Origin of the sequence: Kitasatospora sp. NPDC056446 (assembly GCF_042796115.1) — a bacterium.
GTDB lineage: Bacteria > Actinomycetota > Actinomycetes > Streptomycetales > Streptomycetaceae > Kitasatospora.
This window is the reverse complement of the sequence record NZ_JBHTRF010000075.1, coordinates 1-44,205: the sequence shown is the minus strand read 5'-3', so window position 1 is coordinate 44,205 and position 44,205 is coordinate 1. Positions and strand designations below refer to the sequence as shown.

Annotated in this window: 40 protein-coding genes and 2 tRNA genes; 22 read left to right on the top strand and 20 right to left on the bottom strand. The window is 72.7% G+C overall.

Annotation, left to right across the window (positions count from 1 at the left end):
- Both ACFQ6N_RS32640 and ACFQ6N_RS32635 read right to left on the bottom strand, forming a co-directional pair.
- A partial coding sequence (locus ACFQ6N_RS32640) for a 3-oxoacid CoA-transferase subunit B (RefSeq protein ID WP_380657035.1) occupies nt 1-690 on the bottom strand: 690 nt, incomplete at its 3' end.
- 4 nt (nt 691-694) lie between these two features.
- Nucleotides 695-1,456: a CoA transferase subunit A gene (locus ACFQ6N_RS32635; RefSeq protein WP_380657032.1), complete on the bottom strand. Its 762-nt coding sequence runs from the start codon at nt 1,454-1,456 to the stop codon at nt 695-697.
- Nucleotides 1,457-1,820: 364 nt separating this feature from the next.
- Between ACFQ6N_RS32635 and ACFQ6N_RS32630 the strand changes: the two genes are divergently transcribed.
- From ACFQ6N_RS32630 to ACFQ6N_RS32605, 6 genes are all read left to right on the top strand, one after another.
- A complete protein-coding gene (locus ACFQ6N_RS32630) occupies nt 1,821-3,092 on the top strand; it encodes a substrate-binding domain-containing protein (RefSeq protein ID WP_380657029.1) in 1,272 nt (423 codons plus the stop codon).
- Between the two features lie 4 nt (nt 3,093-3,096).
- Complete coding sequence (locus ACFQ6N_RS32625) at nt 3,097-3,894, top strand: ABC transporter ATP-binding protein (protein ID WP_380657026.1); 798 nt, start codon at nt 3,097-3,099, stop codon at nt 3,892-3,894.
- A complete protein-coding gene (locus tag ACFQ6N_RS32620) occupies nt 3,891-4,748 on the top strand; it encodes an ABC transporter ATP-binding protein (RefSeq protein ID WP_380657023.1) in 858 nt (285 codons plus the stop codon). The genes ACFQ6N_RS32625 and ACFQ6N_RS32620 overlap by 4 nt, the downstream gene beginning before the upstream one ends.
- A complete protein-coding gene (locus tag ACFQ6N_RS32615) occupies nt 4,748-5,614 on the top strand; it encodes a branched-chain amino acid ABC transporter permease (protein ID WP_380657021.1) in 867 nt (288 codons plus the stop codon). The genes ACFQ6N_RS32620 and ACFQ6N_RS32615 overlap by 1 nt, the downstream gene beginning before the upstream one ends.
- A 248-nt stretch (nt 5,615-5,862) precedes the next feature.
- Complete coding sequence (locus ACFQ6N_RS32610) at nt 5,863-6,948, top strand: branched-chain amino acid ABC transporter permease (RefSeq protein WP_380657018.1); 1,086 nt, start codon at nt 5,863-5,865, stop codon at nt 6,946-6,948.
- Nucleotides 6,945-7,850: an alpha/beta fold hydrolase gene (locus ACFQ6N_RS32605; protein WP_380657015.1), complete on the top strand. Its 906-nt coding sequence runs from the start codon at nt 6,945-6,947 to the stop codon at nt 7,848-7,850. The genes ACFQ6N_RS32610 and ACFQ6N_RS32605 overlap by 4 nt, the downstream gene beginning before the upstream one ends.
- 142 nt (nt 7,851-7,992) lie before the next feature.
- Here the strand turns inward: ACFQ6N_RS32605 and ACFQ6N_RS32600 are convergent, their stop codons facing one another.
- Complete coding sequence (locus ACFQ6N_RS32600; protein WP_380657012.1) at nt 7,993-9,273, bottom strand: hypothetical protein; 1,281 nt, start codon at nt 9,271-9,273, stop codon at nt 7,993-7,995.
- Between the two features lie 440 nt (nt 9,274-9,713).
- Nucleotides 9,714-10,301: a DedA family protein gene (locus tag ACFQ6N_RS32595; RefSeq protein ID WP_380657041.1), complete on the bottom strand. Its 588-nt coding sequence runs from the start codon at nt 10,299-10,301 to the stop codon at nt 9,714-9,716.
- A 653-nt stretch (nt 10,302-10,954) separates the two neighbouring features.
- Between ACFQ6N_RS32595 and ACFQ6N_RS32590 the strand changes: the two genes are divergently transcribed.
- Complete coding sequence (locus tag ACFQ6N_RS32590; RefSeq protein ID WP_380657010.1) at nt 10,955-12,046, top strand: LLM class flavin-dependent oxidoreductase; 1,092 nt, start codon at nt 10,955-10,957, stop codon at nt 12,044-12,046.
- A 107-nt stretch (nt 12,047-12,153) separates the two neighbouring features.
- Here ACFQ6N_RS32590 and ACFQ6N_RS32585 read toward each other — a convergent pair whose 3' ends face one another.
- Both ACFQ6N_RS32585 and ACFQ6N_RS32580 read right to left on the bottom strand, forming a co-directional pair.
- Nucleotides 12,154-14,235 (bottom strand): putative bifunctional diguanylate cyclase/phosphodiesterase, encoded by a 2,082-nt coding sequence (locus tag ACFQ6N_RS32585; RefSeq protein ID WP_380657007.1) that lies wholly within the window; start codon nt 14,233-14,235, stop codon nt 12,154-12,156.
- 432 nt (nt 14,236-14,667) lie between these two features.
- Nucleotides 14,668-15,093: an OsmC family protein gene (locus tag ACFQ6N_RS32580; RefSeq protein ID WP_380657004.1), complete on the bottom strand. Its 426-nt coding sequence runs from the start codon at nt 15,091-15,093 to the stop codon at nt 14,668-14,670.
- A 291-nt stretch (nt 15,094-15,384) separates the two neighbouring features.
- Between ACFQ6N_RS32580 and ACFQ6N_RS32575 the strand changes: the two genes are divergently transcribed.
- Nucleotides 15,385-15,720: a chorismate mutase gene (locus tag ACFQ6N_RS32575; protein ID WP_380657001.1), complete on the top strand. Its 336-nt coding sequence runs from the start codon at nt 15,385-15,387 to the stop codon at nt 15,718-15,720.
- Between the two features lie 197 nt (nt 15,721-15,917).
- Nucleotides 15,918-16,784 carry a signal peptidase I gene (gene lepB / locus ACFQ6N_RS32570; protein ID WP_380656998.1) on the top strand — a complete coding sequence of 289 codons (867 nt, stop codon included), beginning with the start codon at nt 15,918-15,920 and terminating at the stop codon, nt 16,782-16,784.
- Here lepB and ACFQ6N_RS32565 read toward each other — a convergent pair.
- The 3 genes from ACFQ6N_RS32565 to ACFQ6N_RS32555 form a co-directional block, all read right to left on the bottom strand.
- Entirely contained in the window at nt 16,747-17,802 is a 1,056-nt protein-coding gene (locus ACFQ6N_RS32565; RefSeq protein WP_380656995.1) for a DMT family transporter, read from the bottom strand. The genes lepB and ACFQ6N_RS32565 overlap by 38 nt on opposite strands.
- 178 nt (nt 17,803-17,980) lie before the next feature.
- Nucleotides 17,981-20,395, bottom strand: a complete 2,415-nt coding sequence (locus ACFQ6N_RS32560; RefSeq protein WP_380656992.1) for a transglycosylase domain-containing protein — start codon at nt 20,393-20,395, stop codon at nt 17,981-17,983.
- Between the two features lie 225 nt (nt 20,396-20,620).
- Nucleotides 20,621-20,694 (bottom strand) — tRNA-Lys (locus ACFQ6N_RS32555).
- 121 nt (nt 20,695-20,815) lie between these two features.
- On the opposite strand from ACFQ6N_RS32555, the gene ACFQ6N_RS32550 reads away from it, so the two are divergent.
- Entirely contained in the window at nt 20,816-21,604 is a 789-nt protein-coding gene (locus ACFQ6N_RS32550) for a DUF998 domain-containing protein (protein ID WP_380656989.1), read from the top strand.
- Nucleotides 21,601-22,554: an alpha/beta fold hydrolase gene (locus ACFQ6N_RS32545; protein WP_380656987.1), complete on the top strand. Its 954-nt coding sequence runs from the start codon at nt 21,601-21,603 to the stop codon at nt 22,552-22,554. The genes ACFQ6N_RS32550 and ACFQ6N_RS32545 overlap by 4 nt, the downstream gene beginning before the upstream one ends.
- A gap of 99 nt (nt 22,555-22,653) precedes the next feature.
- Here the strand turns inward: ACFQ6N_RS32545 and ACFQ6N_RS32540 are convergent.
- The 4 genes from ACFQ6N_RS32540 to ACFQ6N_RS32525 all read right to left on the bottom strand — a co-directional run bounded on the left by ACFQ6N_RS32540 (nt 22,654) and on the right by ACFQ6N_RS32525 (nt 26,877).
- A tRNA-Lys gene (locus ACFQ6N_RS32540) sits at nt 22,654-22,727 on the bottom strand.
- 60 nt (nt 22,728-22,787) lie between these two features.
- The gene (locus ACFQ6N_RS32535) at nt 22,788-24,881 is read right to left on the bottom strand and encodes a dipeptide ABC transporter ATP-binding protein (RefSeq protein WP_380656984.1); all 2,094 of its coding nucleotides are present in this window, start codon (nt 24,879-24,881) and stop codon (nt 22,788-22,790) included.
- Nucleotides 24,878-25,732, bottom strand: coding sequence for an ABC transporter permease (locus ACFQ6N_RS32530; protein ID WP_380657038.1), 855 nt, complete (start codon nt 25,730-25,732; stop codon nt 24,878-24,880). The genes ACFQ6N_RS32535 and ACFQ6N_RS32530 overlap by 4 nt, the downstream gene beginning before the upstream one ends.
- A gap of 164 nt (nt 25,733-25,896) precedes the next feature.
- Nucleotides 25,897-26,877, bottom strand: a complete 981-nt coding sequence (locus ACFQ6N_RS32525; RefSeq protein WP_380656981.1) for an ABC transporter permease — start codon at nt 26,875-26,877, stop codon at nt 25,897-25,899.
- A gap of 343 nt (nt 26,878-27,220) precedes the next feature.
- On the opposite strand from ACFQ6N_RS32525, the gene ACFQ6N_RS32520 reads away from it, so the two are divergent.
- A complete protein-coding gene (locus ACFQ6N_RS32520; protein WP_380656979.1) occupies nt 27,221-28,927 on the top strand; it encodes an ABC transporter family substrate-binding protein in 1,707 nt (568 codons plus the stop codon).
- Between the two features lie 466 nt (nt 28,928-29,393).
- Nucleotides 29,394-30,614: a low temperature requirement protein A gene (locus tag ACFQ6N_RS32515; protein ID WP_380656976.1), complete on the top strand. Its 1,221-nt coding sequence runs from the start codon at nt 29,394-29,396 to the stop codon at nt 30,612-30,614.
- A gap of 66 nt (nt 30,615-30,680) precedes the next feature.
- Here the strand turns inward: ACFQ6N_RS32515 and ACFQ6N_RS32510 are convergent, their stop codons facing one another.
- Nucleotides 30,681-31,655: a LysR family transcriptional regulator gene (locus ACFQ6N_RS32510; RefSeq protein WP_380656973.1), complete on the bottom strand. Its 975-nt coding sequence runs from the start codon at nt 31,653-31,655 to the stop codon at nt 30,681-30,683.
- A 289-nt stretch (nt 31,656-31,944) separates the two neighbouring features.
- Between ACFQ6N_RS32510 and snpA (ACFQ6N_RS32505) the strand changes: the two genes are divergently transcribed.
- The 4 genes from snpA (ACFQ6N_RS32505) to ACFQ6N_RS32490 all read left to right on the top strand — a co-directional run bounded on the left by snpA (ACFQ6N_RS32505) (nt 31,945) and on the right by ACFQ6N_RS32490 (nt 36,782).
- Nucleotides 31,945-32,604: a snapalysin gene (gene snpA / locus ACFQ6N_RS32505; RefSeq protein WP_380656970.1), complete on the top strand. Its 660-nt coding sequence runs from the start codon at nt 31,945-31,947 to the stop codon at nt 32,602-32,604.
- A 408-nt stretch (nt 32,605-33,012) separates the two neighbouring features.
- On the top strand, nt 33,013-33,636 hold the full coding sequence (snpA, locus tag ACFQ6N_RS32500) for a snapalysin (protein WP_380656968.1): 624 nt from the start codon (nt 33,013-33,015) through the stop codon (nt 33,634-33,636).
- 193 nt (nt 33,637-33,829) lie between these two features.
- On the top strand, nt 33,830-34,489 hold the full coding sequence (locus tag ACFQ6N_RS32495; RefSeq protein WP_380656965.1) for a pentapeptide repeat-containing protein: 660 nt from the start codon (nt 33,830-33,832) through the stop codon (nt 34,487-34,489).
- Between the two features lie 214 nt (nt 34,490-34,703).
- A complete protein-coding gene (locus ACFQ6N_RS32490) occupies nt 34,704-36,782 on the top strand; it encodes a phosphocholine-specific phospholipase C (RefSeq protein ID WP_380656962.1) in 2,079 nt (692 codons plus the stop codon).
- 238 nt (nt 36,783-37,020) lie between these two features.
- On the opposite strand, the gene ACFQ6N_RS32485 is transcribed toward ACFQ6N_RS32490, so the two are convergent.
- The gene (locus tag ACFQ6N_RS32485; RefSeq protein WP_380656960.1) at nt 37,021-37,902 is read right to left on the bottom strand and encodes a phosphotransferase family protein; all 882 of its coding nucleotides are present in this window, start codon (nt 37,900-37,902) and stop codon (nt 37,021-37,023) included.
- Between the two features lie 65 nt (nt 37,903-37,967).
- Nucleotides 37,968-38,453, bottom strand: a complete 486-nt coding sequence (locus ACFQ6N_RS32480) for a glycine-rich domain-containing protein (RefSeq protein ID WP_380656957.1) — start codon at nt 38,451-38,453, stop codon at nt 37,968-37,970.
- 313 nt (nt 38,454-38,766) lie between these two features.
- Here ACFQ6N_RS32480 and ACFQ6N_RS32475 point away from each other — a divergent pair, with 313 nt between their 5' ends.
- Genes ACFQ6N_RS32475 through ACFQ6N_RS32465 form a run of 3 tightly spaced genes read left to right on the top strand, consistent with a single transcriptional unit; the run spans nt 38,767 to nt 40,371 of the window.
- Entirely contained in the window at nt 38,767-39,021 is a 255-nt protein-coding gene (locus ACFQ6N_RS32475) for a hypothetical protein (RefSeq protein WP_380656954.1), read from the top strand.
- Entirely contained in the window at nt 38,993-39,508 is a 516-nt protein-coding gene (locus ACFQ6N_RS32470) for a DUF6879 family protein (RefSeq protein WP_380656952.1), read from the top strand. Before ACFQ6N_RS32475 ends, ACFQ6N_RS32470 begins: the two co-directional genes overlap by 29 nt.
- Before the next feature lie 20 nt (nt 39,509-39,528).
- Nucleotides 39,529-40,371: a helix-turn-helix domain-containing protein gene (locus ACFQ6N_RS32465; protein ID WP_380656949.1), complete on the top strand. Its 843-nt coding sequence runs from the start codon at nt 39,529-39,531 to the stop codon at nt 40,369-40,371.
- A 104-nt stretch (nt 40,372-40,475) separates the two neighbouring features.
- Here ACFQ6N_RS32465 and ACFQ6N_RS32460 read toward each other — a convergent pair whose 3' ends face one another.
- The 3 genes from ACFQ6N_RS32460 to ACFQ6N_RS32450 all read right to left on the bottom strand — a co-directional run bounded on the left by ACFQ6N_RS32460 (nt 40,476) and on the right by ACFQ6N_RS32450 (nt 42,285).
- Nucleotides 40,476-41,120 (bottom strand): dihydrofolate reductase family protein, encoded by a 645-nt coding sequence (locus tag ACFQ6N_RS32460; protein ID WP_380656946.1) that lies wholly within the window; start codon nt 41,118-41,120, stop codon nt 40,476-40,478.
- Nucleotides 41,121-41,255: 135 nt separating this feature from the next.
- Entirely contained in the window at nt 41,256-41,459 is a 204-nt protein-coding gene (locus ACFQ6N_RS32455; protein ID WP_380656944.1) for a DUF397 domain-containing protein, read from the bottom strand.
- On the bottom strand, nt 41,452-42,285 hold the full coding sequence (locus tag ACFQ6N_RS32450; protein ID WP_380656941.1) for a Scr1 family TA system antitoxin-like transcriptional regulator: 834 nt from the start codon (nt 42,283-42,285) through the stop codon (nt 41,452-41,454). Before ACFQ6N_RS32450 ends, ACFQ6N_RS32455 begins: the two co-directional genes overlap by 8 nt.
- A 110-nt stretch (nt 42,286-42,395) precedes the next feature.
- Here ACFQ6N_RS32450 and ACFQ6N_RS32445 point away from each other — a divergent pair, with 110 nt between their 5' ends.
- Nucleotides 42,396-42,656 carry a hypothetical protein gene (locus ACFQ6N_RS32445; RefSeq protein ID WP_380656939.1) on the top strand — a complete coding sequence of 87 codons (261 nt, stop codon included), beginning with the start codon at nt 42,396-42,398 and terminating at the stop codon, nt 42,654-42,656.
- Between the two features lie 67 nt (nt 42,657-42,723).
- The gene (locus tag ACFQ6N_RS32440) at nt 42,724-42,939 is read left to right on the top strand and encodes a hypothetical protein (protein ID WP_380656937.1); all 216 of its coding nucleotides are present in this window, start codon (nt 42,724-42,726) and stop codon (nt 42,937-42,939) included.
- Between the two features lie 89 nt (nt 42,940-43,028).
- On the opposite strand, the gene ACFQ6N_RS32435 is transcribed toward ACFQ6N_RS32440, so the two are convergent.
- Entirely contained in the window at nt 43,029-43,838 is an 810-nt protein-coding gene (locus ACFQ6N_RS32435) for a phosphoribosyl-dephospho-CoA transferase MdcG domain-containing protein (protein ID WP_380656934.1), read from the bottom strand.
- Nucleotides 43,839-44,205 lie beyond the last annotated feature (367 nt).

Genomic DNA, 44,205 nt, shown 5'->3' with positions numbered 1-44,205 from the left:
GTCCGTGAACTCCACCATCGAATGCACCACCGACTGCGGGTGGACCACGACCTCGATCCGCTCGAAGGGCACGTCGTACAGCAGGTGCGCCTCGACCCGCCGCCCCGTCGCGGGAAGCGACAGCTCCCCGACGATCTTCGGCGAACCGTCCCGGGCGGTGTGCTCCATCACGACGATCAGCCGGCGGGCCCCGTGCACCAGGTCCATCGCACCGCCCATGCCCTTGACCATCCTGCCGGGGATCATCCAGTTGGCCAGGTCCCCGGTGGCCGACACCTGCATCGCGCCGAGCACCGAGACGTCGATCCGGCCGGCCCGGACCATGCCGAAGGAGAAGGCCGAGTCGAAGTAGGAGGCACCAGGGGCGACCGTCACCGTCTCCTTGCCGGCGTTGATCAGGTCGGCGTGCTCGGCCCCCTCCTCCGGGTACGGGCCGACGCCGAGGACGCCGTTCTCCGAGTGCAGCACCACCTCGACGCCCGGCGGCAGGTGGTCGGGGATCAGGGTGGGCAGGCCGATGCCCAGGTTCACGTACTGACCGTCGCGCAACTCCCGTGCCGCACGGGCGGCCAGGGCGTTCCGCGAGTCGAGGCCGAGGGCGGGGGCAGGGGCAGGGGCAGAGGCAGGGACGGGTGCGGCCGCCGGGGCGGGGGTGCGGTCGGCGGCGGGGGCGTCGCTCGGGGCGGACATCGGCTCAGGCCTCCTGGAGCGCGGGGCGGACGGTCCGGCGCTCGATGCGGCGGTCCTCGGGGTCGGCGGCGACCACCCGGTCGACGTACACCCCGGGCAGGTGCACGGCGTCCGGCGGGAGCTCGCCCGGCTCCACGATCCGATCCGCCTCGACCAGGGTGATCCGGCCCGCCGCCGCGCAGAGCGGGTTGAAGTTGCGGGCGGCCGCGTGGAACACGCAGTTGCCGTGCCGGTCCGCCACCTCGGCCCGGACCAGGGCGAAGTCCGCCGTGATCGCCTCCTCCAGCAGGTACCGGCGACCGCCGAACTCCCGGACCTCCTTGGGCGGCGAAGCCGACCGCACCGAGCCGTCCGCCGCGTAGCGCCAGGGCAGCCCGCCCTCCTCGACCTGGGTGCCGACCCCGGCCGGGGTGAAGAACGCCGGGATGCCGGCGCCGCCCGCCCGCAGCCGTTCGGCCAGCGTGCCCTGCGGGGTCAGCTCCACCTCCAACTCGCCGGACAGGTACTGCCGGGCGAACTCCTTGTTCTCCCCGACGTACGAGGAGGTCATCCGGGCGATCCGGCCCGCCCGCAGCAGCAGGCCCAGCCCCCAGTCGTCCACCCCGCAGTTGTTCGAGACCACGTGCAGTCCGCGGGCACCGGCGTCCACCAGGGCGCCGATCAGCGTGCTCGGGATGCCGCACAGGCCGAAGCCGCCGACGGCCAGTAGCGCGCCGTCGGGGATGTCCCCGACCGCGTCGGCGGGGGAGTCCAGGACCTTGTCCAAGGGGTCACCTCGTGAGGGAGTGAGAGGGGGAGGGGGAGGGAGGGAGGAGGGAGAGGAGCGGAGCGGAGCCCGGGCGGGCGCGGGCCGGGCACGCCGCCGGGGCGGCTGGCGCCCGGACGGTTCCGCGTCCCTCCACCGTCACCGGGCACGGGCCGTCGCAGCCATGGCGACCGCCGCCATGGGTCGGCGCGGACCCGTGTCGGCGGGCCACACCCGGCTGTCCGGACGGCGGCGCCGGACCGGCGGTATGTCGGCCGGAGCCACATCCGGCCGGGCTGCTGCGTCGTTCGGCCACATGTCGCCGTTCCCACCGCACACCTACGGTTCCGGCATCCACCCCGCCGCACCTCAGGAGTCGGTCACCATGCGCAGCTCGACAGCCCCCACCAGGACCGCCTCCGGCGCCCGCCCGGGCGAGCCCCTGACCGGCGGCCCGGCCCGGAGGTTCGCCGCCCTCGCGGCGTGCGTCCTGCTCGCCGCAGGCTGCGCCAAGGCCGGCACCGCCGGGACGAGCACGGCGGACGGCGGGGCGAAGGGCCCGGTCAAGGTCGGCCTGGTGTACTCCAAGACCGGACCGCTGGCCGCCTACGGCAAGCAGTACCTGGACGGTTTCAAGGCCGGCCTGAGCTACGCGACCAAGGGCACCGGTGCGGTCGACGGGCACCGGATCGAGTTCGAGGAGCAGGACGACGCGGGCGACCCGGCCAAGGCGGTGTCCGCCGCCAAGGACCTGATCGGCAAGGGCTACAAGGTGCTGGCCGGTTCCACCGCCTCCGGCGTGGCCCTCCAGGTCGGCCCGATCGCCGCCCAGAACAAGGTGCTCTTCATCAGCGGCCCGGCCGCCGCCGACAAGGTCACCGGGCTGAACAAGTACACCTTCCGTTCCGGCCGCCAGTCCTACCAGGACATCAGGACCGCGGCCTCGTTCGTCGGTGACGCCAAGGGCAAGAAGGTCACCGTGCTCGCGCAGGACAACGCCTTCGGGCAGGCCAACGTGGCCGCCGTGAAGGCCGTGCTCGGCGCCGAGGGAGCGACGGTCGAGCCGGTGCTCGCCCCGCCGAGCGCCACCGACCTCACCCCCTTCGCCACCCAGGCCAAGACCGCCAAGCCGGACCTGCTGTTCGTCGCCTGGGCCGGTGACACCGCCTCGGCCCTGTGGACGGCGCTCAACCAGCAGGACGTGTTCACCGACACCAAGGTCGTCACCGGCCTGGACCTGGCCGCCTCCTACCCGCTGTTCGGGGCGGCGGGCGAGAAGATCTCCTTCCTGAACCACTACTTCGGCGGCGCCGCCGGCACCCCGGTCGAGAAGGCCATGGAGGACGCCGTCACCGCCGCCGGAGGGAAGACCGACATCTTCACCCCCGACGGCTTCACCGCCGCCCAGATGATCGTGCACGCCGTCGAGGCCGCGCACGGCTCCGCCGACGACACGTCGGCCCTGGTCAAGGCGTTGGAGGGCTGGAGCTTCGACGGGGTGAAGGGGAAGGCCACGGTCCGCGCCGAGGACCACGCCCTCCTCCAGCCGATGTTCCAGGTCCGGCTGACCGGCAGCGGGGCCGCCGCCAAGCCCTCGGTGGAGAAGGCCCTGACCGCGGACGAGGTGGCGCCCCCGGTCGCCCCGATGGCGGGCTGACCCGGTGCCCGCCCGTACCGCCTCCGCCCCCTCCCCGTCGTCCGCGCGCTCCTCCTCCCCGGTGCTGCGCCTGGACGGACTCGGCTGGTCCGTCCGTGGTGTGCCGATCGTCGAGGACGTCTCCTTCTCGGTCGGCGAAGGCGAGTTCATCGCCTTCATCGGGCCCAACGGCGCCGGCAAGACCTCCCTCTTCAACCTGGTCTCCGGCATCTACCCGGCGACCCACGGCAGCCTCCACCTCGACGGTGCCGACGTCACCGCCGAGTCGGTGCACGCCAGGGCCCGCCGGGGGCTCGGCCGCACCTTCCAGACCTCCTCCCTCTGGCCGGGGATGACGGTCGCCGACCATGTCCGCCTGGCCGCCCAGGCGGCGGCCGGCCCGCGCGCCTCGTACCGGCTCTGGCGCCGCGCCGAGCGCTACGAGGAGCAACTGGCCGACACCCTGCACCGCACCGAACTCACCCACCGCGCCGACACCGTGGCCGGCGCGCTCTCGCACGGGGAGAAGCGGAAGCTGGAGCTGGCCGTCCTGCTGGTCTCCGACCCGAGGCTGATCCTGTTGGACGAGCCGATGGCGGGAGTCAGCGCGGAGGAGGTGCCCGCCCTCACCGAGCTGATCCGCTCCGTCCACCGCGACCTGGGCCGGACCGTCCTGATGGTCGAGCACCACATGGACGTCCTGCTCGGCCTGGCCGACCGGCTCGCGGTGATGCACCACGGCACCCTGCTCGCCCTGGACACCCCCGAGGCCGTGATGGCCGACCCGACCGTGCAACAGGCCTACCTGGGTGAGGCGCTGTGACCTCCTCTCCGCTCTCATCCCGGCTCTCCTCGCCGGATCCGTCCGCTGCCGGAACCCTCCTCTCCGTCCGCGATCTGCGGGTGGTCATCGACGGGCTGCACATCCTGCACGGCGTCGACCTCGACGTGGCCCCCGCCGGGGTCACCGCGCTCCTCGGCCGCAACGGCGCGGGCAAGACCACCACCGTCAAGGCCGTCATGGGCCTGGTGCCGCGCACCGGGAGCATCCGCCTCGCCGGTGCCGAACTCTCCTCCCTTCCCACGCATCTGGTCGTTCGTCACGGGATCGGCTACGCCCCCGAGGACCGGGGGATCTTCGCCGGCCTCACGGTCGCCGAGAACCTCCGCCTGGCCGAGCGCGCCGCCCCCGCCGGGGGAGCCGCGGGTGAGCCTGACTACCCGCTCGTCCATGAGCTCTTCCCCGAACTGAAGCAGCGGGCCGCGCAGTTGGCCGGGACGCTCTCCGGCGGCCAGCAGCAGATGGTGGCGATCGGCCGGACGCTGCTCAACCGCAACCGGTTGATCATCGCCGACGAGCCCACCAAGGGCCTGGCCCCGAAGATCGTCGCCGAGGTGGCCGAGGTGCTGGCACGTGCGGCCGAAGCCGTGCCCGTCCTCCTCGTCGAGCAGAACCTCGCCCTGGTCCGCCGGCTGGCGGGCACCTGCGCCGTGCTGGCCGACGGCCGTACCGCCCACCGTGGCGACACCGCCGAGCTGTTGGCCGACGAGGAGGCCGCCCGCCGCCTGCTCGGCGTCGGCACCCGTCGCCCGCCCGCCGACGGCCCCCGGCCCGCCGTCACCGGGCCCGCCGGCTCCCAGGCCACGCACGTCGTCACCGCGGAGGTGAAGCCCTGATGGACACCGTCGTTCTCCTCTCCTGTACCGGACTCGGTCTCGGTGCGCTGTACTTCCTGGTCGCCTCCGGTCTGTCGCTGATCTTCGGTCTGATGGACGTGCTCAACTTCGCGCACGGCGCCCTGCTCTCCATCGGCGCCTACGCCACCTGGTGGGCCGGCACCGAGGCCGGCCTCTCCTTCTGGCTCGCGGTGCCCTTCGGCACCCTGGTCGGGACGGCCGCCGCCGTCCTGCTGGAGCTCTTCCTGATCCGGCCGCTCTACAGCCGCCCGCGCGACCAGATCCTCGCCACCGTCGGGGTCGGGCTCGCCGTGCCCGCCCTGCTCATGGGGGTCTGGGGAGCGGACGCCCGCCCCTTCCCCCAGCCGGCCCTGCTGTCCGGCACCTGGCACGTGCTCGGTGCGACCGTCCCGGTCAACCGCTTCGTGCTGGTGGGAGCCGCCGCGCTCCTGCTGCTCACTCTTCGGTTGTTCCTCGCCCGCACCCGCTACGGGCTGATCGTCCGGGCCGGCGTCGAGGACCGGGCGATGGTCACGGCGCTCGGCATCGACGTCCGGAAGGCGTTCACCCTCGTCTTCGCCATCGGCGGGGCCGCCGCCGCGCTCGGCGGTGCCCTCGGCGGCCTCTACTTCGGTTCGGTCAACCCCGGCCAGGGGACCGGGCTGCTCATCTTCGCCTTCGTCGTCGTCGTGATGGGCGGCATGGGATCCGTGACCGGGGCCGCCGCCGCCTCGGTGGGCGTCGGCCTCGTCCAGCAGTTCGCCAACTACTACACCGGCGCCGGGCTCGGCGACCTCTCGGTCGTCGTCCTGCTCGCCGTGCTGCTTCTGGTCCGACCCCGTGGACTCACCGGGAGGCTCGCGTGAGCGCCGAAACACCCGACACGAGCACCGGTGGCCGCAGGGCCCACCGCAGCGCCGTCCCGGCAGGGGGGATTGATACCGGCCCCGCCGTGACCACCATGCCGACAGAGGGGACTGACACCAGCTCCACCGACACCGCCACTGTGGCAAGGGGGACTGACACCGGCCTTGCCGAGACCCATTGTGAACACACCGGCGAACCCGGCGCCATCCCTCGAACAGGTGAATCAGTCACTCATCGCTGGACAGCGGTGCACAGAGCGCTACGCTGGTGGCCGATCGCCCTGCTGATCACGTTCCTTGTCGCCCCATACAGTGCGCTTCCCGTCCCGGGACTGCTCGACGGCCCGCTCGGCAGCCCCGGAAGCCTCCAACTCCTCGCCCTGTGCCTGCTCTACGGGGCCCTCGCCACCGGCTACGACCTCCTGCTCGGCCGTACCGGACTGCTCTCCTTCGGCCACGCGCTCTACTTCGCGACCGGCCTCTACGCCACCGACCTCGGCATGCTGGAGCTGCGCCTCCCGTTCGCCGCCGCCGCGGTGTTCGGCGTCGCCTGCACGGTGCTGCTGGCGCTGCTGCTCGGCTCGGTGAGCCTGCGGGTCACCGGCATCGGCTTCTCCATGGTCACCCTGGCCTTCGCCCAGGCCGGCTCGATCCTCGTGCAGCGCAACCCCGGTGGCGCCACCGGCGGCGAGGAGGGCCGGTCCGCCCCCGCCGACCTGCTGCCCTCCGGCCTGCTCGGGATCGAGAACACCGCCAACCTCTACTGGATCGCCGTCGGCTACCTGGTGCTGACGGTCGCCGCGGTCCACTGGGCCGTCAACTCGCCGATCGGCCGGGTCTGGGAGGGCATCAAGGAGAACGAGCGCCGGGTCGAGGTGCTCGGACTGCGCCCCTACGGCTACAAGTTGGTCGCCTTCGTGCTGTCCGGCGCGCTCGCCGGGCTGGGCGGGGTGGTCTACCTGCTGCTGACCGGCGGCGCCACGCCGCAGGCTGCCGGCTCGGACGCCACGCTCGCGCTCCTGGTGATGGTCGTGCTCGGCGGGTCGGGCACCCGCTGGGGGCCGCTGCTCGGCGGCGTCCTGTACACCTGGGCCGGCCACCGGCTCGGCGACCTCGCCAACTCGACGGCCGTCGCGGACCTGCCCGCCGTGCTGCGCGTGCCGCTCTCCCAACCCCTGTTCCTGCTGGGAACGTTGTTCGTCGCCGTGGTCTACCTGCTGCCCGGCGGCCTGGCTAGACTGCCTGCCCGCGTCCGATCCGCCCGCGCCGCCCGCTCGGACCGGACGCCGAGCGGCGCCCGGACCGCCCACCCCACCGGAGGTACCCCCGCGTGAGCCAGTCGCCGCTGAAGCCCGAGGAGTTGACCGTACCCGTACCCGGCGGGGACCTCGCCGTCCTCCACTGGCCCGCCGAGGAGCCGGGGGCCCCGACGGTGGTGGCGGTGCACGGCATCACCGCCAACGGCCTCGCCTGGTACGAGGTCGCCCGCCGCCTCGCCGGCCGGGTCACCCTGCTCGCACCCGACCTGCGCGGCCGCGGCGCCAGCCGCTCCGTCGCCGGACCGTACGGGCTGGCCCGGCACGCCGACGACGTGGCCGCACTGGTCACCGCCCTCGGCGCGGGGCCCGTCACGGTCGTCGGCCACTCGATGGGGGCCTGGGTCACCGCCCTGGCCGCCGTCCGCCACCCCGGCCTCGTCCGCCGGGTCCTGCTGGTGGACGGTGCGGTGACCTTCCCGCTGCCCGAGGGCGTCCGTGAGGAGGACGCCCTGGCCGCGGTGCTCGGCCCCGCGCTGGCCCGGCTGTCCATGACCTTCCCGGAGCGGGACGCCTACCGGGAGTTCTGGCGCCGGCACCCGGCCTTCGACGGCGCGTGGTCCGAGGGGATCGACGCCTACACCCAGCGCGACCTCGTGGGCGCGGAGCCCGAACTGCGCTCCTCCTGCGTGCTGGAGGCCGTCCAGACCGACGGTGCCCAGGTCCTCCTCGACCGGGAGGCGGCCACCGCCGTGCACCGGCTGCCCTGCCCGGCCGAACTGCTCTGGGCCGAACGCGGCCTTCTCGACGAGCCGCAGGGCCTCTACGACCACCGGCGGATCGGGCTGGCCGGGCTGGACCACGAGCGGGTTCCGGCCTCACCGGTGCCGGACACCAACCACTACTCGATCCTCTGGGGCGAGGCCGGGGCCGACCGGATCGTCCGAAGCCTGCTCGCGGACCTCCCCGCCAAGGAGTAGCCGGGCCCCGGCGCGGGTCCCGGCGCAGCCCGGTCAGGCGCGGCCCGGTCCGGCGCCGGCGCGGGCCCCGGCCGGATCCGCCCGGGACGGCACTCGACGGGGAGTTCGAACTCCCCGCCGGCCGTCCGTCGCCCCCGGTGCGTCAGCCCGCCGCGCCGAGGAAGGTCTCCCAGCCGCCCGACGGCGCCTGGCCGACGTTGAGCGTGCGCAGCTTGCGCAGGGTGGACTGGTCCTGCACCTCCAGCCACTCGACCAGTTGCTTGAAGGACACCAGCCGGACGTCGGGCTTGGCCGCGACGGCCTTGAGCGTCTGCTCGACGGCGTCCATGTAGATGCCGCCGTTCCACTGCTCGAAGTGGTTGCCGACGAAGAACGGCGCGCGGTTGCTGTTGTACGCGCGCTCGAAGCCCGCCAGGTAGGAGTTCGTCGCCTGGGTGCGCCACTCGTCGTACTTGGCCGGGTCGCCCTTGGTGGTGCCGTTGGACTGGTTGGCCAGGATGTTGTAGTCCATCGACAGGACCTGGAAGCTGTGCCCGGGGAACGGGATGGACTGCAGCGGGAAGTCCCAGACCTTGCCGTCCTGCACCTTCTGCGGCCATATCTGGAGACCGCCCGACGAGCTGGCGTCGTACTTCCAGCCGAGCTTGGCGATGGTCGGCAGCAGGGCCTTCTGCCCCTCGAGGCAGGGGGTGCGGCCGCCGATGAGCTCCTTCTTGTAGTCGAAGGGGAGCGGGTCGACGTCGGTGAAGCCGGTGTTGGTCCGCCACTGGGTGACGAAGCCGATGGCCTGGTCGATCTCGCTCTGCCAGTCGTCCGGGGTCCACATGTTGACCCCGTTCTTGTCCGGGCGGCTGGAGCAGAAGTGCCCGTTGAAGTGGGTGCCGACCTCGTGTCCGGCCAGCCAGGCCTGGCTGATGAGCTTGAGCGTGCTCTTGACCGCACCGTCCGACAGGTACGGGATGTCGGAGGCGCCGACCGAGTGCTTCGGCGGGTGGTACAGCTCGGACTTGCCCTTGGGCAGGGCGTAGATCCCGGAGAGGAAGAAGGTCATCGTGGCCTTGTACTGCTCGGCCAGCTTGAGGAAACGGGGGAACTGGCCGTCCTCGGTGCCGCCCGCGCCGTCCCAGGAGAACACCACGAACTGCGGCGGCCGCTCGCCCGGCTTGAGCTTCTCGGGCTTGGGCTGGTTCGGCTGCGGGCCGGTGTCCGCGTTGGAACCGTCGCCGACCGGGGTGCCCTTGGGCACCACCGCCTGGGTCGGGTCGCCGGTGCCGCCCTGGGTGGCGCTCGCGCCGCCGCCCGAGCCGGAAGGTGTGGAGCCCTGGCCCGAGCCGGATCCGCCGCTGGAGCAGGCCGTGACCGCGCCGAGGGCCGCGGTCGCGGCGGTTGCACTGAGCACCGTCCTGCGCGAGATGCTGGTCATGGTCTCCCCTGGGTGCCGATGCCGGTGGTGGGGGCGGTCCGCAGCCGCACCGGTCAAATCGGGCAATTGATGAATATTCCGCCGTTAGCATTTCATGTCGCCGCAGCGGCCACCAAGGTCGCCGAGCTCCGACGACTCTCAACACGTCGGGTACGCCCGGCTGGGCTGCACGGATCCGTTGTCTGTTGCCGTCCTGTGACGCTTCGCATTCCTCGCGGCCCGCGCAGTACGGTACCGCCGGTCTGCCCGGTACCCGCCTGAGTTCGTCAGCGTCCGGCCCGGTTGGTCGCCCTTTTGGGAAAACTTTTGCCCCTTGATGGGCCTCGTGGCCCGAAGGGCGGTATGGGGGCCGAGAGGGTCGAGGGCGCCGAGACGGCCGAGCGATGACGGGGCAGCGGTGCCCGGACCGGACCGGGGCGGACCGGACCGGCACGAGCCGGTCAGAGCGCGGCGAGCCGGCGGTTGCGGCGCACGATCCGCGCGATCGCGGTGCTGATGGCGGTGGCCGCCGCGCAGGAGACCACGAGGCTCAGCCACGCGGTGTTGAACCAGTGGCTGTTGAGCCAGCCCAGCGTCACGATGTAGGCGGCCCAGACCAGCGCCGCCAGCGCCGACCAGTGCAGGAAGCGGTGCGGATGGGCGGGGGAGTGGCCGATGGCCACGTCCAGGACGGTCCGCCCGGCCGGGACGAACCGCGCGATCACCACCATCGCGGCGGCCGTGCCGTGCGGTCGTTCGACCAGGGCCTCCTGGACCCGGACCACGCTGGCCGCCAGTTTGGGCCGCCGGGCGAGCCGCCGGTGCAGCACCGGGGCGCCGCGCCGGGCCAGGTGCAGCAGCAGTACGTCACCCAGGAAGGAGGCCACCGCCACGCCCAGGCCGAGCATCACCGGGGCACCGTTGATCTGTGCCGTCTTGAGCACGGCCAGGATGACCAGCGTTCCGCTGGGGATGAAGGGGAGGAGGGCGTCTCCGAGCACGGCGACGAGAGCCAGGGCACAGATCCACGAGGATCCGATCGCCGCCACGAAGTTCAAGGCCCTTACTCCCTCCACGCCGCCCGAACGAGCAGGTGGCTGTATGGGGTCAACGCTAGCGCCTCGACTTTTCATGCCATGAAGCACCCCGGTATGCCGTGGATCACGGACGCTGCTTCCGGCCGCCGGTACCGGCCACGGGACGGGGCACCGGGCCGTACGCGCGGACCGCCGGAGGAGGGGCCGCCCCGCCGGGGAGGGCCCTCGCACATCGAACGAGCCCCCGGGGCGGGGTGCCGCGCCGAGGGCTCGCAGTGACCGTCCGGAGCTGGTCCAGCCCGACGATCTTGCTGGTGGAGTGCGGATCCCACGCGGAGTCCCGCTCCTGATCACCAGACTGCCGGATGCCCGACCCCCGCCGCGAGCCCTGGCGCTGGCGACTTCCGGCGCTGGCGTGAAGTCGCCAACCGTGTCCGCCCGCTGGCTCTCGGTCAGCCGAACGACTGTTCGCAGGCCGTGCGAGGAATGGCCGAAACACACCGGGGCCGAGGACGAGCCGAGGACGAACGGCACCTGTGGCACGGGAACAGCGAGCCCCCGGCCGTGGTTGACCCCGGTCGGCGGCAGCGACCGGCCGGGCCCGTCCGAGGCCCGCGCGGTCGCCGCACCACGGCCGGCTCAGAGCAGCCAGAAGGGCGGACGGCATGACCACCGAGGACCAGCAGGAGCACGGAACCGAACCGCCGGCCGGTGCGGCGATCCGGGGCACCGCCCGCGGGACGGCTCCCGCTCCGCTCTCCATCCTCGACCTGGCCACCGTCGGCGCCGGCCACACGCCCGCCGAGGCCCTGGCCGCCACCACCACGCTGGCCCGCAAGGCCGAACAGTGGGGCTACCACCGCTTCTGGGTGGCCGAGCACCACGGCATGCCCGGGGTGGCCAGCTCGTCCCCGGCCGTCCTGCTCGCCCACCTCGGGGCCCACACCACCACGCTCCGGCTCGGCTCGGGCGGCGTGATGCTGCCCAACCACGCCCCACTGGCCGTCGCCGAGCAGTTCGGCCTGCTGGAGGCCCTGCACCCGGGCCGGATCGACCTCGGGCTCGGCCGCGCCCCCGGCACCGACCAGGCCACCGCCCGGGCGCTGCGCCGCGGCCTCGCCGACGGCGCGGACGACTTCCCGCAGCAGCTCGCCGAACTGACCCACTTCCTCGACGGCGACTTCCCGGCCGGCCACCCCTACGCCCGGCTGACCGCCGTCCCCAGGGGCGGGAGCCGCCCGCCGGTCTGGCTGCTCGGCTCCTCCGGTTTCAGCGCCCAGCTCGCGGGCCGCCTCGGGCTCCCCTTCGCCTTCGCCCACCACTTCAGCAGCGCCAACACCCTCCCGGCCCTGGACCTCTACCGGTCGTCGTTCCGCCCGTCCGCCGTGCTCGCCGAGCCGTACGCGTTGATCGGGGTGAGCGCGGTCGCGGCCGACGACGAGCCGTCGGCCCGCCGCCTGGCCCGCTCCGCCGCCCTCGGCATGCTCCGGCTGCGGCGCGGCAACCCCGGCCCGATCCCCACCCCGGAGGAGGCCGAGCAGTACCCGTACAGCCCGGTCGAGGCCGACTTCATCGACAGCTGGCTCGACAACGTGGTGCTCGGCGAGCCGGGCCGGGTCGCCGACGGGCTGGAGGCGCTGCGCAAGCGGACCGGCGTGGACGAGCTGATGGTCACCTCGCACATCCACGGCCACGAGGCCCGGCTCCGCTCCTACGGCCTGATCGCCGAGGCGTACGGTCTGACGGCCGGGTCCTGACAGCTGCAGCCTGACGGCCACGGCCTGGCAAGCCCCGGGTCCACGGCCCCGCCCGCCCGGCTCGGGCCTCCGCGTGTCCCTCCGCTCGCCTCCGCTCCCCGCCCCGCCTACCGCCCGTCCAGGGCGGGGCGGCCCTCGCGGAGTATGGCCGCGACCAGGGCCGCCTCGCCCGGCCGGGCGAAGTACCAGCCCTGGGCGGTGTCGCAGCCGGTCAGCCGGAGCCGCTCGGCCTGGGCGGCGCTCTCGATGCCCTCGGCGGTGACGGTCAGCCCGAGGGTGTGGGCCAGCTGCACCATCGCGCCGACGATCTGCTCGTCGGCGTCGCTGCGGCGGGTGCCGAGCCGGGGGAGGCCGGGACGGTCCGTGGGGGCCGGGTCGCGGAAGCCCTCGATGAAGGTGCCGTCGAGCTTCAGTACGTGCACCGGCAGCCGGGAGAGGTAGGCCAGGTTGGAGTAGCCCGTGCCGAAGTCGTCGATCGCGATCCGCACGCCCATGTCCGCGAGCGCCTGGAGGGCCTGGAGCGGGCGTCCGCCGGGGCCGAGCAGGGCGCTCTCGGTGATCTCCAGCTGGAGCAGCCGGGCCGGCAGGCCGGTGCGTTCGAGGGCCCGGGCGACGTCGGCGACGACGTCGGAGTCCCAGATCTGGCGGGCGGCCAGGTTGACGCTCACGAAGGTCTCGGTGTCGGGGAACTCGGTGAGCCACTGCCGTGCCTGGCGGCAGGACTCCTCCAGCACCCACTTGCCGAGCGGCACGATGGCGCCGGACTCCTCGGCGAGCGGGATGAAGCGGTCCGGGGAGAGGGTCCCGTAGCGGGGGTGGCGCCAGCGGACCAGGGCCTCGGCCCCGTGCACGGTGCCGTCGGCCAGTCCGACCAGCGGCTGGTACTCGATGGTGAACTCGCCGCGCTCCAGCGCGGGCCGCAGCGCGGTGGTGAGCAGTTGGCGGGTGAGCTGGTGGGCGCCGCGGTCCGGGTCGTAGAGGGTCCAGCGGGCGCGGCCGTCGGCCTTGGACCAGTAGAGCGTGGCGTCGGCGTCCTTGACCAGGTCGGTCGGGGTGGTCTCGTGCACGGACCGCTCGACCACGCCCACGCTGGCGGTGATCACCAGCCGGTGCCCGGCGACGTCGAAGGGGCGTTCCAGCACTTCCAGGATCCGGCCGGCCAGTTCGGTCAGCTGCTCGCTGCCGAGGCTGTCGGTGACCAGGACGGCGAACTCGTCGCCGCCCATCCGGGCCACCAGGTGGGTGTCGTGCCCGGTCAGTCCGCGCCGCAGCCGGGTGGCGACGGAGACCAGCAGCTGGTCGCCGATGTGGTGGCCGAGGGCTTCGTTGACGGCCGCGAAGCCGTCGAGGTCCAGGTAGCAGACGCCGACCCGGCGCCCCTCGTCGGCGGTCGGGCCGGGGGCGCTCTCCTCGGCCGGCGGGAGGCAGGCAGCGTCGAGCCGTTCGAAGAAGTAGGTGCGGTTGGGCAGCCGGGTCAGCGGGTCGTGCAGGGCCTGGAACGCCAGGTGGTCGTTGAGCCGGCGCTGCTCGGTGATGTCCTCCACCAGCGCGAGGGTGTAGAGGGGCTGCCCGGCGCCGTCCCGGATCAGCGAGACGGTGACCTTGCTCCAGACCTCGTGGCCCTCGCGGTGCTTGAGCTGCTTCTCGACGCGGAACCGTTCCCGCTCCCCGTGGACGAGTTCGGAGAAGAGGCGGTCCGGCATGCCCTCCGGGTCGATGATCTCGTGCAGGTGGGTGCGGACCAGCTCGCCGACGCTGCGCCCGATCAGGGCGGCGAAGGCGGGGTTGACCTCGATGATCCGGTCGTCCGGGTCGATCAGGGCCATCCCGATGACCGCGTCGCAGAAGGCGGCCCGGAAGCGGGACTCGCTGGCGCGCAGTGCGGCGAGCAGCCGGTCGCCACCGCCGTCCGGGCCGGGCCCGTCGTTTCGCCGGCCGGGCCGTTCGGCGGTGCCGCGGTGGGTGGCGCCGGTGAGTGGGGCCGAGCAGGTCGGGCAGAGCAGGACCTCGGACTCCGCGAGCGTCCCGAGGGCGCCGAGGGCGGTGACGGAGCCGGTGGCGGAGCTGGAGCCGGCGACCGGGTCGGGGACCGGGTCGAGGACCGGTGCGGCGAGGTGGCGTTGGCGCGGTGATTCCTTGTGCCGCGCGCCCGGGTGGTGTGCGTCGGCCCCCTCGTTCTGGCCCGGCACGGCATGCTCCCGTCCGCTGCTGACGCTTGACGATGGTCCGGCCGGTCAGTCGGGATCCGGCGGCCGGCTCCGCACTCTGTCGCGGTCCTCGGAGTCGGTCCGCTGCGGGACGCCGACCGTGGGGCGCGGTCGCGCGGGGACCCGCGTGAAGAACAGGGCGCTTCGGCCGATCATAGGCCGCGATGGCAACGCGCGGTGACCGCCGGCAGGGTGATTCGCCCGGTTTGTGATCATGGATGTCGGTACGTGCAGACGCCCCTGGTACACATCACATGATGTGCGCCAGGGGCGCGCGCGCCGAAGCCGCGCCCCTGGGCGCTGGTTGCGCGCCGGGTGGAGCGGGGCGGAGCCGGGTGGACCCGGGCGGAGCGGACACGCCGGAACCGGACGGGCCGTAGACGGCCGGAGACGGCCGGAGGCGTGCGCCGCGCGTCAGGCGAGCTTGGCCGTGAGGGTGATCGTGGTGCCCGTCAGCGCCTGGCTGACCGGGCAGTTCGCCTTGGCCGCCTCGGCGGCCTTGACGAAGCCCGCCTCGTCCAGGCCGGGCACGTCGCCGGTCACGGTCAGGTGGATGCCGGTGATGCCCTCACCCGGCTGGAAGGTGACGTCGGCCTGGGTGTCCAGGGTGCTGGGCGGGGTGCCGGCGCCGGCCAGGCCGTGCGAGAGGGCCATCGAGAAGCAGGCCGAGTGGGCGGCGGCGATGAGTTCCTCGGGGCTGGTCTTGCCGTTGGGCTGTTCGGTGCGGGCCGGCCAGGACACCGGGAACGTGCCGATCCCGGACGAGGCGAAGGTCGTCTGCCCCTGCCCGTGGAGGAGGTCGCCCTCCCAGGCCGTACGGGCGGTGCGGGTGGTTGCCACGATCGGTACCTCCATTGCTGGGGGACTGCTGACATCACTGGGGGACTGTTGGGCGGTCACTTCCGGTCATGCGCACACCAGCCTACGGGCAGGCCCCGGCCCGGCACGGCGTGTCACGCCGGGTCGGACGGCCCGGGTGGCGGGGCCTCGCGGAGTCCGGACGGCTGTCCGGATCGTGGACGGATCCGTTCGACGGTGCGGGACCGGCACGGGGGCCCTGTTAGATTTGCCCGGGCCCGAGCCCGGCCGGCGTACGGTCGGGCGCCCACCCAGACACCGGGAGCCGCCCCGATGACGGACCACTCCACGACCCCCGACGCCGGACTGCCCGAGGGGGTCGACGACGCCGTACGGGCCGAGCTCGCCAGCCTGCGCGAGAGTATCGACAACATCGACGCCGCGGTGGTCCACATGCTGGCCGAGCGCTTCAAGGCGACCCAGCGGGTCGGCCGGCTCAAGGCCGAGCACAAGCTGCCGCCGGCCGACCCGGCGCGGGAGCGGGACCAGATCAAGCGGCTCCGGGAGCTGGCCGCCGGGGCGAAGCTGGACCCGGTCTTCGCCGAGAAGTTCCTGAACTTCATCATCGCCGAGGTCATCCGCCACCACGAGGCCATCGCCCGCGCCTGACCGGGGGCCGGGGGCCGGGGGCCGGGGCCGGGGGACCGGGGGGCGTGCGGAGGAGCAGCCCGCGCGCGGAGGAGGAGCATCCCGCCCGGGCGGCGAGCGTCCGTCCGTGTCGGCGGCGGCTAAATGCCCGATTTCGCCAGGCTCCACGGTTGGCGTAGCGTGCAGGTTTCCCCAGCCGGAGAGGTGGAGCAGCGACGATGGCGGTGAACCTGCCCGAAACGCCCCGCGGAGCCCCCAGCGATTCCGTCGCCCAGGACACCCCGGATATCCCGGACACCCAAGGCGCCCCGGACACCCCGTACGGTCAGGACGCCCGGCACGCCCAGGAGGCACCCGGCGGCCGCGCCGAGGCCCGCCGCCGGGCCCGGGGCTCGCGTGGCCGCCGGTCCGCCCGCCCGAGCGGGAAGGGCCGGACGGGCCGCCGTCCCCGGCCGTGGTGGATCGAGCTGCCGGCGATGGCCGCGGTCGGCCTGGTGGTCGCGCTGCTGATCAAGACCTGCCTGTTCCAGGTGTTCTCCATCCCGTCCGGCTCGATGGAGAACACCCTGCGGATCGGCGACCGGGTGGGCGTGAACAAGCTGGCGCCGCTGACCGGCTGGGAGCCGGAGCCGGGGCAGCCGGTGGTGTTCAAGGACCCGGGCGGCTGGCTGCCGCCGCAGCCCACCGACCCGAACCCGGTCACCAACGCGGTGAGCTCGGTGCTCAGCTTCGTCGGGCTGGTGCCGCCGAAGGACGACAACTACCTGGTCAAGCGGGTCATCGCGACCGGCGGCCAGACCGTGCAGTGCGAGGGCACCACCCTGAGCGTCGACGGGCGGAAGGTCGACGAGCCGTACCTGCACCCGGGTGACGACTCCTGCGCGGGCCTGGACTTCGGTCCGGTGAAGGTGCCCTCGGGCTACGTCTGGGTCGAGGGTGACCACCGCAGCGACTCGGCGGACTCGCGCTGGCACCAGCGCGGCCCCGGCGGCGGCGCGGTGCCGGTGGGCAACGTGGTCGGCCCGGTGTCGGCCGTCGTCTGGCCGCTCAATCACCTCGACTGGTTCGGCTGGACCGGCCGCTGACCCCGCGCTCGGCGGCCACCCGCTGCCGCGCGCTCCGGCCGTCCGGCGAGCCGGGGTCCTCCGCGTTCCCCGCCGTCGGCTCCGGAGTCTCGGCCGGCTTGCCGGCCTGCGCCGCGAAGGCCCCGGCCAGCACCAGCAGACCGCCCGCGATCTGCGGCAGTCCGAGGTGCTCGCCGAGCAGCACCCAGGCCAGCACGGTGGCGACCACGGCCTCCAGGTTGGCGACCACCCCGGCGACCGGCGGCGAGAGGTAGCCGACGGAGATCACGCCGGTCAGGTAGGCGAGCACGGTCGCGACCAGGACCATCCACGCGGCCGGGAGGAACGCGGGCAGCGAGTGCCCGTTCATCACCACGTCGCCGCCGAGCGGGCTCCAGTCGGCCTGCCAGGGCCGGGTGACGGCGGTGAGCACGACGGCGCCGACGAGCAGCCCGTACGCGCTGACGGCCAGCGGGTCGACCGGGCGTTCGCCCCGGCGGCCGGCGTCGGCGAGCACGAAGTAGCCGACCTGGCAGAAGGCCGCGCCGAGGGCGAACAGCACGCCCAGGGCGTCGAAGCCCAGGCCGTTCCAGACCTCGACCACGCAGGCGAGCCCGGTCACCGCGACACCGGCGCCGATGGCCGAGCCCCGGCTGATCGGCTTGCGCTGGACGAACTTGACGTAGCCGATGAGCAGCGGCGGCCCGAGGTACTCGATGAGCAGGGCGACGCCGACCGGGATGCGGGAGATCGCCGCGAAGTAGCAGGCCTGGACGCCCGCCACGGCCAGCAGGCCGAAGCCGAGCAGCAGGCCGGGGCGGCGGAGGACGGCGGCGCGGTGTCGGTAGGCGATCGGGAGCAGGGCCACGGCGGCGCCGGTCACCCGCAGCCACACCACGTGCAGCGGGGAGAGCCCGGCCTCGATCAGTGGCTTGGCGGCGGTGCCGGAGCCGCCGAAGGCGAAGGCGGAGACCAGCGCGAGGCCGAGGCCGAGGGTTCTGCCCGAGGGGAGGGTGGGTGAGGCCGTTGATCTGTGCACCGCCGCATTGTGACAGTCATACCGATGCTTCGGTAAGGCGCCATTTCGGCATTTGGTCCTGCCTTCGACTGTGCGCATCGGCGCAGTCACCCATGCGCCACCCGCCACCCGCCGTCCGCCCCGGGAAACGCGAAGGCCGGCCCGCGCAAGGCGTGGGCCGGCCCCGGAGTCCCGCCGGTCAGCCGCCGGAGCCCGACGAGGCCCCGGCCCCGGTGAGCGCGTCCGTCCCGCCGGTGGGCTGGGTGGTCGGCTGCGTGGTGGGGGCCGTCGTGGGCTGGGTGGTCGGGGTCGGCCGGGTGGTGGGCCGTCCGGTCGGCTTGGACGTGGGCGGGGTGGTGGGCTGCGTGGTCGGAGGCGCGGTCGGGGCCGTGGTGGCTCCGCCGCCGGTGCCGCCGGACGGCGTGTTCGAGCCGGTGCCGTCGCCGGGCGTGCCGGTGGCGCCGCCGGTCGGACCGCCGGTGGGGCCGGTCGACGGGGTGCCGCTCGGCGTGCTCGGGGCGGTCGGCAGGTCGGTGGCGCCGGAGGAGTCGCCGCCGTCGGCCGGCGTCGCGAAGTCGCTCACCGGCTGGCCCTTGAGCGCGGCCTTCATGTAGCTGGTCCAGATCTGCGCCGGGAACTGGCCGCCCGCCGCGCCGTCGATCCCGCCGATGCCGCTCAGGCTGACCTGGGCGCCGGTGCCCGGGTCCTGGCCGAACAGCGCGACCGAGGTGACCAGCTCGGGGGTGTAGCCGACGAACCAGACGGACTTCTGGTCGTCGGTGGTACCGGTCTTGCCCGCGACCGGGCGGCCCAGTGCCTTTGCTCGCCAGCCGGTGCCGCCCGGGTCGCTCACCACGCCCTGGAGCATCGAGGTGACCCGGTCGGCGGTCTCGGCGCTGACCGCCTGGGTGGTCTTGTGCGCGGGCAGCGCCACGGCCTCGCCCTCGCGGTCGACCGACTGCACCAGCCACGGGGTGATCTGCTTGCCGCCGTTGTCCAGCGCGGCGTACACGCCGGCCATGTCGAGCACGCTCGGGGTCGCCGCGCCCAGCGGGATGGACGGCACCGGGTCGAGGCCCGGGGTGTTGCCGGGCAGGCCCAGGGCGATGCCGGTGTCCCTGACCTTCTGCAGCCCGGTGTCCTGCGCGAGCTGGGCGAACGCCGAGTTGACCGACCAGTCGGTGGCCTGCTGGAGGGTGATCTGGCCGTAGCTCTTGTCGCCCTCGTTCGGCGGCGCGTACGGGGTGCCCTTGCCGCCGCGGACCTTCCGGCCGCTGGTGCCGTCGTAGACCGTGCGCGGGGTGACGGTGCGGCCGTCCTGGGTCTTGGCGTCGTTCTCGAAGGCGGCGGCCAGGGCGATCGCCTTGAAGGTCGAGCCGGCCTGGTAGTCGCGCCGGGTGGCGTTGTCGACGTAGTGCTTCACGTAGTCGACGCCGCCGTACAGGGCGACGACCGCGCCGGTCTTCGGGTCCACCGAGACGGCGCCGGCCTGGGCGGCCGCGTCCTTCTTCCGCTTGTCCGGGTTCAGGGTGTCGTGCAGCTGCGACTGGACGGAGTCCTGGAGGGCCTGCTGGCGGCCCGGGTCGATGCTCAGCTTGATCGTGTAGCCGCCCTTGGCCAGCTCGGTCTCGCTGATCACGCCGTTCGCGGTGAGGTACTGGGTGGCCGCGTCGACCAGGTAGCCGGACTGGCCGGACAGGCCCGGGTTCGGCTGCGGGTCGCGGACGTCCGGGAAGGCGGTCGCGGCGCGTTCCTCGGCGGAGAGCCAGCCCTCCTTGACCATGCCGTCGAGCACGTAGTTCCAGCGGTTGACGGCGTTCTGCTTGCCCGCCGCGGTCGCGGTGGCCACGTCGTAGGCGCTCGGGGCGTTCAGCAGGGTGGCCAGGTAGGCGCCCTGGGCGGCGTTGAGCGCGGAGGCGTCGACGCCGAAGTACGCCTGGGCGGCGGCCTGGATGCCGTAGGCGCCGCGGCCGTAGTACGAGGTGTTCAGGTAGCCGGAGAGGACGTCGTCCTTGCTCTCGGTGGCGTCCACCTTGATCGCGATGAAGAGCTCCTTCACCTTGCGGGTGATGGACTGCTTCTGGTTCAGGTACGTGTTCTTCACGTACTGCTGGGTGATGGTGGAGCCGCCCTGGGTGCCCTCGCCCTTGGCCGTGTTGACGGCGGCCCGGACCAGGCCCGGGATGTTGACCGCGCCCTCGTGGTAGAAGTTGCGGTCCTCGGCGGCCAGCGCGGCGTGCTGGGCGGCGGGGGAGACCTTGTCCAGGGTGACGTTCTGCCGGTTGGTCTGGCCGGTGCGGGTGATCACCGAGCCGTCCGCGTAGAGCCAGGTGTTGCTCTGCGCGGTCGCGGCGGCGTGCGCGTCCGGGACCTTGACCAGCGCGACCCCCAGCGCGAACAGGCCGATGCCGAGCAGCAGCGCCGAGGCGAAGCCGAGCAGGGTCATCCGCCAGGTGGGTATCAGCCGGCGCCAGCCGGTGCGCTTGGGCCGGCGCGGCTTCCTGCCGCCGGACCCGCCGGACCCGCCGACCGGGCCGGTGGAGCGCTTGAGCCGCTTGACCGGCCGGAGACTGATCGACGGCGTGCGACGGCCGCTCTGGGCGTTTCTGGACAAAGCGCGGCCTTTCCTGCGGGCGCACCGAAGCGGCCTGCTCGGACGGGGACATCGGAGGGTTGGGGACCTTTGTCCCGATTCCGGTTCTACTGCCCTGGACGAGCAGAACGGGCCTGTCGGCTCCGGCGGATCGCCAATCGAGACCGACATCACACACAAATCGGACGTCGAAGGCCCAAAAAATCGGGGAGCCCCTCGCTGTTGCGAGAGGCTCCCCGGTGTCTGTGCGCCGCCAGGGACTCGAACCCCGGACCCGCTGATTAAGAGTCAGCTGCTCTAACCAACTGAGCTAGCGGCGCCTGCTGACCTGGAAAACAATACACGGTCCGGACGGGTGCCTCGAACCGGTCCGCGCACCCCGCCCGATCCGTCCCGTTCCTTCCGGTTGGGCCGGAGTTCGCCGCTGGTTAGGGTGGAAGCGTGCCCAGCCGCCAGCCAGGACACCGCACCGCGCGGACGACGGTCGCCGTCCTCCTGCTGCTCAGCGCCGTCGCGTACACCGCCTGGGTGCTGGAGGTCGTGCTGAGCACCGGGCTCGACCCGGTGCAGGCGTACATCAGCGAACTCGCCGCCGAGGACCAGCCGCTCGGCGGCCTCTTCCGGGCCACCGACCTGGTCGCCGGGCTCTGCCTGCTCGCCGCCGCCGGCACCGCCCTCGCCACCGGCCAGGCCGGGGCCTCCCGGCGCAACCGCTGGGCGCTCGTGGGCTGGTCCGCCCTGGCCCTGTTCGGTGCCGCCACCGCCGCCGACTCCCGGCTGCCGCTCAGCTGCACCCCCACCAGCGACGAGATGTGCGCCGCCCGCGAGACCGCCGGACTCGTCCCCGCGACCCACACCGCGCACGCCGTCACCAGCAGCCTCGCGATGTGCGGCGCGCTCACCGCGCTGGTCGCCCTCACCGTCGCCGCCCGCCGCTACGGCTGGTGGCCGCCGGTGCGCCGGTTCGGGCCCTGGCTGCTCGGCGCCGAACTGCTCGCCACCGGCTGGAGCCTCGCCGCGATCGCCGCCTTCCAGGCCGGGCACGGCACCTGGGCGCTCGGCGCCGGCCAACGGCTGCAGGTGCTGCTGGTCGCGCTCTGGCTGGGGCTGCTGGCGGCGGGCGTCGCGATGTCCGCCCGGGCCGCCGCGCCGGACGGGCCGGAGGCGGCGGCGACGGCGGCGACGGCAGCGGGTGCGACGGCCGCGACCGACGACCGGAGGCGCCCATGACCACCCCCGGCCCCCCGGCCACCCCCGGCGATCCCGGCAGCCTTGGCACCCCCGCCACCCCCGGTGACTTCCGACGCCCCGAGGGCCCCGGCGTCCGGGCGCGCTTCCTGCGCATCGACGGCGTCCCGCTGCACGTCCGCACCGAGGGCAGCGGTCCGGTCTGCCTGCTCAGCGGCGGCCTCGGCAGCAGCTGGTTCGACTGGGACCTCGTCGTGCCCTTTCTGGCGCCGTACCGCACCGTGGTCCGTTTCGACCGGCCCGGCTACGGGCTGAGCGCCGCCGAGCCCGCCACCGGGCGGCCCGCGCCGACGGCGGCCGGCGAGGCGCGGCGGATCCGGGCGGTGCTGGACGGCCTCGGGCTGGGCGGGCCGTGCACCGTCGTCGGCCATTCGCTGGCGGGCTTCCACGTGGAGGCCTTCGCCCGGCTGCACCCCGAGCGGACCGCCGGGCTGGTCCTGGTCGACGGCAGCGTGGAGCCGTCGGCCCGGCCGTACCCGGCGCCCCGCGCCCGTGACCTGGCGGCCCGGGCGGTGGCCGGTGCCGCGACCGCCCTGGCCGTGCCGTACCTGCTCGGCCCGGCGGCCCGGCGGACGGCGGCCCGGCTGTCCACCGTCCGCCGCGAGGACCTGGCCCCGGCTCCGCTGGCCCGGCACTGCTACCGCACCGGCCGGGCCCTGCGCGCGCTGCTGCGGGAGAACGGGCGCTACCTCGACCTGGCCGCCGAACTGGACGGGCTGCGGCGTGCCCGGCCGCTGCCCGAGGGCCTGCCGGTCACCGTGCTGGCCGCCGACGATGGCTGTCGGAACCGTCGCACCGAGGACTGGCTGGCCGCGCAGCGGGAGCTGGCGGCGCTGCTCGGCGCCGACTTCCGGACGACGGCCCCGGCCGGGCACCTGGTGATGTTCGACCGCCCGGACGCGGTGGCCTCGGCCGTGCTCGACACCGGCTGAGCGGGCTCCCGGAGCGCCAGGGAGCCGAGGCTCCGGGAACAAGCTCCGGGAAACGACTCAGGCCGCCCACCGAAGTGAGCGGCCTGAGACCTTGCCATGTGCGCCGCCAGGGACTCGAACCCCGGACCCGCTGATTAAGAGTCAGCTGCTCTAACCAACTGAGCTAGCGGCGCTTGCTGACGTCGAAGACACTACACGGCGCCGGCCCGATCCACCGAATCGTATTCGGGTGATCACCTTTCGTGAGGGGCCGCGGGCGGCGGCTCCGGGTGGTGGCAGGCGGCCTGGTGGTCGGCGCCCGGGTCGCCGGTCGGTACGGGCCGCTCCTGTTCGCAGCGGGCCCGGTCGGCCGGATCGGCGAGCCCGGCGTAGCGCGGGCAGCGGGTGCGGAAGGGGCAGCCGGCGCGGCGTTCGGTGGGGGAGGGCGGGTCGCCGGCGAGCAGGACGCGGTCGCGGGCCCGTTCGGCGGCGGGGTCGGGGAGCGGGACGGCGGAGAGCAGGGCGCGGGTGTACGGGTGCCGGGGGCGGTCGAAGACGGCGGAGACCTCGCCCTGTTCGACCGTCCGGCCGAGGTACATCACGCTGACCCGGTCGGCGAGGTGCCGGATCACCGAGAGGTCGTGGGAGACGAACAGGTAGGAGAGCCCGAGTTCGGCCTTGAGCGCCTGGAGCAGGTTGAGCACCCCGGCCTGGATGGAGACGTCGAGTGCGGAGACCGGTTCGTCCAGCACCAGCAGTCTGGGCCGGACGGCGAGGGCCCGGGCGATCGAGACGCGCTGGCGCTGGCCGCCGGAGAACTCGTGCGGGTAGCGGACGGCGTGGTCCGGGTCGAGGCCGACCTGGCGCAGCAGGACGGGCACCCGGCGGTCGATCTCGGCGCGGGGGGTGCGCTGGGCGCGCAGGGGTTCGGCGACGATGTCGCCGATCGGCATCCGGGGGTCGAGGCCGGCCATCGGGTCCTGGAAGACGATCTGCAGTTCGGCGCGGAGCCGGTGGGCCTCGGCCCGGGTGAGTCCGGCGGTGTCCCGGCCGAGGACCTCGATCCGGCCGGTCTCGGGGGCGCCGAGCTTCAGCAGTTCGAACAGCGTGGTGGACTTGCCGGAGCCGGACTCCCCGACCAGGCCGAGGGTCTCGCCCTCCCGCAGGTCCAGGTCGACGCCGTCGACCGCGTACACCTCGCCGATCCTGCGTTTGAACACCGTGCCCTTGAGCAGCGGAAACGTTTTGCCCAGGCCGCTGACCGCCAGCACCGGCGCCAGGGCGGAACGGTCGCGGGGGCCCGCGGGGGCGGGCAGCTCCGGCACGGGGTAGACCTCGGCCGGCGCGGGCCGCCGCTCGGCGAGCTCCGCCGACCGTACGCACGCCGACAGGTGCCCGTCCGCCCCCGCCCGGGCGGCGGCCAGGTCGGGCTCCGCCGTCGAGCAGCGGTCCCGCACCAGCGGGCAGCGCGCCGCGAACGGGCAGCCCGGCGGCAGCTCGGCCATCGGCGCCGGGCTGCCGGGGATGGGGACGAGCGGGCCGCCGGGCCCGTCCAGCCGGGGCAGCGCGCCGATCAGGCCGAGCGAGTACGGGTGGTGCGGGGCCGCGAACAGCTCGTCCACGCCGGCCGTCTCGACCACCCGGCCCGCGTACATCACCGCGACCCGGTCGGCCGTCCCGGCGATCACCCCGAGGTCGTGGCTGACCAGGACGAGCGCCGCGCCGGTCTCCCGCCGGGCGGTGCGCAGCACGTCCAGCACCTGGGCCTGGATGGTCACGTCGAGCGCGGTGGTGGGCTCGTCGGCGAGCAGGATGTCGGGCTCGTTGGCGACGGCCATGGCGATCATCGCGCGCTGGCGCATGCCGCCGGAGAACTCGTGCGGGAAGCTGTCCAGGGCCCGGTCGGGCGCGGGGATGCCGACCAGGTCGAGGAGTTCGGCGGCCCGCCGCCGGGCGGTGGCCCGGTCCACCCGCTGGTGGATGCGGACCGCCTCGGCGATCTGGTCGCCGATCCGGTAGACCGGGGTGAAGGCGGAGAGCGGGTCCTGGAAGACCATGGCGACCCGGCGGCCGCGGATCGCCGCGAGCTCCTTGCCCGGCAGCCCGACCAGTTCCCGCCCGTCCAGCCGCACCGATCCGCTGAGCCGGGCCGTCCCGGGCAGCAGCCCGAGCACGGACAGCGCGGTGACGGACTTGCCGGAGCCGGACTCGCCGACGATGCCGAGGGTCTCGCCGCGCCGCAGGGTGAGGTCCACACCGCGGACGGCGGGGACCGGGCCGTTCGGCCCGGCGAAGTCCACCCGCAGGTCCCGGACGGCGAGCAGCGGGGTGTCGACGGTGGTGGTCACGGGCGCTTCCTACGGGAACGGCGGGGCGCGGCCCCGGAGGTGGGGTCGAGGGCGTCGCGCAGCCCGTCCCCGATCAGGTTGACGGCGAGGACGAAGAGCACCAGCAGGCCGGCGGCGAAGTAGAACAGCCACGGGAACACCGGGGCCTCGCTGGTCCCGGCGGCGAGCAGGGTGCCGAGCGAGACGTCCGGCGCCTTGACCCCGAAGCCGAAGTAGGAGAGCGCGGTCTCGCTCATCACGGCGCCGCCGACCGCGATGGTGGCGTCGATGATCAGGAAGGAGGCGACGTTCGGCAGGATGTGCCGGCTGATGATCCGCAGCGGCCGTACGCCCATGAAGCGGGCGGCGCGGACGAAGTCGCGCTCGCGCAGGGAGATGGTCATCGAGCGGACCACCCGGGCGGTGATCATCCAGTTGAACAGGGCGAGCAGCAGCACGAAGGCGATCCAGCCCGCGCTCTTCAGCCGGGCCGAGACGATGGTGATGATCAGGAAGGAGGGGAAGACCAGCATCAGGTCCACCAGGAACATCAGCGCGCGGTCGGTCCAGCCGCCGAAGTAGCCGGCGCAGGCGCCGACCACGGAGGCCAGCACGGTGGAGAACAGGGCGACCAACAGCCCGATGACGAGCGACTTCTGCAGCCCGCGGACGGTCTGCGCGAACACGTCCTGGCCGACCCCGTTGGTGCCGAACCAGTGCTCGGCGGACGGGGGTTGGTGCAGCGCGGAGAAGTCGGGGGTGGCGTAGTGCCAGGGCGTGAGGTACGGCCCGCCGAAGGCGAGTACGAACAGCAGCAGCACGGCGACGGCCCCCGCGACGGCCCCGCGGGCGGCGAGCAGCCGGGCGAGCACGAGCCGGCCGCGCCCGGGTGCCGCCCGGGACGCCCCGGCGGGGGCGGGGGCGGGGGCGGCGGGCCCGGTGGGACCGGCCGGGTCGGCGGGACCGGTCGGTCCGGCGGGGTCGGTCGGCTCGGCGGCCCCGGTGGAGAGGGTGGTCAACTGGGGTTCTCCTCCGGTCAGGACCGCACGCGCGGGTCGAGGGCGGCGTGCAGGGTGTCGGCGAGCAGGCCCGAGGCGAGGACGACCCCGGCGGTGAACAGGTTGATCGCCACCACCGAGTTGACGTCCTGTTCGTTGATCGACTTGATCAGCCACTCGCCCATGCCGTGCCAGCCGAAGATCGTCTCGGTGAAGATCGCACCCGTGAAGATGCCCAGGAAGCTGTAGGCGAACATGGTCGACATCGGGATCACGGCGGTCCGCAGCCCGTGCTTCAGCAGCGCCTGTCCGCGGGTGAGGCCCTTGGCCTCGGCGGTGCGCAGGTAGTCGGAGCCGAGCACGTCGAGCATGGTGCCGCGCTGGTAGCGGCTGTAGGTGGCGAGGCCGCCGAGGGCCAGCGAGATCGTGGGCAGCAGCAGGTGCAGCGCCCAGTCGGCCAGGTGGGTGCCGAGGCCGCCGGCGAGCCCGGGGGTCTCGTAGCCGGTGAACGGGATCACCTCGTGGCCGGCCGCGTCCTTGGCGGCGATGGCGCCGTTCTTGAGGAACAGCGCCACCAGGAAGACCGGCGTGGAGAGCAGCACGAAGGACATGACGGTGAGCAGCCGGTCGGAGATCCGGTACTGGCGGACGGCGCTCCACGCCCCGGCGGCGACGCCGAGGAGCATGCCGAGCAGGCTGCCGAGCAGCAGCAGCCGCAGGGAGACCCAGACCCGTCGGCCGAAGTCGTCGGTGACCGGGGTGTCGTGGATGGTCCGGCCGAGGTCGCCGTGGAGCAGTCCGCCGGCCCAGTGGCCGAAGCGCTCGACCACCGGGGTGCGGTCGTTCAGGTTGAGCGCGGTGAGCTGGCGCTCGACCGACTCGGCGGACGGGCGGGGGACCTTGGCGTCGAAGTAGGTGCGCGGCTGGAGGGCGGTCGCGGATATCGCGTACGCCAGGAAGACGGCGGCGAGCAGCAGCGCCGCGTAGTAGCTCAGCCGCTTCGCCAGGTAGCGGAGCATCAGCGGCCGCCCGGGGTGGGGGCGGGGCCGACGCGTCTGGTGGGCATCGGGTGGTGGCCTTCGGTCGGGCCCGGATGGGGCGTCAGATGGCAGGGGCGGCAGCCGAGTCGGGCGGTTCGGGGAAAGCGCAGGTCAGAGTGAAGCACCCGGGGACGGCGGCGGTGTTGCGGTCGTGTTGCCGCGTGTGACTTCTGGATCAGGTGTGCGCTCCTCCCCCTGGTGGCGGATCTGATCCGCTGTTACGTTCCTCTGGCTCGGTGCCGGATTGAGTGCCCACGCTCAAGCCCAGTCATGCCTGCTGGGCCCGATTCCCGCTTCGCGGACCTCACCAGGGGGACCCCTCATGGACGCTTCCAGTACGGCCCGCCGCCTCGGCCGGACGGCCGCCCTCGCCGTCGCCGTGGTGCTCGCGGCCACCGCGTGCACCTCGGGCGGGGGCGGTTCGGCCGGCGACGTGGCCAAGAGCGAGCCGCCGAGGCAGGACGCCCAGGACATCAACGCCAAGCCGGCCGACCAGCTCAAGGACGGCGGCGAGGTGCGCTTCGCCCTGGACCAGTGGATCACCCAGTGGAACCCGTTGCAGGTGGACGGCGGCTCCTACACCGACACGGTGAACCTCGTCCGGGCGCTGGAGCCGACGCTCTTCGACACCGACGCCTCCGGCACCTTCCGGCCGAACGCCGACTTCCTGACGGAGGCCAAGGTCACCTCGACCTCGCCGCAGGTGGTCACGTACAAGCTGAACCCCAAGGCCAAGTGGTCGGACGGTAAGCCGCTGAGCTACCTGGACTTCAAGGCGGACTGGCAGGCGAGCAACGGCAAGGACCCGGCGTACAACGGCTACGACCCGTCCGGCTACGAGCTGATCTCCGCGGTCGAGCAGGGCGCCGACCCGACCGAGGTGAAGGTCACCTTCTCGGAGCCGTACGCGGACTGGCAGAACCTGTTCCGCCCGCTGGTCCCGGCCGCCGGCATCGCCACCCCGGAGGACTTCAACAAGGGCTGGCTGGAGAAGGTCCCGATCACCTCCGGCCCGTTCAGGATCGGCGTGGCCGACAAGACCGCGCAGACCATCAGCTTCGTCCCGGACCCGGCCTGGTGGGGCACCCGCGCCAAGCTGGACAAGATCACCTTCCGGGTGATGGACAAGGCCGCGAGCATCCAGGCGTACCTCAACAACGAGATCGACCTCGCCTCGGCCGGCACCGCCACCGCGTACGGGCAGCTGAAGAGCGCCAAGGACACCGTGATCCGGGCCGCCAGCCCGTGGGACGAGGTGCACATCTCCTTCGGCGGCACCGGCGCGCTGGCGGACCAGCGGGTCCGCCAGGCGCTCGGGAAGGCCATCGACCGCTCGGCGCTGATCAAGATCGCCAACAACGGTGTGCCGGTGGAGTTCAAGCCGCTCGGCAACCACATCATCATGCCCAACCAGGCGGGCTACCAGGACAATTCCGGCGACTGGGCGAAGTTCGACGTGCCCGCGGCCAAGAAGCTGCTGGACGAGGCCGGGTGGAAGGAGGCCGACAGCGGCCAGCCCCGGACCAAGGACGGGCAGCCGCTGGAACTGCACTGGGTGCTCAGCGACGGCTCCACCCAGGCCCAGCTCGACCTCGCCACCGCAGCGGCGGCGATGTGGCAGGCGGCCGGGGTCAAGGTCGACCTGGACAAGGTGGCCGCCAACGACTACTTCGCCAAGTACGTGACCCCGGGCAAGTTCGACATCGCCAGCTGGCGCAACACCGACTCCTTCCCCAACTCCAAGAGCCTGGCCAACTTCCGGCTGCCGGTGGGCGACAACACCTTCAGCAACCCGTCGCGGCTGGGCACCCCGGAGATCGACGGGCTGCTGAAGAAGGCGGCCGGGACGGTCGACCCGGCGGAGGCCGCGAAGGTCTACAACCAGGCGGACGCGAAGATCTGGGAGCTCGGCCACACCGTCGAGCTCTACCAGCGGCCCGCGGTGGTGGCGGTGCGCAAGGGCCTCGCCAACTACGGGGCGTTCGGTCTCGCGGGGGAGGACTACAGCAAGGTGGGCTGGGAGAAGTAGCCGCGGCGGACACGGCGAGGCGGGCGGCACGGCAGGCACTGGCGAGCAGCGCGGTGATCGCGAGGCCGGTGGTGCGGACACGGGAAGGTCGGCTCCGCCGCCCCCGCTGTCCCGCCACCCGCCTTGACCTTCCGCGTTGCCCGCAGGCCGCCCGTGTCATGGAGCCCCGCAGGGCCCGCGCTCTCCGACCGAAGCGAATCTAGCGGCGCGCTCCGGCCCCTCGTGGCGCAGCGCGCGGGGCGCGCCCGGAAACCCGCCGAGCTGTCACCCACTTCGCGCACCCAAGCGTCAACTACGGCTGACGGCAAGGAAAAAAGGGGCATAAAGGGTCATTGAACCCGGGGTCGCGCGGGCCGTCGAGGCGGCGCACCGTCCGGCGCACGCGCCGCGCCGGTGCGTGCGCCCGGCCCGGGCCGCTGCCAGGATGCGCGGGACGAACCGCCCTCCCGACCCCGGAGCAGCTCCGATGGCCAGTGACCCCGCCGCGGCACCCCCCGCACACCACGTCGACCCGCCGCCGGTGCGCCGGATGGTCCCGCGCGACCGCGACGAGCCGCACCGGGTCGCCACCCCGCTGGAACTCTTCTTCGACCTCTGCTTCGTGGTCGCGGTCGGCCAGGCCGGGCGCGAACTCGCCCACTCCCTCGCCGCCGGGCACTACGGGGAGGGCCTGCGCGGCTACGTGCTGGCCTTCTTCGCGATCTGGTGGGCCTGGATGAACTTCACCTGGTTCGCCTCCGCGTACGACTGCGACGACGTGCCGTACCGGGTCACCACGCTGGTGCAGATCGCCGGGGTGCTGATCCTCGCCGCCGGGGTGCCTCGGCTGTTCGCCACCCAGGACATGGCGCTGTCGATCACCGGGTACGTGGTGATGCGCCTGGCGATGGTGACCCAGTGGCTGCGCGCGGCGGCCAGTGAGCAGGGCGAGGCGCGCCGGGTCGCCCTGCGGTACGCGGTGGGGATCACGCTCTGCCAGGTCGGCTGGGTGGTCGTGCTGTTCCTGCCGCACGGCGCGCGGCCGTACGTCCTTCCGGTCGGCGTGCTGTGCGAACTGGCCGTGCCCGTCATCGCCGAGCTGCGGACGCAGACCCCCTGGCACCCGCACCACATCTCCGAGCGGTACGGGCTGTTCACCCTGATCGTGCTCGGCGAGACGGTGGCGGCGGCGACCGTCGCCGTGCAGTCGGCCGTGGACGAGCACGAGGAGCTGGGCCGGCTGGTACCGGTGGCGGTCGGCGGCCTGCTGATCTGCTTCGCCGCCTGGTGGATCTACTTCGCCCGGTCCGTCCACGAGCACCTGCGCTCCAACCGGCAGGCCTTCGCCTGGGGCTACGGGCACTACCTGGTGTTCGGCTCGGCGGCGGCGATCGGCGCCGGGCTGGAGGTGGCGGTGGAGTCGGCCGTGCACCAGGCGGAGATCTCCGCGACCGCCGCCACCGCGACGGTCACCGTGCCGACCGCGGTCTACCTGGTCACGGTCTGGTTCCTGCACTCCCGGCACACCAAGCGCGGCACGGCCGCCCAGGCGGTGGCGCCGGTCGGGGCCGCGCTGGTGCTGGCCTGCACGGCGCTCGGCGGCTCCGGCGTCCTGGCGGCCGGCCTGGTCTGCGCGCTGATGGTGGCGGTGGGCGTGCTGATCCACGGGCGGGAGGGCAGGGCCGGGGGCGCGGCCCGGGCGCGCTGACCCGCACGCCGGTGGGCCGGCCCGGGGGTCGCCGGTCGGGCGCGGCCCGGTGCGCCGGACCGCGCGCTACGCCCGTCCCAGCAGCACCGGCTCGTGGCGCGCCAGCCAGGCCAGGTAGTCCGGGTTGACCCTGGCCAGGTCCAGGTAGGCGGCGCGCAGTTCGCCGTACAGCGCGTCCAGGGCGGGCGGGCTGAGCGCGCGCGGGCGCCAGGTGAACAGCAGCCGGACGGCCAGCGGGTCCCCGTGCACCGGGCGGACGACCGTGCCGGGCCCGGGCAGGGAGGTCGGCTGGCAGGGGCGGACGGCCTCGCCGGAGGCGACCAGCTCGGCGGCGGTGGCGTTGTCCCGCACCTGGAGCACCCGGGGGTTGAGCCCGGCCTCGCCGAAGACCCGGCGCATCGCCGCGTACTCGTGGTCGGCGGTCGGGTCGACCATCCAGGTGTCCCCGGCGAGGTCGGCGAGGCTGACCACCGGGCGGGCGGCGGCCGGGTGCCCGGCGGCGAGTTCGACGTACTGCGGCTCCCGGGCCATCAGCACCCGCTGCTCGGCGTCCGGCGGCACCCGCAGCGGGAAGCCCTCGCTCTCGTACACGAAGGCCACGTCGAGCTGGTCGGCGGCGACCATCCGCAGCAGCGCGCTGGCCGAGACGTCGACATGGATGGTGGTGTCGGTGTCCGGCAGCCGCTCGTGCACCCGGCGCAGCCAGGCCGCGACCGCCCGGCTGCCGACGCTGCCGATGCGCAGCCGCCGCTGCCGGCCGGGCCCGCAGGCGTCGCGGGCCTCCTGGCGGGCGGCGGCGACCAGCGCGGCCATCTCGGTGATCACCGGCCTGGCCCGGGAGAGCACCGAGTGACCGAGCGCGGTGGGCCGGCTGCCGGTCTGCTCGCGGGTGAACAGGGTGCCGCCGATGGTCCGTTCGATGCGGTGCAACTGGGTGGTGAGGGAGGGCTGGGTCATGCCGAGCTGGAGCGCGGCCTTGCGGAGGCTTCCGGTGTCGGCGATCGCGCACAGCACCCGGAGGTGTCTCACGTCGAGCTCCACGTCGGGAGCATAGACGCCATCGAGCCACCTCGCCAAGGACATGACAGGCATCAAAAGGCGTGCCGACGCACCGCCTGGCGGACCCCGCCGGTGCGCGGCGGTGACCGCGCCGGTATGCGGCGGTGCTATCGCCGGTTGACATCATCCGCGACGGGCCCGGGCGGGTCGAAGCTCATGGGCAGCAACCCGCCCCGGCCACCGGCCGAGGCGGCCCCCACCGTGCGCCGCCGCCGTGCCCGGCCCCCACCGGCCCCGGCGGGGCGGCGCACCGCCAATCCGGAGCCCCCACATGAAGCGATCCGTGCTGTCCGCCGCCCTGGGCCTCGTCCTCGCGGCCGGCCTCGCGACCCTGCCCGCCACCGCGGTAGCCGCCCCCTCCGCACCCTCCGCCCCTGCCGCACCCGCCGCCGTCCAGGGCTACACCCCGGCGGCGTACGCCGGTTCGACCGCGGAGGCCGCCGACAACCAGGCCTTCTTCCAGGCCGTGGTGGCCTCGGTCAAGGCCAAGCGGGCCGCCAACCCGTGGCTGCAGACCGTCACCGTCACCTACGACACCGCCAACGCGCCCTCCTTCACCAGCCAGATCGCCGGCGCCGCGCAGATCTGGAACAGCTCGGTGCGCAACGTGCAGCTCCAGGAGTCCGGCGGCAACGGCGACTTCTCGTACTACGAGGGCAACGACAGCCGCGGCTCCTACGCCAGCACCGACGGCCACGGCCACGGCTACGTCTTCCTCGACTACCAGCAGAACCAGCAGTACGACTCGCAGCGGGTCACCGCCCACGAGACCGGGCACGTGCTCGGCCTGCCCGACAACTACTCCGGCCCGTGCAGCGAGCTGATGTCGGGCGGCGGCCCCGGCCCCTCCTGCACCAACCCCTACCCCGACGCCAACGAGCGCGGCCAGGTCGACTACCTCTGGGCGAACGGCCTCGCGGCGGCGAACTGACCGTTCCGGCAAGCGAATCCGGGTACGTGAACCCGGGTACGTGACGACAGGCGCGTGAACCCGGTGCGTAAACCCGGTGCGTGAACCCGGTGTGTGAGCCCGGGCAGGTGAATCAGGGCGCGGCGGGCCGCAAGGCCGGAATCAAGCGGCCCGCCGCTCTGGGTACTTCCCCGCATCGGAGCCTAGCCGCCGCCCCAACGGAATGCCAGGGGCTCGATTGAGTCAAGGACAGGAAAAGACGACTCAAACTGCCGGGCTCACCGGGGTATTGCACAGGGCTATCGCCGATTGACATCATCCGCGCGCCCGCCGGGCTGCCCGAAGCTCTGGGGACATCACCCGTTGACCAGGTGTCCCCCCGGGCCGGCCCCCAACCGGCCACGGCACCACAGGAATCGGAGCCCCCACATGAAGCGATCCGTGCTGTCCGCCGCCCTCGGCCTCGCCCTCGCGGCCGGCCTCGCCGTGCTGCCCACCACCGCCGCGACCGCGGCACCGGCCGCCCCGGCCGTCCAGGGCTACACCGCCTCGACGTACGCCGGTTCGGCCGCCGAGGCCGCGAACAACCAGGCCTTCTTCCAGGCCGTGATGGCCTCCGCGAAGGCCAAGCAGGCCGCCAACCCCGGCCTGGCGACCGTCGTGGTCACCTACGACGCCAGTTCGGCCCCGAGCTTCCGCAACCAGATATCCCAGGCCGCGCAGATCTGGAACAGCTCGGTCAGCAACGTCCAGCTGCGGTCCGGCTCGGGCGGCGACTTCGCCTACTACGAGGGCAACGACAGCCGCGGCTCCTACGCCAGCACCGACGGCCACGGGCGCGGCTACGTCTTCCTCGACTACCAGCAGAACCGGCAGTACAACTCGGTGCGGGTCACCGCCCACGAGACCGGGCACGTGCTCGGCCTGCCGGACCACTACTCCGGCCCGTGCAGCGAGCTGATGTCGGGCGGCGGCCCGGGCACCTCCTGCACCAACCCCTACCCGAACGGCACCGAGCGCAGCCGCGTCAACTCCCTCTGGGCGCGCGGCTGAACCCTGCGGTGAGCACCCCGGACCGGCCGCCTCCGCGCGGCCGGTCCGGGGCCGCGTCGGTTGCGGGGCTCCGTCGGTGCCGGGTGCCGGGTGCCGCGCGGGCGGGGCCGCGACGGTTGCGGGGCGTTGTCGGTGCCGCGTGCGAGCATGCGGGCGAGACCCCTCCGCCCCCGACCGCCCAGGAGCCGCCGCCATGCCCCGTGCCGTCCCCGACCGCCTCTCCGACCTCCCGTACGCCGAGCTGCTGCGCCCGCACACCGGGCCGCTGCGCAGCGACGAGCGGTACGACACCACGCACTTCGACGGTGGCGAGCACACCGACGAGTCGGGCGCCGGGGCGGCCTTCCTGGAGTGCGCCTTCACCGGTGTGGCGCTCAGCGGGGTCAAGCTGCGCCAGGCCCGGTTCAACGAGGTCTGGGTGCAGGCCGGCCGTTGGGTCGCCTGCGACCTGAGCGAGTCCGAGTGGCAGGACAGCGCCTTCGTCGGCGGCGTGCTGGCCGGGGTCGCCGCGTATGGCTCGGCGGTGCGCCGGGTGGTGTTCCGCGGCTGCAAGCTGGAGGCGGTCAACCTGCGCTCGGCCGTACTGCGGGACGTCGTCTTCGAGGACTGCCTGCTGCGCGACGTGGACTTCGGCGAGGCGAAGCTGACCGGGGTGTCCTTCCCCGGCTCGACGCTGGAGGAGGTCCGGCTGCGCGGCGCGACACTGAGCAAGACCGATCTGCGCGGCGCCGTCCGGCTCGGGCTGGTCGACGGCCACCAGGGGCTGCGCGGCGCGGTCATCAGCTCCACCCAACTGCTGGAACTGGCACCCCAGTTCGCCCAGGCGCTGGGCATCGACGTGAAGGACCGCTGACCACCGCAGGCCCTCCGCACCGACTCAGCCGCCCGTTCAGCCGGGCGTCGCCCGGTGACGTCCGGGCGAACCCGGGTGACCCCCGGACGAACAGTCCGCCAACCCTGCTGCGCGCATCTGGCGGCCCGCTCCGACCGCGGTGGAGACTGCTCCGCGGTCGAGTGAGCCCCGACTTGTGTACACAACATCGCCAGCGAAGGGACGGGCCGGACTGATGGCCGAGCTGAGTCGTAGGAAGTTCGTCACGCTGTCCGGTGCCGCCGCGGCGGGCCTCGCCGTGGCCGGCACCGGCGCCGCCGGAGCCGCCCCCGGCACCGCGCCCGCCACCGCCCGCACCAGCGCGCTGACCACCACCGGCACCATCACCGATGCCCGGCACGTGGTGATCCTGATGCAGGAGAACCGCAGCTTCGACCACTACTTCGGCACCCTGCGCGGCGTGCGCGGCTTCGCCGACCGCAGCGCGATCCAGATCGCCGGCGGCTACAGCGTCTTCAACCAGCCCAACGGCCTGTTCTCCCGCCAGTACCCGTGGCAGTTCAGCCAGACCAAGCCCGCCGGCGGCGCCGACCCCGAGCGCCTCGCCCAATGCAACGGCGACCTCAGCCACGGCTGGAGTGACCAGCACAAGGCGTGGAACGGCGGCAAGATGGACTCCTGGGTCGCCGCCAAGGGCAACGTCCGCACGCTCGGCTTCCTCACCCGCCAGGACATCCCGTTCCACTACGCGCTGGCCGAGAACTGGACCCTCTGCGACGCGTACCACTGCTCGGTGCTCAGCGCGACCGGCCCCAACCGCACCTACCACTGGTCCGGCCAGATCGACCCGTCCGGCACCGCGGGCGGCCCGGCCTACGACGGCGGCGACGAGAAGGGCCTGCGCTGGCAGACCTACGCCGAGGCACTGGAGAACGCCGGCGTCAGCTGGAAGGTCTACCAGAACGCCGCCGACAACTACGGCGACAACGCCCTCGCCTACTTCAGCCAGTTCTCCGGCGCCCCCGCCGGCAGCCCGCTCGCCGTCAAGGGCATGGGCTCGGTGCCCAAGGCCACCGGCCGGACCCCGGACGACATCGCCGCCGCGATCAAGGCCGACGTGCTGGCCGGCACGCTGCCGCAGGTCTCCTGGATCGTCCCCGACCAGGCCTCCTCCGAGCACCCGTACGCCACCCCGGCCGACGGCGCCCACTTCGTCCACATGGTGATCGACGCGCTCAACGCGGACCCGAACGTCTTCGACTCCAGCATCCTGTTCATCAACTACGACGAGAACGACGGCTTCTTCGACCACGTCCCGCCGCCGACCGCCCCGGCCGGCACCCCCGGCGAGTTCTACAGCGGCACCAACATCGGCCTCGGCTTCCGCGTCCCGATGATCGCCGTCTCGCCCTGGACCCGCGGCGGCTGGGTCAACTCCGAGACCTTCGACCACACCTCGGTGCTGCGCTTCCTGGAGACCTGGACGGCCGCCCTCGGCACGCCCGCCACCAGCCCGAACATCAGCGACTGGCGCCGCCGCGTCTGCGGCGACCTGACCAGCGTGTTCGACTTCGCCAACCCGGTGTACGGCCTGCCCGCGCTGCCCGACACCTCGCAGACCATCGGCCTGTCCGCCTGCGGCCCGCTGCCCAACCCGGCCCCGGTCAACAACCAGCTGCCCGTCCAGGAGTCCGGCACCCGGCAGGCCCGCGCCCTGCCGTACCAGCCGAACGCCAACCTGGACCACCTGGAGTTCGGCTCGGCCGGGGTGATGAAGGTCTGGATCGCCATGGCCAACCAGGGCACCGCGGCCGCCAAGTCCGCGCACTTCGCCGCCTACGCCAACGCCTACCGCAGCGGCGGGCCCTGGCAGTACACCGTCGACCCGGGCGGCAGCACCAGCGACTTCTTCAACTGCGGCACCGGCTTCGGCGGCGGCCCCTACGACCTCACAGTGGTCGGCCCCAACCGCTTCCTGCGCCGCTTCAAGGGCGACGCGACCAAGGCGGGCAAGAACGCCGCCGTCACCGCCTCCTACGCCGTCGAGCCGGGCACCGGCAAGCTCGCGCTCTACTTCCAGCTCGCCAACAGCGGCAGCACCGCGCTGACCTTCACCATCGCCTCCAACAACTACCGCACGGACGGCCCCTGGACCTACCAGGTCCCGGCCGGCGGCAGCGTCAGCGACTTCTTCAACGCGGTGGCCTACACCAACGGCTGGTACGACTTCACCGTGACGGTCGACGCGGACAGCACCTGGTCCCAGCGCTTCACCGGCCACCTGGAGACCGGCACCCCCAGCATCAGCGGCTGACAGCCGGTCCCGTCGAGCGGAACGGAGACCCCACTACCCTCCACGGGTAGTGGGGTCCCGGCCGCGTCCGTCAGGCCTCGCCTGAGGAAGCCGGTCGATTCCGGGCTGAAGATCCGCTGGACGGCGTCGGCGGCTCCCTTGACGAACCAACGGCTGGACCGACTTCACGGTGACGGTGGACGGGGGGCAGCAGCAGTCGGTTGCAGCGCTTCAAAGGAGGAAGGTCGGCCCGGGGCTGCTATCCGAGTCGGTGACGCAGCCAGGTGAGCCCGTGGCCGCGCAGCGCGTCCGATTGCTGTCCGGGGGCCTCGGCGGCGCGAAGGGCCCAAAAGCCGGTCAGGATCGCGCCGAAGGCCGTCACGGACCACTCGGCCGCATCGCTCCACATGGAAACGGTGTCTGCCCACCGTTCGGCGCCCTCGGGTGTGTGTCCGGCTTCGATCAGCCGGATGACCATGTACGCCGTGTCGGCCCATGCGGCGCCGGGGGCTGGGAACGCCCAGTCGATGACGCGCACGTCGTCACCGTTCACCAGGAGGTTCGGGCCGGTCAGGTCGGTGTGCACCAAGGTCTTGCCGTCGATGAGATCAGGGGCCTCGCGTTCGGCCAGGATCAGCGTGTCCAGCCGTTCCATGATCCACGGATCGAGCCGGTCATGGTGCTGCTTGCCGAGCCTGTGCCAGAAGTCCTGACCTGACCAACGCTCGGCCAGGCTGAACGCCCGCAGGGGCGGGGCCGGGGTCAGCGTCTCGGCGAGCGTTTCCAACGTCCCTGCGATCAAGGGGAGATCGGCCGAACCAGGAGACAGGTCCGCATGCCTGCCGGGAACGTGCTCGAACCCGATGGCCAACCACCCGTCGGACTCGACCTTCCAGAGCATGCGAGGAGCGATGTTCGGCGGGAGCACAGTGGAGACGACCGACTCAAGGCGGTGCATCCATGCCTTGGCGCTGTTCTCCTGGATGGCCTTGCAGAACACCTGCCCGCCGGCGGTCTCCAGAGTGCCGGCGAATTCGGAAACGGTTCCCGCTGCCGGTGGTTCGGCGCCGGTCACCGTTCCGATCCGCCTTTCGATGATCGTTCGCAGTTCGAACGGCAGATCGCGCCAGGTGTAGCCCATCAAGGTCCTTCGGGTTCGGGCCCGCGTCGCTCCGTGTGGCAGGTGGCGGGCCGGATGATCAGTCGCTAGCTGTTGTGGCAACCGCGATGGCACTGGGAGCAGTTGCCGTTTCCGCTGGTGTCGCTACCGTCCCCGCCGCTGCCTTCGGAGCAGTCGGCGGCCATGTTCCACAGCTCGGCGTCGATGGCGTACCCGCTGGCCTGGATGACGGCCACCGTGGTGGCGATGCTCGCGCCCTTGGCCGATCCATCCGCGTCGCCGGTCGGTACGTGGTGCAGGAAACGCCCAGCCGTGACCTTGCAGAACTCGTGGTAGTCCACGGTGTCCAGGATGAAGGTGTGCCAGCCGACGTCCACCAGGGGTGAGGGCGACAACCCGGACTTGGGGTTGAGGGCACAGGCCCCGAGGAACGCGAGGGCCTGGTCCATGACACGCTCGGCAAGAGCCTGTTCCAGGTTCTCGTCCTTGACGATCCGGGCGGTCAGGCGCCCGAACGGCGCCGGGTTCACCAGAGACCGGCCGGTGATCCGTTCCGTACTGATCGAGGTCACTGTGGACCCTCCTGGCTCTGGTTCGGATCCAGCCCGCCCGTGCGGGGGATTTCGCTACCCGGAGCTGAACGTCGGCCGACCCGGTGGTCAACTGCTGCGAGCAGGTGCCTGAAGGGCCTGTACGGGCCGGCTCCATGCCCACCGCGGCACTGGAAGCGATAGGGGCGACGCTACGGCTCGCGATGCATCGGACTCCACGAACTTGCGTGAGCTTGCATGTCAATTATCGTGACAGATAGCCATGTTGACTGTTCATCTGCTGTCCGGTGAAGCTTGTGCGGTCCGAGCAAGCACCTGGAACAGGGAGCCGGCCATGGCCGTAGAGTTCGTTGGTATCGACCCCAACACCGACCGGGACCACTGCCCTACCGTGTGGGTGGACCCGGACGCCCAGGAGATCCTGTTCCAGGGATGGAAGCCGAGCCTCGAGGCTCAGGCGGACTGCGAGGGGAGCAGCCCCGCGAACGGATCGGTGCCCGAGGGTGAGTCCATCGTCAGGCTTCCGGCCCGGATGGTGCCCATGATCAGGGAGGCGTGTGATGTCATCGAGCGTGCCCGCCTTCGCTGAGCTGCTTGACCAGTGCCAGAGTTCCGCCGTCCATCTGGAGCTGCGGGACTCCTACGCCCCGACGGAGCGGTTCGAGGCGTGGCAGCGCGGTGAGCGGATCGACTGGGAGGACCGTGAGTCCTGGTGGCATCCCTACGATCAGTTGATCACGGATGCTGTGGCTCGGGGCGTGGTGATCCGTCGAGCCAGGGTCGTCTCCGAGCCCGTGTCCGAGTACGTCCGGTGGGAGCACTACGTCACCCACGCCAACGTCACCGCGGGTGAGGAGGTCCGCTGGCTGCCACGCCGCCGGGCCACGAGGATCCCCCTGCCGGGAAACGACTTCTGGCTGTTCGACGGTGTGCTGTTGCGGGTGCACCACTTCTCCGGCGATGGCGCGGTGGTCGAGGACGAGATCACGGCGGACCCGGAGGCCGTGGAGCTGTGCGGTACCGCGTTCGAAGCGGTCTGGGAGCTTGCGATCCCGCACCACCTGTACGAGATCTGACGAAGGCCGGCTCCGCGCCCGTGCACCCTTCTCCGAGCGTTCAGCAGGCCCGCGAAGTCCTCGCGGGTCGGTTGGGTGAGATCCGGAAGGACGCGGGAATCAGCGGGCGGGAACTGGCCGCCAGGTGCGGATGGTCGGAATCGAAGTCATCCCGGATCGAGAACGCCAGGACACCTCCCTCTGATGCGGACATCAGGGCGTGGTGCCGAGCCTGTGGCGCCGACGATCAAGCCCTTGACCTGATCGCGGCCAACAGGCAGTCCGCTGACGCGCATGTGCAGTGGAGACGACTCCAGCGAAGTGGGCTCCGTCGTCTTCAAGAGTCCACAGCGGACCTGTACCTGCAGACCAAGGTGTTCCGGACCTATGTCTCCGATGTGATCCCCGGCTTCCTCCAAACACCTGGGTACGCCACCGCCCTGCTGTCGTCCATCGCGGACTTCCGGGGAACGCCGAACGATGTGAGCGAAGCCGTGACGGCCCGGATGAGGCGCAACGCGGTGCTGAGCCGTGGCGCACGCCGGTTCTCGTTCGTCCTGGAGGAGTCCGTGTTGCGGTACCGGGTGTGCAGCGCCCAGACCATGGCGGCACAGCTCGGCCATCTACTCGCAGTCATGGATCTCCCGAACGTCGCGCTGGGCATCATCCCGTTCGCGGCGGAACGCACCGTGTGGCCCATGCCGACCTTCACGATCTTCGACGACACCAGGGTCCACGCGGACACGCTGGATGCCGCCGAGACCCTCACACAGCCCAGCCAGATCGATCTGTACGCCCGAGCCTTTGATCGCCTCTCACAGGGGGCGGCGCGGGGTGCGGCGGCGCGCTCGCTGGTCATGGGTGCCTTGGCCGATCTGGATTGATACCTGGCAATGCCGCATGACCGGCCTTCGGGGATTCACGATGCAGGACGGAGACCCCACTGCCCGCCACGGGCAGTGGGGTCCTCGCGTCGTCCCGGCCGGGGTCACCTCCGCCAGAACAGGTGGTGCGCGATGCCGCTCGGGCTGGGTACGACCTCCAGGTGGAAGCGGTCGAGCAGGTCGTCGGGGGACTCCCACAGCTTCAGCCCGGTGCCGAGCTCCACCGGGGAGACCGCCACATGCAGGGTGTCCACGAGGTCGGCGTCGAGGAAGCGGCGGATGGTGGTGACCCCGCCGCCGAGCCGGACGTCCTTGCCGCCGGCGGCCTCCCGCGCCCGGTCGAGGACGGTGGCCGGGTCGCCGTCGACGAAGTGGAACGTGGTGTCGGAGAGCGTGAAGGACGGGCGGGGGTGGTGGGTCATGACGAACACCGGGGTGCGGAACGGCGGCTCCTCGCCCCACCAGCCGCGCCACTCGTGGTCCTGCCACGGTCCGCGCTGGGGCCCGAACTTGTTGCGGCCCATGATCTCGGCCCCGATGTTGCGGGCGAAGTCCCGGGTGAAGTAGTCGTCGAGGCCCCGGCTGCCCCCGGGATCGGTGCGCATCGGCCAGCCGGCCGTGGCCCCGGCCCAGGAGAACAGCCGCTCGGGACGGTCGAGGCCGAACGGCAGCTCGAAACTCTGGTGCTCACCGGCCGCGATGCCGTCACCGGAGACGTTGAAGTTCATGACTCTGAGCAGTTGGTCCATGGGCTTTTCCTCGTCGGCTCTGGTCGCGTCACCGTGCGGCGGGGTGCCGCACACCGTGACGTCGGAGCGGACGCGGCCGGATCGACATCGGGCCCGAGATTTTTCCGAGGCGCGGCGGGAGCGGCCCGGGGTCCGTCAGACCGTGCCGAAGTCGCCGGCTCGGACGGCGGTGACGAAGGACTGCCAGGCGTCGGCCGGGAAGACGAGGGCCGGGCCGTCAGGGTCCTTGCTGTCCCGTACCGGTATCCGGCCGGGAGAGCCGTCTGCTACCTCCACGCACTGCCCTTCCTGGGCGCTGTACGTGCTCTTGCGCCACTTGGCGCGTGTTGGGTCATCCATTTTCGAACCCCCTCCGAACTCGCCGGATGAACTCTCGACTCGCTGCCCGGGACAACGCCTCGACCTGCAGCTGATCGTACTCGCCGGCCCACTCGGACAGGGGGTTCGGGTCGCGCTGGAGGAAGCCTCGCCCCTGAATCTCGCCGTATCCGATGCTGGCCCTGTTCGGCATCGTCAGCAAGGTGATGGGATGCGCGAACGGCCGGTCCTCCCCGAGGGAGAACGGGCTTACCTGGATGACGAATTGGGGGTGTTCGGTCAGCTCCTCCAGGTGGAGGAGCTGTTCCACCATGACGTCGGGGCCCCCGATGGTCCGATGGAGGCATCCCTCGTCTATGACCGCATGGACTCGGGGCGGAGGCTGCCGGTCGAGACGTTGCTGCCGATGCAGCAGCAGCGCGAGCCGCTCTTCGGCCTGCTGCTGCGTTGCCCGTCCTCGGCGAACTCGCGCTTCCTGGTACGCCCTCGCGTAGGCCGGGGTCTGGAAGAGGCTCGGAATGATGTTGATCTCGAACAGCCGCAGCGCCACCGCATCGGCCTCGCTGCGCAGGTAGTCGGTAAAACCCTCGAACAGGACGCGCCGCCCCGCATCGCGCCATTCCCGTTCGAACTGTTCAGGAGTCTCGAAGGCGACATCAACTCTTCTGGCAAATCGCTCGGTTGGAGGTTTCCGACCAGTTTCGATGGCGGACACATGTACGGCCGAGTACCCGGTGAGCGATGCCAGATGCTCCTGGGTCCAGCCTCGCGCCTCTCGTAGCTCGCGAACCTGCGCGCCGAACTTGGCGGCAGGCGAGGAGTCCGGATCAAGTTCTTTTCGGTTCATGGCGGTTGGCTTCTTTTCCTTCTCAGAAGAAAGCTTGAAGGCACCCCCGACTATAGATGACAGTGGGCAGCTCTGGGTAGTCGATGAACTACGGAACGGAGTCACTTCCCATGGCGCGCAAGCATTCCCCCACCGTGCCGCCCTACCGCCCGCAGGTCGGTGAGCTGGTCAGGGACCTGACGAGCGACCGGGACGTCGTCTACATGGACACCCGGGGCGGGCTCGCCTACGTCCGGCCGGTGGGTGGCGGGGTCGAGCGTACGGTCGACCCCGCCGGCCTTCGGCCCCTCCCGGGCGGGCCGACGGTGGTCGTCCACCTCGTCCCGGCCTCGCCCCGGACCCGGGCCGAATCCGGCGAGGGCGCCGCGTGAACCGCGAACTCCGCTACGAATCCACAGTGTCGGCCACCCGGTGGCGGCCCGCCCGGGACCGCCGCCGGTGACCGATCCTCCGGCCTGTCCCGCCTCGGCCTGCGGTGAACCGGTCGATCTGTTCGACGACGCCAACGAGACCGGCCGGACCTGGAACTGTCCGAACTGCGGCCGCTGGGGCGTCGCCTGGTCGCCGCACTACCTGGCGGACCAGCCGTTCGAGGAGCCCCTGGCCGTCCTCGGGCGCAGGCGCCATCGCCGGGTGACGGGCAGCGGCCCGTGACGACGTGGCCCGTGACGACGCGGACCATGACGGCGGGCTCCCGCCTCCCGGAGTCCCGGCCGCCCAACCGGACCGGCTGACAGCGCGGTTCAGACGAACGGGCCCCGGGGGAACCACGGGTCGCGGACCTCGCGGGGCCCGTCCGGGGTCAGCAGGGTGAGGGTGTACGGCGAGGCCGCGTACTCGGCGAGCTGGACCGAGCCGTGCCGGGTCTCCAGTTCGGCCTGGACCGGCACCGGCAGCTTGCTCAGGGCCCGCCGCAGCTGCAGGGCGTCGCGCCGGCTGACCGGCTGCGGGGCGCGCAGGACCAGCCGCAGCGGGCTGAGCGCCCCGGCGACCGGTACGCCGGTGCCCAGTTCGTAGCCGACCGCGCCGATCGGGCCCCAGGGCATCCGGTGGTCCGCGACCAGCCGGCCGACCTCCGGCAGCAGGGCCAGTGCCGGGATCCCGGCGAGCCGCTCGGGGGCGAGCCGCCCGCGCCGTTCGGCCAGCTGCTCGGGCCGCAGGGTGCGGGCCACCGCCGCCCAGGGGGCCAGCGCGTCCAGCCGCTGCCCGGGGCGGGGGCCGCGGACGGTCACCGGGAACCAGAGTTCGGGTGCCGCCTCCGGGTCGCGGGTGCAGCGCTGGGGGTGCGGCAGGTCCGCCGGGTCGCCGGCCACGGCGGGAGCCCGGCCGACCGTCACCCAGGGGTGCACCCGCAGCACCGCGCGCGCCCAGTCCGGCAGCCCGCCGCCGGCGAGGGGCCGCAGCGAGCTGGGGCACTGCATCAGCAGCAGGTCGTGCGCGCCGGGCAGCCGCCCGTCCAGTGCGGCCAGCGGGCCGACCCGCCGGCGCGGTCCGTCGTGAAGGTCCTCGGCGGCGGTGCGCCGGGCGGGGTGTGCGGAGGGCACGACGGTCATAGCGGGCTCCAGACGGTGGCGTCAGTTCGGCCGACGGCTCCACCCTGCGCCTGCCCGGCGCGGCCCGACTACGGCCCTTGGACGCGTTCACCAGGGACCTAGGGCCCGTCTTCAAGCCCCCGCCTGCGGGGCGACGCCGGGGCACGCACCTCGCCGCGTTGTCGTCGGTCGCCGATGCTCCGCATGGACTCCCTCCTCCGCCTTGCGATGCACGCACCCCAACGCCGCCCCGCCCGCCCTCCGGGCGGACGACGGGGGCTTGAAGACGGACCCTAGTGTCCTGAGTCTTGAATTTCGTTCATAAATATAGACTGGGCCTATGGCGCGGACGGGTCGACCAAAGGTCGAGTTGGTGTTGTCGGACGAC

Excerpts from the sequence above, each read along its gene's own strand:
- ACFQ6N_RS32600 (WP_380657012.1), bottom strand. The coding sequence starts at position 9,273 with ATGACCAGCATCTCGCGCAGGACGGTGCTCAGTGCAACCGCCGCGACC.
- ACFQ6N_RS32470 (WP_380656952.1), top strand. The coding sequence starts at position 38,993 with ATGTCATCGAGCGTGCCCGCCTTCGCTGAGCTGCTTGACCAGTGCCAG.
- ACFQ6N_RS32490 (WP_380656962.1), top strand. The coding sequence starts at position 34,704 with ATGGCCGAGCTGAGTCGTAGGAAGTTCGTCACGCTGTCCGGTGCCGCC.
- snpA (WP_380656970.1), top strand. The coding sequence starts at position 31,945 with ATGAAGCGATCCGTGCTGTCCGCCGCCCTGGGCCTCGTCCTCGCGGCC.
- ACFQ6N_RS32515 (WP_380656976.1), top strand. The coding sequence starts at position 29,394 with ATGGCCAGTGACCCCGCCGCGGCACCCCCCGCACACCACGTCGACCCG.
- ACFQ6N_RS32520 (WP_380656979.1), top strand. The coding sequence starts at position 27,221 with ATGGACGCTTCCAGTACGGCCCGCCGCCTCGGCCGGACGGCCGCCCTC.
- ACFQ6N_RS32435 (WP_380656934.1), bottom strand. The coding sequence starts at position 43,838 with ATGACCGTCGTGCCCTCCGCACACCCCGCCCGGCGCACCGCCGCCGAG.
- ACFQ6N_RS32630 (WP_380657029.1), top strand. The coding sequence starts at position 1,821 with ATGCGCAGCTCGACAGCCCCCACCAGGACCGCCTCCGGCGCCCGCCCG.
- ACFQ6N_RS32545 (WP_380656987.1), top strand. The coding sequence starts at position 21,601 with ATGACCACCCCCGGCCCCCCGGCCACCCCCGGCGATCCCGGCAGCCTT.
- ACFQ6N_RS32590 (WP_380657010.1), top strand. The coding sequence starts at position 10,955 with ATGACCACCGAGGACCAGCAGGAGCACGGAACCGAACCGCCGGCCGGT.
- ACFQ6N_RS32460 (WP_380656946.1), bottom strand. The coding sequence starts at position 41,120 with ATGGACCAACTGCTCAGAGTCATGAACTTCAACGTCTCCGGTGACGGC.
- ACFQ6N_RS32525 (WP_380656981.1), bottom strand. The coding sequence starts at position 26,877 with ATGCTCCGCTACCTGGCGAAGCGGCTGAGCTACTACGCGGCGCTGCTG.
- ACFQ6N_RS32445 (WP_380656939.1), top strand. The coding sequence starts at position 42,396 with ATGGCGCGCAAGCATTCCCCCACCGTGCCGCCCTACCGCCCGCAGGTC.
- ACFQ6N_RS32615 (WP_380657021.1), top strand. The coding sequence starts at position 4,748 with ATGGACACCGTCGTTCTCCTCTCCTGTACCGGACTCGGTCTCGGTGCG.
- ACFQ6N_RS32450 (WP_380656941.1), bottom strand. The coding sequence starts at position 42,285 with ATGAACCGAAAAGAACTTGATCCGGACTCCTCGCCTGCCGCCAAGTTC.
- ACFQ6N_RS32455 (WP_380656944.1), bottom strand. The coding sequence starts at position 41,459 with ATGGATGACCCAACACGCGCCAAGTGGCGCAAGAGCACGTACAGCGCC.
- ACFQ6N_RS32475 (WP_380656954.1), top strand. The coding sequence starts at position 38,767 with ATGGCCGTAGAGTTCGTTGGTATCGACCCCAACACCGACCGGGACCAC.
- ACFQ6N_RS32485 (WP_380656960.1), bottom strand. The coding sequence starts at position 37,902 with ATGGGCTACACCTGGCGCGATCTGCCGTTCGAACTGCGAACGATCATC.
- ACFQ6N_RS32575 (WP_380657001.1), top strand. The coding sequence starts at position 15,385 with ATGACGGACCACTCCACGACCCCCGACGCCGGACTGCCCGAGGGGGTC.
- snpA (WP_380656968.1), top strand. The coding sequence starts at position 33,013 with ATGAAGCGATCCGTGCTGTCCGCCGCCCTCGGCCTCGCCCTCGCGGCC.
- lepB (WP_380656998.1), top strand. The coding sequence starts at position 15,918 with ATGGCGGTGAACCTGCCCGAAACGCCCCGCGGAGCCCCCAGCGATTCC.
- ACFQ6N_RS32495 (WP_380656965.1), top strand. The coding sequence starts at position 33,830 with ATGCCCCGTGCCGTCCCCGACCGCCTCTCCGACCTCCCGTACGCCGAG.